The sequence below is a fragment of the Exiguobacterium sp. SH31 genome, assembly GCF_001816105.1.
GTDB lineage: Bacteria > Bacillota > Bacilli > Exiguobacteriales > Exiguobacteriaceae > Exiguobacterium > Exiguobacterium aurantiacum_A.
On sequence record NZ_LYTG01000079.1, the window covers coordinates 2501 to 45150 of the forward strand.

Consider the following 42650-nt stretch of genomic DNA (forward strand, 5'->3'; position numbering starts at 1 on the left):
ACCCATGTCCAGGATGAAGGTCAGGTAACACTGACTGGAGGTCCGAACCCACGCACGTTGAAAAGTGCGGGGATGAGGTGTGGGTAGCGGTGAAATGCCAATCGAACCTGGAGATAGCTGGTTCTCCCCGAAATAGCTTTAGGGCTAGCCTCGAGGTGAAGAGTTCCGGAGGTAGAGCACTGATTGGACTAGGGGCCCCCACAGGGTTACCGAATTCAGTCAAACTCCGAATGCCGGCAACTTGTACTCGGGAGTCAGACTGCGAGTGATAAGATCCGTAGTCGAAAGGGAAACAGCCCAGACCATCAGCTAAGGTCCCAAAGTGTATGTTAAGTGGAAAAGGATGTGGCGTTGCACAGACAACTAGGATGTTGGCTTAGAAGCAGCCACCATTCAAAGAGTGCGTAATAGCTCACTAGTCGAGTGACGCCGCGCCGAAAATTTAACGGGGCTAAACATACCACCGAAGCTATGGATTCCGTAAGGAATGGTAGGGGAGCGTTCCAAGCAGCAGTGAAGCGGTATCGTGAGGAGCCGTGGAGCGCTTGGAAGTGAGAATGCCGGTGTGAGTAGCGAAAAGAGGGGTGAGAATCCCCTCCGTCGAAAGCCCAAGGTTTCCTGAGGAAGGCTCGTCCGCTCAGGGTTAGTCTGGACCTAAGCCGAGGCCGAAAGGCGTAGGCGATGGACAACAGGTTGATATTCCTGTACCGCCGTACCACCGTTTGAACGATGGGGGGACGCAGAAGGATAAGGTAACCGTGCGACTGGAAGTGCACGGACAAGCAGCGAGGCCGTCGGGTTGGCAAATCCGCCCGGCATACAAGGTTGAGCTGTGATGTGGAGCCCGTAGGGCGAAGTACCGGATTTCACGCTGCCAAGAAAAGCCTCTAGTAAGGAGGTCGGCGCCAGTACCGTAAACCGACACAGGTAGGCGAGATGAGAATTCTAAGACGCGCGGGATAACTCTCGTTAAGGAACTCGGCAAAATGGTCCCGTAACTTCGGGAGAAGGGACGCTTATGGCAACATAAGCCGCAGTGAATAGGCCCAAACGACTGTTTAGCAAAAACACAGGTCTCTGCTAAATCGCAAGATGAAGTATAGGGGCTGACGCCTGCCCGGTGCTGGAAGGTTAAGGGGATGTGTCATCGCAAGAGAAGCACTGAACCGAAGCCCCAGTAAACGGCGGCCGTAACTATAACGGTCCTAAGGTAGCGAAATTCCTTGTCGGGTAAGTTCCGACCCGCACGAAAGGCGTAACGATTTGGGCACTGTCTCAACGAGAGACCCGGTGAAATCATAGTACCTGTGAAGATGCAGGTTACCCGCGACAGGACGGAAAGACCCCATGGAGCTTTACTACAGCCTGATATTGAGGCTTTGTACGCGATGTACAGGATAGGTGGGAGTTTGTGAAGCCGGAGCGCCAGCTTCGGTGGAGACATCCTTGGGATACCACCCTTTGCGTATAGAGTCTCTAACTCGCAGCCGTGATCCGGCTGGAGGACCGTGTCAGGCGGGTAGTTTGACTGGGGCGGTCGCCTCCTAAACAGTAACGGAGGCGCCCAAAGGTTCCCTCAGAATGGTTGGAAATCATTCGTAGAGTGCAAAGGCAGAAGGGAGCTTGACTGCGAGACCTACAAGTCGAGCAGGGACGAAAGTCGGGCTTAGTGATCCGGTGGTTCCGCATGGAAGGGCCATCGCTCAACGGATAAAAGCTACCCTGGGGATAACAGGCTGATCTCCCCCAAGAGTCCACATCGACGGGGAGGTTTGGCACCTCGATGTCGGCTCATCGCATCCTGGGGCTGGAGTAGGTCCCAAGGGTTGGGCTGTTCGCCCATTAAAGCGGTACGCGAGCTGGGTTCAGAACGTCGTGAGACAGTTCGGTCCCTATCCGTCGTGGGCGCAGGAAATTTGAGGAGAGCTGTCCTTAGTACGAGAGGACCGGGATGGACGCACCGCTGGTGTACCAGTTGTTCCGCCAGGAGCATCGCTGGGTAGCTACGTGCGGACGGGATAAGTGCTGAAAGCATCTAAGCATGAAGCCCCCTCCGAGATGAGATTTCCCTTTGAGCAATCAAGAAAGACCCCTCAGAGACGATGAGGTAGATAGGTCATGGGTGGAAGCACGGCGACGTGTGGAGCTGAATGATACTAATCGGTCGAGGCTTTGATCTAGAAACGGTTTGAACTTGATGAGTCTTCAGTTTTCAGGGAACAATTCCCTTGTCTGGTGGCGATAGCGAAGCGGCCACACCCGTTCCCATGCCGAACACGGAAGTTAAGCGCTTCAGCGCCGAAAGTAGTTGGGGGTCTCCCCCTGTGAGGATAGGACGTCGCCAGGCAAACGGTGGTTCTGGAGCATTCGCTCAAGGGCCGCCGCTTTTTTGTATTTTGTATCGTGACTCAAATGAAGGAGAGGAATAACAGATGGCCAAGAAAATCAAAGTATACGTCGAGCCAAACGAGACAGTCGGTGAGTGTTTAGACCGAATCGCTCAAATGGGGTATCGCCCGGTACGAAGGATTGAAAAGCCTGTCTTTGAAAAAACGGGAACCAAAGACGAACCTGTTCATTCTCATCAATCAATCTTATTTGAGTGCGTTGCTCTCAAACCATAATGCCAAACCGTCACGAATGCGTGGCGGTTTTTTTGTTTTTGTAAAAACAGCGTAAAGACGAACGATAAATATTCAGACAATTAAATTGTTCGCTGTTTGTTGACATGTTTTCAAAGAACAAGGTACGATAGGCTTGTGAGTTAAGAAAATCAAATATTGCTCCATATAATCGCAAGGAAATGGCTTGCAAGTTTCTACCTGATCACCGATTCTGATCAGACTATGGGGTATAGCCGACATTTTTTTGTCATGGCCTATACCCTAAACTGTTTAATCAGTTTAGGGATTTCTTTATTTAAGGGGGACGTTGATGTGAAGGCAACAGTAGGTGTGATCATGGGAAGTTCTTCTGACTGGAAGACGATGAAGCATGCGTGCGACGCGCTAGAAGAATTAAATATTCCATACGAAAAGCAAGTCGTCTCCGCGCATCGAACGCCGGACTTGATGTTCCAATACGCCGAAGCGGCTCGGGAACGAGGGATACATGTCATCATCGCCGGTGCAGGCGGGGCGGCCCACCTTCCGGGTATGGTAGCAGCGAAGACGACGCTTCCGGTCATCGGAGTCCCGATTCAATCGAAAGCACTGAACGGACTTGATTCGTTACTGTCAATCGTTCAAATGCCAGCAGGTGTTCCTGTCGCAACGGTCGCCATCGGAAAAGCCGGAGCGACAAACGCCGGACTGTTTGCCGCTCAAATTCTCAGTCTTCAATTCCCTGAAGTCATCGATCGTCTAGAAACATATCGTCAACAAAAACGAGACATGGCACTGCGCGGAACGGAGGAGCTCGTCTAATGAGAATCGGGATATTAGGCGGAGGACAGTTAGGCCGGATGATGTCACTCAGTGCGAGCGCAATGGGTTACGAGACGCTCAGTCTCGACCCGAACCCGACGGCTCCGGCAGCCCAAGTCGCACCGAGCATCGTCGCCGGGTTCGACGACATCTCAGCGGCAAAAGAACTAGCAGCCCGTTCAGACATCGTCACGTACGAGTTTGAAAATATCGACTCGGCGATGATAGAGGCGATCGCCGACAAATGCCCGCAAGGGATGGACGTGTTAACAGCGACGCAGCATCGTCTGTTCGAAAAACAGATGATCGAAGCGTCCGGCTTGCGTGTTGCACCGTACATGCCGGTCCGATCGGTACGTGACGTTCATCGGGCCGAAGATTTGCTAGGACTCCCATTGGTCATCAAAACATGCCGCTTCGGTTATGACGGGAAAGGGCAAACCGTGCTCCGGACATCACAGGACGTACGCGCGTTCACAGAACAGTTCAATGAAGATGAATATGTCGCCGAGGCGTGGTTGCCATTCCGAAAAGAAATCTCGGTCATCGTGACGAGAGGCGCACATGAGACGACAACATTCCCAATCAGTGAAAACATCCATCAAAATAACATCTTACATTTATCGATCGTTCCGGCCCGGCTCGACACCGGCATTCTAGAAGATGCGCGCCATTTAGCACTTCAGCTCGCTGACCATGTCGGATTGATCGGCACGCTCGCCGTCGAGCTGTTCGTGATGGAGGACGGTTCACTATATGTGAATGAACTGGCCCCACGCCCCCACAATTCAGGGCATTATACGATTGACGCCTGCGAGACGTCACAGTTCGAACAACACATCCGCGCGATTACGGGCATGTCACTCGGACGGACGACACAGTACACACCGGTCGTCATGGTCAATCTGCTCGGCGAACATATGGATAAAGTGAACCCACAAACGTTACCATCGAATGTTAAACTACATCTGTATGGAAAAGAAGAAGCGAAACCCGGACGGAAAATGGGGCACTTGAACGTGCTCGGCAGTACCGTCGAGGACGCGCTTCACACCATCGAACAACTGGCAATTTGGAAGGAGACCGTTTTATGATTTCACGTTACACCCGTCCCGAGATGGCGGCGATTTGGACAGATCAGAACAAGTTTGATGCATGGCTCAAAGTAGAGCTTTACGCTTGCGAGGCGTGGAGCGAACTAGGCGTCATCCCGAAAGAGGACGTCAACGTATTATGGGACAAGGCATCATTCGATGTCGAGCGTATTCTTGAGATCGAGCAGGAGACGCGCCATGACGTCATCGCCTTCACACGGGCCGTCTCAGAGACGCTCGGAGACGAGAAGAAATGGGTCCATTACGGTCTCACGTCGACCGATGTCGTCGATACGGCGCTATCGTACTTGATCAAACAAGCGAATGACATCCTTGAAGCCGATATCGATCGCTTCATCGACATCCTCGCCGAGAAAGCGAAAGCCCATAAATATGACATCATGATGGGTCGTACACACGGAGTCCACGCAGAACCGACGACGTTCGGTTTGAAACTCGCACTCTGGTACGAAGAGATGAAGCGAAACAAGAAACGGTTCATGGCCGCACGCGAGACGATCGAGTTTGGAAAAATGAGCGGCGCCGTCGGGACGTTCGCTAACATCGACCCGTTCATCGAGTCGTACGTGTGTGACAAGTTAGGGATTCAAGCAGCCCCGATCTCGACACAGACGTTACAGCGTGACCGCCACGCCGAGTACATGTCGACGCTTGCTTTGATCGCCACATCCATCGAGAAAATGGCGACCGAGATCCGCGGCCTTCAAAAGACAGAGACACGTGAGGTCGAAGAGTTTTTCGCCAAAGGCCAAAAAGGTTCGTCGGCGATGCCGCATAAACGTAACCCGATCGGTTCGGAGAACATGACGGGACTCGCCCGCGTGATTCGCGGTCATATGGTGACGGCATATGAGAACGTCCCGCTTTGGCACGAACGCGATATCTCGCACTCGTCAGCAGAACGGATCATCCTCCCGGATGCGACCGGCCTTCTGAACTACATGCTCAACCGCTTCGGCAACATCGTGAAGAACTTGACGGTGTTCCCGGACAACATGCGCCGCAACATGGACCGGACGTTCGGGATCATCTTCTCACAACGCATCCTGCTCGCCTTGATCGAGAAAGGCTGGTCACGTGAAGCCGCTTATGACGCGGTCCAACCGAAAGCGATGCAAGCGTGGGAAGAAGAGACAATGTTCCGGACGTTGATCGAGCAAGATGCCGAGATGGGCGCACTCTTCACGAGTGACGAGCTCGATGACTTGTTCGACCCGAGCCATCACGTACGTCGTGTCGATACAATCTTTGAACGCTGTGGTTTGTGATCGTTGAGGGGCGCTATGCCCCTCTCACTTTAAAGGGGGACGATACAGATGGAAGCAATCTACGAAGGTAAGGCGAAAGCGTTATACGAGACAGAAGAACAAGGTGTGCTCCGTGTCTACTATAAAGATGACGCGACGGCATTCAACGGAGAGAAAAAACAATCGATCGCAGGGAAAGGTGTGTTGAACAACGCCATCACGACGCGTTTGTTCGAGCTCATGCACGACAACAAGATTCCGACCCACTTCATCAAGAAACTGTCAGACCGCGAGCAGCTCGTACGCCGCGTCGACATCATCCCGCTTGAAGTCGTCGTACGCAACGTCGCCGCAGGGAGTCTCGCTAAACGGCTCGGCTGGGAAGAAGGGACGCCGCTGTTGTCGCCGATCGTCGAGTTCTACTATAAAGATGACGCACTCGGAGATCCGCTTTTAACAGAGGACCATATCCGCTTACTGCAAGTCGCCACACACAAAGAAGTCGAAACATTGCGACAACTCGGGTTGTGGGTGAACGATGTCTTGCTCGACTTCTTCGACAAACGCGGTATCGATTTGATCGACTTTAAACTTGAGTTCGGTAAACTCGATGACACGATCATCCTCGCCGATGAGATTTCGCCCGACACGTGTCGCCTGTGGGATAAAGAGACGAAACAAAAGCTCGACAAAGACGTGTTCCGCAGAGACATCGGATCACTGACAGAGACGTACGGCCAATTGTTAACACGCATAGGGGGAACTGACCAATGAAAAAAGTGAATGTGTACGTGACATTACGTGAAAGTGTACTTGACCCACAAGGCGTCGCCGTCAAAGGCGGACTCGAGCATCTCGGCTTCACAGGCGTCGAATCGGTACGAATCGGTAAAGTCATCGAACTTCAAGTCGCAGACGAGACGACCGAGGCGATGGTGCGTGACATGTGCGAGAAATTACTCGTCAACACTGTCATCGAGAACTATCGGATCGAGATGGGGGTACTCGCATGAGGTTCGCAGTCATCGTCTTCCCGGGATCAAACTGTGACCTCGACATGTATCATGCGGTCAAAGACGTGCTCGGGGAGGAAGCGGAATATGTATTCCACACGGAGACGTCACTTGTCGGTTTTGATGGTGTGCTGTTACCAGGCGGGTTCTCATACGGGGACTACTTGCGTTGCGGCGCGATCGCCCAGTTCTCACCGATTATGAGTGAGGTGAAGCGGTTCGCTGAAGAGGGACGTCCGGTACTCGGCGTCTGCAACGGGTTCCAAGTGCTCGTCGAGGCAGGACTTCTACCCGGCGTATTGATGCGCAACCGTGATTTGAAGTTCATGTGCAAGACGGTCGAACTGAAAGTCGAGACGAACGAGACGATGTTTACGAGCGATTATGCGGTGGGCGAGACGATTCGCGTCCCGATTGCACATGGAGAAGGCAACTACTACTGTGACGAAGCAACACTTGAGACATTGCGAACGAATGGCCAGATCGCTTTCACCTACACAGACAACCCGAACGGATCGGTCGCGAACATCGCGGGCATCACAAACGCGCAAGGAAACGTGCTCGGCATGATGCCGCACCCGGAACGAGCGGTCGAGGCGATGCTCGGCGGAGAAGACGGCAAACGGTTATTCACTTCGATTGTAAAATGGGGGACACGACATGTTACTTACAACTGAACCGACAGCGACGCACATCCGTGAACAAAGACTGTATGCCACAATGGGGCTCACTGACGACGAATACGCACTCGTCGTCTCGCTCTTAGGCCGTGACCCGAACTACACCGAGATCGGTTTATTTTCGGTCATGTGGTCTGAACACTGTTCGTACAAAAACTCGAAGCCAGTGCTCCGTAAATTCCCAACGACCGGAAAACACGTCCTTCAAGGACCCGGTGAAGGGGCTGGAATCGTCGATATCGGCGATGGTCAGGCGGTCGCCTTCAAAATCGAGAGCCATAACCACCCGTCGGCCATCGAGCCGTATCAAGGTGCGGCGACAGGTGTCGGCGGGATTATCCGCGACATCTTCTCGATGGGCGCACGTCCGGTCGCACTCCTCAACTCGCTCCGCTTCGGAGATTTGAACGAATCACGTGTGAAACATCTCTTCGGCCACGTCGTCTCCGGCATCGCTGGCTACGGCAACTGTGTCGGCATCCCGACGGTCGGCGGAGAAGTCGCGTTCGATCCGGCCTACGCCGGCAACCCGCTCGTCAACGCGATGTGTGTCGGTCTCATCCGCCACGAAGACATTCAAAAAGGGATTGCCGAAGGAGTCGGCAACTCGGTCATGTACGTCGGGGCGACAACGGGACGCGACGGCATTCACGGTGCCACGTTCGCCTCTGAAGAGCTCGGCGAAGACGCCGATGAGAAACGTCCGGCCGTCCAAGTCGGCGACCCGTTCATGGAGAAGTTGTTGATTGAGGCGTGTCTTGAAGTCATCAAACATCCGGCCCTCGTCGGCATTCAAGACATGGGTGCGGCCGGTCTGACGTCGTCTTCGGCTGAGATGGCATCGAAAGCGGGCATGGGTATCGAGATGAACCTCGACCTCGTCCCACAACGTGAGACGGATATGACGCCTTACGAGATGATGTTGTCCGAGTCACAAGAACGGATGCTCCTCGTCGTCAAGGCAGGACACGAAGACGAGATCGAAGCGATCGTAACGAAGTGGGGACTTCATGCGATCAAGATCGGCGAAGTCATCGAGCAGAAAGTGCTCCGTCTCGTCCATCACGGCGAAGTAGCCGCTGAAGTGCCGGTCGACGCGCTCGCGGAAGATGCGCCAGTCTACCATAAACCGTCAAAAGTTCCAGCATACTACGAGGCGTTCCAAGCGATGACACCAGTTCAACCGGTAGTCACAGACGTGCTCGCGACGTGGAAAGACGTGCTCGCGATGCCGACGATTGCTTCGAAACGCTGGGTGTACGAGCAATACGACCATATGGTCCAAACGTCGACCGTCGTTGCACCAGGCAGCGACGCGGCCGTCATCCGGATCCGTGACACGGACAAGTCGCTCGCGATGACGACCGACTGTAACGCGAAATATGTCTACCTCGATCCGCGCGTCGGCGGTGCCATCGCAGTCGCTGAAGCGGCGCGCAACATCATCGCGAGCGGTGCCGAACCACTCGCGCTCACCGATTGCTTGAACTTTGGGAGTCCGGACAAACCGGAAGGGTTCTGGCAGCTCGACCAAGCCGTCGAAGGTATGGCCGAGGCGTGTTTAGCACTCGACACACCGGTCATCGGCGGGAACGTCTCGCTTTATAACGAGTCGAACGGGACGGCGATCTACCCGACACCGGTCGTCGGCATGGTCGGTTTGATCACGAAGCCGGAACATATCACGACGTCACACGCCAAGACAGCGGGAGATGTCATCTTCCTTCTCGGCGATACGAAGCCTGAATTTGGCGGCAGTGCGCTACAAATGTTACAAGACGGAAAAGTGAGCGGACAAGCACCGACGCTCGACCTCGAGATCGAGAGCCGTCACCAGCAATCTCTGCTCACGGCAATTCGTCAAGGACTCGTCACGGCAGCTCACGACGTGTCAGAAGGTGGCTTAGCAGCGGCACTTCCTGAGCTCGTGTTCGGAACGGGGCTCGGTGCAGACGTCAGCGTCGACACGGATCTCGTGACGACACTGTTCAGCGAGTCACAGTCGCGCTTCCTCGTCACGGTCGCGCCAATTCACGCGGACACGTTCGCCAAATTGACGAACGCCACACGAATCGGTCAAGTGACCGAAGCGGCGCAACTGACGGTCCGCTCGAGCGATCGGTTAATTGAAATGGACGTCACTGAACTTGAACGTGTATGGGAAGGAGCTATTCCATGTTATATGACATCCGAGGCATGAACGAGGAGTGTGGGGTGTTCGGGGTGTTCAATCACCACGAAGCGTCACACCTCGCCTACTACGGACTGCACAGCCTGCAACACCGAGGTCAGGAAGGGACGGGCATCGTCACGGCTGACGGCGAACGCCTGCACGCGAAACGCGGGCTCGGTCTCGTCGCCGAAGTGTTCGATGAGGCGTCGCTCGATGCCCTCACGGGACATCACGCCATCGGTCACGTCCGTTATTCGACCGCGGGCGGCAACACGCTTGAGAACGTCCAACCGCTCCATTTCAAATCGCTCACCGGGGACCTTGCGATGGCGCATAACGGCAACCTCGTCAACGCCAACGAGTTGAAGCATATGCTCGAGGCGGAAGGGGCGATCTTTCAGACGACGTCTGACACGGAAGTCGTCGCCCACTTGATCAAACGGAGCCGCGGCAACTCGTTGAAAGAGCGGATCTCGGACAGCTTGGCGCGTCTCGTCGGCGCGTTCGCGTTTCTTTTCTTGACGGAAGACGCGCTCTACGTCGGCGTCGATGTCCATGGTTTGCGTCCCCTCTCGCTTGGAAAGACTGAAGACGGGGCGTTCGTGTTCGCTTCAGAGACGTGCGCGTTCGACGTCGTGGGGGCGACGTACGTACGTGACGTCGAACCGGGCGAACTGTTGATGATCACGAAAGACGGGATTGTCTCAGAACGTTACAGTGAAGCAGCGGTCCGGGCGATGTGTTCAATGGAATACATCTACTTCTCGCGGCCAGACTCGATCATCGACGGGATTAACGTGCATACGGCCCGTAAGGCGATGGGGAAAAAGATGTTCAACGAGGCACCGGTCGAGGCGGATGTCGTGACCGGTGTCCCGGACTCGAGCATCTCGGCAGCCATCGGGTACGCCGAGGCGAGCGGGATCCCGTACGAGATGGGTCTCATTAAAAACCGTTACGTCGGGCGGACGTTCATCCAGCCGTCACAAGAATTGCGTGAGCGCGGCGTCAAGATGAAGCTGTCGGCGCTTCGTGGGGTTGTCAACGGCAAGCGTGTCATCATGGTCGATGATTCGATCGTCCGGGGCACGACGAGCCGCCGCATCGTCAAGTTGCTGCGGGAAGCCGGGGCAACCGAGGTACATGTGCGCATCACGTCACCACCGATCAAACATCCGTGCTATTACGGTATCGATACATCATCAAAGGACGAGTTGATCGCGGCCATCAAATCGATCGAAGAGATTAAACAAGAGATCGGGGCCGACTCATTAGCGTTCCTCACATTAGACGGTACGGTCGAAGCGATCGGCCGACCGTTCGAAGGAAACTTGCGCGGGCAGTGTGCCGCTTGCTTCACCGGACTTTATCCAACTGAACTGGCGGAACTTGTGACAGAGACAAAAGCTTGAGGGGGACTGACGATGAGTTTAAGATATGAACAAGCGGGTGTGAATTTAGAGGCAGGTTATGAAGCGGTGTCACGCATGAAGCGTCACGTCGCACGGACGATGCGTCCAGAAGTGATGACCGGACTTGGCAGTTTCGGGGCGATGATCGATCTCGGCTCGATGCAATTGAAACATCCAATCCTCGTGAGCGGGACGGACGGGGTCGGCACGAAGCTAAAACTCGCGTTCGCGCTCGACCAACATGATACGATTGGAATCGATTGCGTGGCGATGTGCGTCAACGACTGTCTCGTCCACGGAGCCGAACCGCTCTACTTCTTAGACTATATCGCGACTGGAAAAGCGGAACCGGCGAAGCTCGAACGCATCGTCGCGGGTGTGGCCGAAGGCTGCGTCCAAGCAGGGTGTGCTCTCGTCGGCGGCGAGACGGCCGAGATGCCGGGCATGTATCCGGACGGGGAGTACGATATCGCCGGGTTTGCCGTCGGTGTCGTCGAGGAAGAGTTACTCATCGACGGACGGACGATCGAAGCGGGGGACATCGTTCTAGGGTTAGCTTCGTCAGGTGTCCATTCGAACGGTTTCTCGCTCGTCCGTCACATCGTCGAGACGCAAGGGCTCGAGTACACGGATGAAATCGCGATGCTCGATACGACGCTCGGGAACGCCTTATTGCTACCGACCCGCATCTATTCGGAAGCGGCGAAAGCGGCCATTTCGACCGGACTCGTCCAAGGGATGGCCCACATCACTGGCGGCGGTTTCTATGAGAACGTGCCGCGCATGCTGCCTGAAGGTCTTGGTGTCACGTTTGATGCATCAAGCTGGCCGAGCCTGCCGGTATTCGACTGGCTCGAACAAGTCGGCCATGTGTCGAAGCAAGAGATGTTCAACGTGTTCAATATGGGCATCGGCTTCATGATCACGGTACGTCCCGAAGACGTCGACACGGTACAAGCCGCGCTCGAACGAATCGGGGAGACGTCGCATCGAATCGGCAAAGTCGAAGCGAAACCAGGCGTCCGGATTATGGGGGTCGACCAGTGAAGCGGTTCGCTATCTTCGCCTCTGGCTCTGGGAGCAACGCCGAAGCGATTTGGGAAGCGATTGAGCGTGGCGAGCTGAGCGGACAGTGTATGCTCCTCGTCACGGATAAGCCTGAGGCGAAAGTGCTCGAGCGGGCAGACCGTCATCATATCCAGACGTTCTCGTTCGAGCCGAAGGCGTATGCGTCGAAGTCAGAGTTTGAGTGGGAGCTGCTCGTTCTGTTAGAAGCGCTACACGTCGACTATATCGTCTTGGCGGGTTATATGCGTTTAATCGGGGATGTGCTGCTCGCGGCGTATCCAGGTCGGATCATCAATATCCATCCGTCGCTCTTGCCGGCCTTCCCAGGAAAAGATGCAATCGGTCAAGCGCTTGCCGCGAACGTGTCGACGAGCGGTGTCACCGTCCATTACGTCGACGCCGGGATGGACACGGGTCCAATCATCGCGCAAGAAGAAGTCGACATCGCGGGATGTGACCGTATCGAGGCGGCCCACCGGATTCAAGCGATCGAACACCAACTCTATCCACGCGTATTACAACAAGTGTTGAACCAACAGGAGGTTTTCAAGTGAGAGCATTACTGAGTGTGTCAGATAAAACAGGTATCGTCGAACTCGCGCGCGTCTTGCACGAAGCGGGCATCGAACTCATCTCGACAGGCGGGACGGAAGCGGCACTCGTCGCGGCCGGACTGCCCGTGAAAAATATTTCGGAAGTGACATCGTTCCCCGAGATGCTCGACGGACGTGTCAAGACGCTGCATCCGCTCGTCCATGGCGGTCTGCTCGGACGCCGTGATTTAGATTCACACGTCGAACAGATGAAACATCACCACATTGAGCCGATCGACTACGTCGTCGTCAACTTGTATCCGTTCAAAGAGACGATCGCAAAAGAGAACGCGACGTATGAAGAGGCGATTGAAAACATCGATATCGGTGGCCCGAGCATGCTCCGTTCAGCCGCGAAAAACCATGCCAGCGTGACGGTCGTCGTCGACCCGGCCGACTACGGCAACGTTGCCGCAGAGATTCAGAATGGCGGTACGTCGTTTGAGACGCGGCAACGACTCGCTTTGAGGGCGTTCCGTCATACGGCGGCGTACGACGCCTTGATTGCCGACTATTTAGGTCAGCAAATCGGCGAAACGTTCCCAGAACAGCTGACGGTCACGTACGAAAAAGTCCAAGACCTTCGTTACGGGGAGAACCCGCACCAACAGGCGGCGTTCTATAAGACTCCGCTCTATGACGGCATGACGCTCGCCAACGCGGTGCAACTCCACGGCAAAGAACTCTCGTACAACAACATCCAAGATACGAACGCGGCGCTCGAGGCGCTCAGCGAGTTGACGGAACCGGCAGCGGTCGTCGTCAAACATATGAATCCATGCGGCGTCGCTGTCGGTCGGACGATCAGCCAAGCGTTCGCTCGCGCCCATGCGGCCGACCCGATCTCGATTTTCGGCGGTATCGTCGCCCTCAATCGTGAAGTCGACCTCGAGACGGCAGAAGCGCTCCGCAACATCTTCTTAGAGATCGTCATTGCCCCATCCTTTAGTGAGGCAGGACTTGACCGATTGAAAGAGAAAAAGAATTTACGTCTATTGACGCTTGAGATGGGGCAGATGACAGGCATGCGTCTGACGGCAGTCGCGGGCGGTCTCCTCGTCCAAGACGGCGACGACATGATACTCGACGATGCTTCGTGCCAAATCGTGACCGACCGTCGCCCGACGGCGGCCGAATGGGAAGACTTGAAGCTCGCGTGGCGTGTCGTCAAACACGTGAAATCAAACGCAATCGTCGTGGCGAAAGACGAGACGACGATCGGCATCGGTGCCGGACAGATGAACCGAGTCGGTGCGGCGAAAATCGCTTTCGAACAGGCAGGGGACCGTGCAGTCGGTGCCGCGCTTGGCAGCGACGCGTTCTTCCCGATGGGCGATACGGTCGAAGCTGCAGCTGCAGCCGGCATTACGGCCATCATCCAGCCAGGTGGTTCGATTCGGGACGACGAGTCGATTGAAGCGGCGAACCGTCACGGCATTACGATGGTGTTCACTTCAGTCCGACATTTCAAACATTGAGAGGAGCAAGAGGATGAACGTACTCGTCATTGGCCGCGGCGGCCGTGAACACGCGCTCGCGTGGAAGTTGAGACAAGACGGGCATGACGTATTCGTCGCCCCGGGTAACTTGAACATGGACGGTGTGACGTGTGTGCCGATTGAAGAGACGGACGTCACCGCACTCGTCCGCTTCGCAGAGACCGAAGACATCGATTGGACGATCGTCGGGCCTGAGTCAGCGCTCATGGCGGGTGTCGTCGATGCGTTCAACGCGAGCGGACGACGCATCTTTGGACCGACGAAAGCAGCGGCGTTGCTAGAAGGCAGCAAAGCGTTCGCGAAAGAAATCATGCGTGAAGCGAACATCCCGACAGCAGCTTATGAGACGTTCACGGAAGCGGAAGCGGCGCTCGCTTATATTGAGTCAATCGGGGCACCGCTCGTCGTCAAAGCGGACGGTCTTGCAGCTGGAAAAGGAGTCACGGTCGCCTTCTCGCTCGATGAGTCACGTGCGGCGATTCGCGACATCTTCACGACCGACAAGTTCGGTGACCAGTCACGCGTCGTCATCGAAGAATTTTTAGACGGAGAAGAGTTTTCACTCATGGCGTTCGTCTCCGGTGAACACGTCATCCCGATGATCACGTCGCAAGACCATAAGCGCGCGTTCGACGGGGACAAAGGACCGAACACGGGCGGGATGGGCGCGTATAGCCCGATGCCGCATTTAGAAGAAGCCGTTTATAGTGAGTCGGTGGAACGTGTGCTCGTCCCGCTCGCGCGGGCGATGGTGGAGCGGGGGACGCCGTTCGAAGGATTTTTATATGCGGGTCTGATTCTGACGGAAGACGGACCGAAAGTGATCGAGTTCAACGCCCGGTTCGGTGACCCTGAAACGGAAGTCATCCTCCCGAACTTGGCGTCGCCGCTCCTTGACGTCATCGAGGCGGTCGTCGCTAAACGACCGTATGCGATTGAATGGCTTGACGGGTATACGATTGGTATCGTCGTCGCGGCCGCCGGTTATCCGGAACGAGCGACGACAGGGCAAGTGCTCTCAGATTTTGAGCGCTTACCGAAAGACGTGCTCGTGTTTCATGCGGGGACGACGCGTGACGGTAGTCACATCATCGGGAACGGTGGGCGACTGTTCGTCATCACGTCGACGAAACCGACCTTGCTTGAAGCGAAGACGGCGGTTTACGCCGCGCTCGAACAGTTAACATTACCGCACACGTTCTATCGTCGAGACATCGGCGGACGGGCGCTTGCGCGGATTTTTTAAAGGATGGGTCAACCCATCCTTTTTTTCATGCGAAAAAAAGGGAATACCGGCTTCCTGCTCTACAATGGTGAAGTAGATTGAAGGAAGAAGGTGGTCGGTCTGCGTGTCCAAACGAAGTTGTTTATTGCGTTAGCGATAAACATCGCAGTGTTTATAGGGGTCATCTCTTTTATCATAAAGCCCTACTTTATCGAAAAAAGTATTGAGCAAGATCAGGTGATGACTCGCAATCAAATCGACAGCGTTTCCGAAGTGTTTGCCAATCGTCGAATGGTGCTCGAGAGTACGATGATTGATTGGGCAATCTGGAATGATTCTTATGACTTCGTGCAAGGTCAAAACAAGTCGTTCATTCAAAACAACATGAGTCCTGACACATTAGAGAATCTAGACGTTAGCGCGATGGTCTTTTTAAATGAAGATCGAGAACTGATTCATTCTGAGTTTAGTCGTTTTTATGAATTAGAAAGTCCATTAGAACGAAATAATTTCACAAAAGAGATTTCTCGTTTTGTCAACGTGTCCGGGATCAAGCAAAATGCGGTGTATGGAACAGATTATGGCCCGGTTATCTTTATGAGTCATCCCATTTTGAAAAGTGACAGGTCCGGACCTGCAAAAGGGACATTAATTGTTATTCAAAAAATTGGTCCTGATTTTATTTCTACTGTCAGTGCACAAGCGAAAGTCCCAATTACGATTAGTCCGTTCTCTCATAATAAATTGACAATCGAGAAAAATGAACAATTTGTTCGAGTCTCAATGCCGCTTCAATCCGTCTATCAAGACGCGAATTGGGAAGTAAACTTCTCAATCAAGCGGACAAACTATTTAAATACAATATCAATGCTTCAAACCGGTATGTTAGGTTTATTCATCCTTGGATTAGGATTACTCCTTACCTTGTTTTGGACAATCAATCGCTTCGTCACACAACGACTGCTAAAAATAGTAGATGAGTTAAAAAACATCAAGTTCGAACGAAACAGTCGTTTACGTATTCGATTGAATAGGAAAAATCGGGATGAAATCGAGGAAATGGCAGTTAGTATCAATAACGTATTAGACTCGCTTGATCAGATGAGGACAGAATCATTAAACCGCGCTTTCCGAGACTCGTTAACTAGACTGCCGAACCGGCTTGCGGTAGAGGATATGTTTGGACATATGCTTGGGAAATCCAAAGTGGTAGCCGTACTAGGAATCGATATAGATAATTTCCGCCGCTTCAACGATCAATTTGGACAGAGAACGGGAGATGCGATGTTAACCTTTCTAGCTTCCCGTTTGAGTTTTTACAAAGAAGATGGATTTGCCGCGAGAATAGGGGCGGACGAATTCATGTTCATTCATCCCCATTGGACCATTGAAGAAATGCGTTTAGTGGCGAACCAGCTCGTGAAAGATTTGACAGAGTGGGGACGAAAGCAAGGGATGACTGGACTGACGGCCAGTATTGGAATGGACGAGCTGAGCCCCACGGAAAATTATACGTACGAAACGATGATGGGACGTCTAGATGCTGTTTTGCATGAAGTTAAGCTTTCAGGTAAGAATAAAATCCTCTCTTACCAGGAAATTGAAGACGGAAGCCACTATCTTCAGACGCTTGTGATGGAACGCGATTTAAGGCACGCTCTCAAACATGGTGAGTTTGAACTTCATTATCAACCAATTGTCTCGCCACGCCCGTTCGCTGTTTGTGGGGTCGAGGCGCTCATCCGCTGGAATCATCCGAGCAAAGGTCCAATCTCACCGGGCGTGTTTATCCCTGTGGCTGAACAGTTAGGTCTCATCTCGGACGTTGGACGTTGGGTGCTTCGCCAGGCGGTCCAAGAAATCCAAGAACATACGGAACGGCACAACTTGTTCCTATCGGTCAACGTGTCGAAACGGCAAATTGCGGACGGGTCTTTTCTTGAGGAGTTGGAAAGCGTTTTGTTTGAGTCGGGGTTTGAACCTTCGTTACTCCACATCGAAATTACCGAGACTGAGGTCGGAGGCAACATATACGAGCTGCAACAGTTCATCCGTTCGCTCAAAGCACTCGGCGTCAAGATCTCACTCGACGACTTCGGTGTCGGCACATCGTCGCTGTCATTTTTGCAATCGCTGCAACTCGACATCATCAAAATCGATCAAAACTTCGTCAAAGGGATTCCCGAGAACACGTTCGACCGGGCCCTCCTTGAAGGACTTTATCAGACGTTTCATGCCCTAGGACTCGAAATCGTCACCGAAGGAATCGAACGTCCGGAACAGCTCGCGTTCGTGCTCGAACATAGCGGTTCATTGATTCAAGGTTACCATTACAGCAAGCCGGTTCCGCTCGCGCAACTGGAGCATTATTTGAAGAAAACGGCAATGATGTACGAATGGTGAAGGCGCCTCTGCGAAGAGGCGTCTTTATTTATGTGAATTTCGTGTGAATTCCGTTACAATTGGCAACATAGCTTGCAGGTGTTTCATAGAAAAGGTAAACTTGAAACAAATGAAAGAAAACGCTTACAATATTATTTTTTGATACTATTGAAGCGATTAAGGGAGGACTGGGTTCGATGCCTTTAAAACGATCGGCGCGGGCACCGTGGTCAAAAGCGATGATTCGCTCACAACTTGAAGTCGTGGATCAATTGCGACCACCTTCGCTCGTATTGACAAACGCCACATACTTAAATGTATACGTGAAACAGTGGAAACAGGCTAACATATGGATTGAAAACGACCGCATCGTTTACGTCGGACCAGACGTGCCGGAGGCGGCCGTCGAGACAGTCGACATGACCGGGAAATATGTCGTACCAGGTTACATCGAGCCTCACGCGCATCCGTTCCAACTTTATAATCCGGCGACGCTGTCGAAGTATGCAGGCGAGCGGGGTACGACGACGCTCGTGAACGATAACATGCTTCTTTTTTTACAAGACATGGAGCAAGCGTTTGCGCAACTCGAGGCGATTCAACAGCTCCCGACGAGTACGTATTGGTGGGCTCGGCTCGACACGCAAACCGAGCTCGACCGCGACAGCGTCCTCGTCGACTCGGAGCGCGTCCACGCTTGGTTCAATCATCCTGACGTCGTCATGGCCGGAGAATTGACGGCTTGGCCGCGTACGTTAAAAGGTGACGATGAGATGCTCCAATGGATGCTCGACGCGGAGACGTGCGGTCTCCCGGTCGAAGGACATTTCCCAGGCGCGTCCGCGAAGACGTTGACGAAGATGGCGTTGATGGGTGTTCACAGCGACCATGAGGCGATGACGGCGAACGAAGCGTTATGCCGACTCGAACACGGCTATACGACGACACTCCGCCATTCGTCGATCCGTCCTGATTTGCCGGGCATGATCCGCGGATTGTTGGACGCAGGTCTCGAAGCGTACGACCATTTGATGGTGACGACGGATGGTTCGACCCCTGGGTTTTATCAAGACGGTCTGCAAGATGCGCTCGTGAAGATTATGATTGAAGCGGGTCTGCCTGCCATCGAGGCGTATCGGATCGTGTCGCTCAACGTGGCGCGGCATTTCGGACTCGATCACGTCCTCGGCTCGATTTCACCGGGACGGATCGCCCACCTGAACATCCTCGATGCGATCGATGAGCCGCGTCCGTCGGCCGTCATCGCTAAAGGCCAATGGATCTACCGGGACGGGGCCTCGCTCTTCCCGAACGAACTCATTGAGGCGGCGCTCGCGCTCATGCCGGCGACCGACGTCACGATCGACTTGACGCCAAACGATTTATCGTTCAGCATGCCGGTCGGACTCGATATGGTCAACTCGGTCATCATGAAGCTGTTTAAAATCACACACGACACCGGTCAAGACGAACTGCCGCGCGACTGCGACGAATCGTTCTTGATGCTGTTAGATAAAGAAGGGAAATGGCGGCTCAATACGGTACTGAAAGGGTTCGCTAACGATTTTGGCGGTCTTGTCAGCTCGTATTCGATCAGCGGCGACTACTTGATTCTCGGTAAGTGTAAACAAGATATGTTGATGGCGTTCGAACGGATGAAAGAGCTCGGCGGCGGAATCGTCCTCGTCGACCGGGGGGAAATCATCGCGGAGATCCCGTTACCGCTTTGTGGGATGACTTCGACAGAGCCGCTCGAGCAATTGATTGTCCAAGAACAACGGTTGCGTGCCGAGCTGATCGCCCGAGGCTATCACTTCGAGGATCCGATCTATACGTTGCTGTTCCTGGCGTCGACCCACTTGCCATACGTCCGGGCGACACCGCTCGGTATATACGAAGTTATGAAAAAACAAATACTATTTCCGGCGATTTTACGATGAACAGTTGAGTCCGAGCCGGTCGTGCTTTAGAATGATAAAGAAGTACGATGAGAGAGGATGCTTGCGGATGCAACTCGATAAATTACGAGGACGAGAGCTCGATCAGCTTTTTGAAGCGATTTTGAAGCTCGACACACTCGAAGACTGTTATCAACTATTCGAAGATTTAGCGACCGTCAACGAAGTGCAGGCGTTGTCCCAACGGTTAGAAGTGGCACGCCAAATTCGTGAAGGCAGCACGTATCATAAAATTGAAGAAGCGACAGGTGCTTCGACGGCCACGATTTCTCGCGTCAAGCGTTGCTTGAATTACGGGTCAGGCGGCTATGATCTTGCCCTTGAACGTCTACAACAATCAGAAGGTGACTCGTAAGAGTCATCTTGTTTTTGATGGAGAGGAGGGGCGAGATGCAAGATAAGTTCATGAAGCGAAATTTACAGCTGTTTTTCCGGAAATTGACGCCAGTCCAGACGCTCGTTTTAATTTATAGCGCGGCGGTCGTCCTTTCCGTGGTTTTGTTGGCTCTGCCGATTGCAAGACAACCTGGTGTCACCATCACGTTCACCGATCTCGTCTTCTTCGCGGTCAGTTGCGTCAGTGTTACCGGACTCACCCCGATCGTCGTGACCGATACGTTCTCGACGTTTGGACTGTTCATCATTTTATTCATCGTTCAAGTGAGTGGGGTCGGTTTGATCAGTCTCCACGTCATCATGTGGATTTTGCTCGGGAAACGGATCGGATTCCGCGAGCGCCAGTTGATTTTGCGCGACCAGAACCAGACGTCGATGTCTGGCATCGTCAAATACATCGCGGAAATCGTCATTACCGTTATCGCGATTGAAGCGGTAGGGGCAATTCTGCTCGGGGTCCATTACTTAAACTACTTTGATACGGCCGGAGAGGCGTTCCTGCAAGGCCTGTTCGGTTCGATCAGTGCGACGACGAACGCCGGGTTCGATATTACCGGCAGCTCGCTCGCACCGTTCCGTGAAGACCCGTTCGTCATCTTCACGCAAATCGTGCTCATGACCGGCGGAGCGATCGGCTTCCCAGTGCTCGTCGAGATCCGGACGTACTTGACGAACCGGATCAGTCGCAAGAGCGAGAACTTCCCGCGTCGTTTTTCTTTGTTCACAAAGTTGACGGTATCAACGTTCTTCAGTTTGATCGCCGTAGGTACGGTCGGTCTGTTCTTGTTCGAATACAATAACGCGTTCAAAGATTTACCGCTTTGGCTCGCGCTTTCCGATTCGTTGTTCCAGTCCGTGACGACGCGAAACGGAGGGCTGTCGACGGTTGACGTCAACTTGTTCTCCGAAGGCAGTATGCTGCTCTTATCCATCTTGATGTTCATCGGGGCCTCGCCGTCTTCTGTCGGCGGGGGGATTCGGACGACGACGTTCGCCGTCGCCGTGCTCGGAGTCATCGCGTTCATTCGCGGGGACTCGTCGATCAAGGTGTTCGGACGTGAGATCGTGCTCGAAGATATTTGGAAAGCGTTCGTGATCATCACGGTATCGCTTGCTGTATTACTGACCGGAGTGTTGATTCTCACGTTCTTTGAGGACGCCTCACTTACGCGCATTTTGTTTGAGGCGTGTTCGGCGTTCGGGACGACCGGGCTTTCGGTCGGGCTCTCGTCGGAGTTTAGCAATGTCGGTAAATGGGTGCTCACCATTCTCATGTTCATCGGTCGGATCGGTGTCATCGCCTTTATCTTGCTCTTGCAACGAAGACAGCCGAAGCGGATGTACAACTATCCGAAAGAATCGATTATCTTAGGTTAAGGAGATTGTGACATGAAGGCATTTTGGATCAATTTCGGTTACGTGTTCGCTGTTCCGGTGTTGCCGTTTATCGCCGTCGTGAACGGAACGGCGCTTTGTTCGCCGGATTCACCGCTACTCGATATCCCCGTACTTGGCTTTTTCTTGGCCAACCCGCTCTGGTTCGTCCCGGTCTATGGTTTGTTCGCGCTCCTCGTCGCCAAATGGTTGACGGAGCGCGAGCGTAGCCGGACCGCACGTACATGACTTGCTTCGGCAAGTCTTTTTTTTGTCCAACAGATGCAACCTGTCCTAAAAATCGCTACACTAGAGAAGGTATCGAATGGAGGGAAGATGGATGGATTTTCAGACGTGGCGCCATGTGTTTAAACTGGACCCGAACAAACAGCTCGATGAATCGGCACTTGCCGCGCTCGTCCGTTCAGGTACGGACGCGTTTCTCATTGGTGGTACGGACGGGGTCGATGCGGAGAACACGTTCGCCCTTTACGCACGGCTGCAAGGTTGCGGGATTCCGGTCGCGCTCGAGATGAGCCATCCTGAACACGCCATCCGTGGATTCAATCATTACTTTATCCCGACGGTGTTGAACGCAGGCACCGTCGATTGGGTCGTCGGTCATCAAATGCGGGCTTTCGAACGTTACGGCCATCTGTTTGACTCAAACAACGTGACCGGGCAAGGGTATATCGTCTTGAATCCGGAAGCGAAAGTGGCCGCTGTGACCGGGGCGAGAGCGACGTTGACGCTTGAAGAAGTCGTCGCCTACGCCGAAACAGGTCATCATCTGTTCCGTCTCCCGTCGCTTTATCTCGAATATAGCGGCACGCTCGGTTCACCTGACGTCGTCAAAGAAGTGAAGCTGGCTTTACCCGATGCCCACGTGTTTTATGGGGGCGGCATCGACGGGATCGACACGGCCCGGATGATGGCCGAATACGCCGACACGATCGTCGTCGGCAACATCATTTACGACAATCTCGAAGGGGCGCTTGCGACTGTGCAAGTAGTCCGTTAAAATAAGAACAAATGTTTGGAAATAAGGAAGGATACCCCCTATGTATAACTTAAGCGAAGAATTAGTCAAAGGCATGAACCCGCCACAAGCAGAAGCGGTCAAATATACAGATGGTCCGCTCTTGATCATGGCTGGTGCCGGATCAGGTAAGACACGTGTGTTGACGCATCGCGTCGCCTATTTGATGGCGTCGAAACAGATCGCACCATGGAATATTCTCGCGATCACGTTCACGAACAAAGCAGCCCGTGAGATGAAAGACCGGATTGCCCGTCTCGTCGGCGGCGTGGCGGACGACATTTGGATTTCGACGTTCCACTCGATGTGTGTGCGCATCTTGCGCCGCGACATCGACCGGATTCGTTACGACCGTAACTTCTCGATTTTGGATTCTTCCGATCAGCTCACGGCGATCAAGCAAGTGCTCAAAGAGTTGAACCTCGATCCGAAGAAGTACGAGCCCCGGACGTTGCTCGGGATGATCTCGAATCATAAAAATGAACTGCGCACAGCGAAGGACGCGGCCGGACTCGTCGGCAACAATCCGTATGAAAAAGTCATCTCGGACGTCTACACGGCGTATGAGAAGAAGCTGAAACACAACAACGTCCTCGACTTCGATGACCTCATCATGAAAGCGATCCAGTTATTCGAAGAAGCGCCGGACGTGCTCGCGTTCTATCAGAAGAAGTTCCAATACATCCACGTCGATGAGTATCAAGATACGAACCGGGCCCAGTATACGCTCGTCAAGATGCTCGCGGCCGCTCACGAGAACCTTTGTGTCGTCGGTGACTCGGACCAGTCGATCTATCGCTGGCGCGGGGCCGACATCGCCAACATTTTGACGTTCGAGAAAGATTATCCGAGCGCGCACGTCATCTTGCTCGAACAGAACTATCGGTCGACGAAACGGATTCTAGAAGCGGCGAACGGGGTCATTAAAAACAACTCGACCCGTAAAGACAAAAACTTATGGACCGATAACGACGAGGGAGAGAAACTGCTCATCCACGTCGCCTCGGACGACCGGGACGAAGCATTCTTTATCATCAACGAGATGAAAGAACTGCGCCAAGAAGGCATCGAATACGGCCAGATGGCCGTCTTATATCGGACGAACGCCCAGTCGCGTGGTCTCGAGGAAACGTTGCTCAAGTCGAACATCCCATACAAGATGGTCGGCGGCACGAAGTTCTATGAGCGTAAAGAAATTAAAGACATCCTGTCGTACTTGCGCTTGATCGCCAATCCGGACGAGGACCTCTCGTTCGTCCGCGTCGTCAACGAACCGAAACGCGGCATTGGCGCGGCGACGGTCGATAAGCTCGGCGACTTCGCCGGTATGCAAGGCGTCTCGCTCATGGAAGCGATCCGCGACATCGAACTATCGGGCATCGCGCCGCGAGCGGCGACGAAGCTGACCGAGTTCCGCCAGCTCATGATCGACCTTCGGCAAATGGCAGACTATTTGTCGATCTCTGAACTGATTGAAGAAGTGCTGAAGAAGTCTGGCTATGAAGAGATGCTTAAAATCGAGAAGACGCTCGAAGCCGAGAGCCGCCTCGAGAACTTACAAGAATTTCTCTCGGTCGCTCAAAACTTTGAGAAGGAGAGCGAAGAGCAGACGCTCGTCGCCTTCTTGACCGATTTGACGCTCGTCTCAGACCTTGACTCGCTTGAAGAGGTCGATGAGTTGCATCAAGTGACGCTCATGACACTTCACTCGGCGAAAGGGCTCGAGTTCCCGGTCGTCTTCTTGATCGGGATGGAAGAAGGGTTGTTCCCGCACAGCCGTTCGTTGAATGACCCGGAAGAGATGGAAGAAGAACGCCGTCTCGCCTACGTCGGCATCACCCGTGCCGAGAAACGCCTGTATTTGACACGGGCCCAGTCGCGCATGTTGTACGGACGGTTCCAAAACAATCCGGAATCCCGTTTTTTGCACGAGTTGCCGGAAACGCTGCTCGAACGTTCCGGCAAAGCGAAGAAAGCGATGCCGTGGAATCCGGTCGAATCACCTGGGAAGTTGCCAGTCAACGGGTTCAGCTCGAAACCGAAGCCAAAAGTCGCCCAATCGTCAGGTGCCGAGTCGATGAGCTGGCAAGTCGGGGATAAAGCGAATCATAAAAAATGGGGACAAGGGACGGTCGTTCAGACACGCGGCGAGGGCGATCAGCTCGAACTTGATATCGCCTTCCCGCAAGTCGGGATTAAACGCCTGCTCGCCAAATTTGCCCCGATCGAAAAAGCGTGAGGTGATCGTATGGAGATGACAGAACACGTCGAAACGTTACGACAAAAGTTGAACCAATACGGCTATGAATATTATGTGCTTGACCGGCCGAGCGTCCCGGACGCCGAGTACGACCGGCTCATGAACGAGTTGATTCAAATCGAGACGGACTATCCGGAGCTTAGGAGCCCGGATTCGCCGACGCAACGCGTCGGCGGCGCCCCGCTCGATGCGTTCGTGAAAGTGACGCACGATACCCCGATGCTCTCGCTCGGCAACGTGTTCTCGAAAGACGATTTGATCGAGTGGGTCGAGCGGATTGAAAAAGATCTTGGCTATGCCCCGTTGTTCGTCGCCGAGCTGAAGTTCGACGGTCTTGCCGTCTCGCTCAAATACGAAGACGGTCGCCTCAAGCGCGGGGCGACGCGCGGAGACGGGACGACAGGCGAAGACATCACGCAAAACTTGAAGACGATTCGCACGATCCCGCTCCGCCTGAATGAGGATGTGACGTTCGAAGTGCGCGGCGAGGCGTATATGCCGAAACGTTCGTTCGAACACTTGAACGACGAGCGGGAACGCCTCGGTGAGCCGTTGTTCGCCAATCCGCGTAATGCGGCCGCCGGGTCGCTGCGTCAGCTCGACTCGAAGATCGCGTCGTCACGAAATCTCGCCTTCTTCGCGTATGGGCTCGTCTCAAACGATGAGCTCGTCGCGTCGCACGATGAGTCGCTCGATTACTTGAATCGTCTCGGGATCGCCGTGAGCGGGGAATATACGACATGTCGGACAGCGGACGAGCTGTGGGACTATATCGAGACGTACGTGACGAAACGTTCAGAACTCCCGTATGAGATTGACGGGATCGTCATCAAAGTCGCGGCTTACGAAGAACAAGAACAGCTCGGTTTTACGGCCAAAAGCCCGCGCTGGGCCGTCGCCTATAAATTCCCGGCCGAAGAAGTCGTCACGACGATCGAAGACGTTGATTTCAGTGTCGGACGGACGGGGAAAGTGACGCCGCGGGCCCGGTTCGCGCCGGTTTCGGTCGCGGGATCGACCGTGACGTACGCGACACTCCATAACGAAGACTTCATCAAAGAGAAAGACCTTCGCATCAACGACCGGGTCGTCATTAAAAAGGCCGGAGACGTCATTCCAGCCGTCGTTTCCGCGCTCGTCAGCGAACGGACCGGGAACGAGGCAGAAATCGTTTTTCCGACTCGCTGCCCCGCGTGTGAGTCCGAACTCGTCCGCTTAGACGGTGAGGCGGATCATCGCTGCGTCAACCCGGAATGTCCGGCCCAACTGCTCGAAGGGCTGATTCATTTCGTGTCGCGACCAGCGATGAATATCGACGGTCTCGGTGAAAAAGTCATCACCCAGCTTCATGAGGCCGGCCTCGTCCATAACGTCGCCGATTTGTACGTCCTCGAGCGAGAAGCACTCCTTGATTTAGAACGGATGGGTGAGACATCAGTGACGAACTTGCTTGCCGCAATCGAACAATCGAAACAGAATTCGCTTGAACGGGTGTTGTTCGCCCTCGGGATTCGTCTCGTCGGTCAGAAGGCGGCCTCGCTCATCGCAGAGCGGTTCGAGACGATGGACGCGATTATGGACGCCTCGGTTGAAGCTTTGATCGAGATTGACGGGATCGGGACGAAGATGGCGGAATCGATCGTTCTTTACTTCGAGAAGCCTGAGGCGCGTGAACTCGTCCGTGAACTCGATACGGCCGGTGTCAACTTGACGTTCAAAGGAGTGAAGCGGTCCGTCGCCGCCGACGCCCCGCTCGCTGGTAAGACGGTCGTCTTGACCGGGAAGTTGTATGAGATGACACGCGGTGAGGCGGGAAAACGATTAGAACTCCTCGGCGCGAGCGTGACCGGAAGTGTCAGTAAGAACACCGATCTCCTCGTCGCTGGCGAGAAGGCAGGTTCAAAACTGTCGAAAGCCGAAGCGCTCGGTGTCGAAGTATGGGATGAATCGAAACTGCTCGCCTTTTTAGCGGAACACGTCTGAACGGAAGACCCTCAAAGAAGCGAGGGTCTTTTTTCGTTGACTTGATTTATAAAAATCTCAGTATATGGACGGATTCACTAAAGTGGTGGACGGGTAATGAATAGTAACAACAAAATTGTAAAATTTTTCTGCAACCGAGGTACTCTTGACACCACGACTCGTGCACACTCACCCTCTATCTCCCCTCCGTGCCAGAGCGCTGTCGTCGGGACATTTTGTCACTGATGGACATACATCTTAGAGGAGGGGACCACCATGCGTAGCGCCACCAAACGGTTCACGGCATTCATCACGTTATTCGTTTTACTCATCGGCATGTGGGCACCAAACGTTCTTTATGCAAGCGACACGACGGAAACGAGCACGCTGTACGTCCAAGTCGATCTCACCGCTGAAGAGCAAGTGAAACTAGACGAAGCTAGTCTTGTCTATGCCGATATTACGTATTATGGGGTTCGCGAGACCGCGGACGTCTGGCGTTTTATCATAGACGTTCAAGCAGTCGAGACGTCCTTGATTGATCAAGTCACGTTATATAACGAGGAAGGCGTACCGTACTCGTTTACGCCAGCATCGATTACAGCTGAGCTACGGATTGAAGAGCTACCGATTGAAGACCCAGCGCTCGAGGTGACAGAACCTGGTGTCACAGACGAGAGCAGTGAACCAGTGAGCGAAGTGACAGAACCGGCAACCGAGGCGCCGATGACCGAAGAAGTCGCGGCGGCGACGGTCGAACCAGTGGTCGAAATCGGACTTGAAGTCGGCAAAGAGGCGAACATCGACCAAGCCGTCGTCGGAGGGCGCATCCCTTATACGTTCGTCATCGAGAACACGGGCGATGCGACGTTGACGATCACGTCGATTGAAGACGAGTTTTTCAGCGGTGGGATTCAAGACGATGCCATCACTGCTTTCAACGAGGAAGTACGCAGCAAGCTGACGGGACTCATCGGTGACGATGGTCTCGCTTCCGGCGAACGCGTCGAAACGACTGTAATTCTCGATGTGCCGAGCGACTACGACCAAGTGATGCATCCTGAGGTTGGGAACATCTTCCGTGTTGCTGCGACTGATGAATCGGGGCGTATCGTCAACGCTGAAAGTCAGCAAATCGTTTTGCTCAACCGGCTCGATTTCACGGTCACGAAAGTCGCGAACCCGCAAACGGTCCATCCGGGCGAGACAATCCTCTATACGTACACGCTCACGAATACGTCGAACGTCACCCTTTACTTCGTCGACGTGGTGGAAGAGTGGACGAGCGGCGCTTTGACAGCGAAAGAACAACGCGAGACGACAGAGGTGCTCCGCGACGGGATGCGAGCGCTCGCTGAAGTCGAGAACGGATTGATTCCGGGCGAGGAAGTCGTGCTCGAACTAGAAAAAGTGTTACTGCCGTCATACGATGTTCGAGCCGGGGGGATTTTGACGAACCGGGTCACGTTCACGTTTGAAGTCAACGAGGCAGCTCGTGTCTCTCGGTCGGCGGAGACGACAGTCCACGTCAAACAAGCGATTCCGGAACGGGAAGACGACGAAGCGGTATACGTACCAGAACCGATTACGCCCGTGTCACCTGAGCAAGGCACACTGCCAATGACCGGCACGACCGAGACGTGGGGTACTGTGATCGGCCTCGTCTTGATTGTACTCGGCCTATTGTTCTTCACACACCGGCGCCGGCCGTCTTCAAAAACTTGAGCATACGTCCTTCGATGAGAGTCGAGGGACGTACTTTTGTGATTCTCGACTGATTCCGCTTCGACACTTTTTTCAACGGACGATTTTGTTATAATGGACGAAGTGTATAACGAATTGATTCGTCAAAGGAGTTTGGACATAGATGAAATGGAAACAAATAATAATCCCCGCCCTCGCCGCGACGGTATTTCTCGGTGGGTGTTCAATGAAAATTCCGATGGGGGAAGAAGAAGTGACGCCGACCGGGAACGAGACGACGTCAGAAGGTGTCACACAAGCGATTGAAGCGCGAGACTCGTATTACCAGATGGTGATTCCGTTCAAGCCGGCCGCAGCGCGCGGGCTCGCCCAACGCCAAGTCAGCTCATCGCTCGAACTAGAAGAAGTCGAGCTTGGTCTCATGCGCCATTCGACCGGCGCGTTCTCCCCTGAACAATACGTTTATCAAGAAGGGCAATTATTGACGGCTGAAGACGTCTCTCGTCTGCTCGGACGAAAAGATAAAACATCTGAAGGCCTGACACCGCTCAACCCGGCCTATGCGAACGGGACGGCAGAAGTCGCAGAGGACAAGTTCGTTGAAGAAAACAAGAAGTCGCCGCTCTATTTGGCGTCGCTCATCGAACAAAACTATATGACAAAGACGGATAACGGATATCAACTCGACGGTGTCTCGTTTGCTCTCATTTTGAACCGTGAGTACGTCTTCCAGGCCCCGAACTTCGGTCCGACGTACACGGAAAAGTTAGATGCAAAAAAAGTCATCGCAGAAGGGGAACGGATGGCAAATGAACTCGTCGCACAACTGCGGAAGCGTGAAGACTTTAAGGGTCTTGACATTAACGTCGCCCTATACATGAAGTCGGTGCAAGGGTCACCGACACCGGGCAATTACGTCAAATCAGCGTTCGTCGGGGAAGGTGCGGAAGTAGCCGCGTCTGATTGGAAAGCAATCGACGAGAAGTACTACTACTTCCCATCGAATACGGCGACGACCGAAGTGCGTGATGACGCACAGAAGTTTACGCTGTTTAGCGACCGAATCGCTGATGTCTTCCCTGACTTCAGCGGCATGATCGGTAAAGGATTCTATCAGAACGGTGACTTGTCACGCATCGAGATCGACATCCCAATCCAATTCTACAGCCGGGCCGAACTCGTCGGCTTCACGCAACACGTCGTCGGTTTGCTTGAGAACCGTTGGGAATACAATCGGAACGTCCCGGTCCGTATCAATGTCACCTCACTCGGCGGCACGCAAGAAGTGACGATCGTGTTCGAAGAAGGCATGGATACACCGAAAGTTTACTTTTAACAGATGAGGTGCTTCGTAATGAAACGAAGCGTCTCTTTTTTTCGTATGTATTGTAACGAGGAAAATCTTTGACCTTCTTTGACCAAATCGGTAGAATAGACTTAACAGAAACGGGAAAGAATAAGGTGAGGTGAATCGAGATGACGAAAAACTACTATGACGTGCTTGGCGTGTCGAAACAGGCATCCGACCAAGACATTAAGAAAGCTTATCGAAAACTAGCGAAACAATATCATCCGGATGTGAATAAAGAGCCGGGGGCACAGGATCAGTTCAAAGCAATCCAAGAAGCGTTCGATGTGTTGAGCGACCCCGACAAGAAAGCAAATTATGACCGTTACGGCAGTCCGGAAGGCCCGACGTTCGGTCAAGGGACGTATGACGGTGACGGATACGGGGAAGGTTCGGCGCAATTTGAAGACTTGTTCCGTCAGTTCGGTGGCGGATCACGCACGACGTCGCGGACGTTCGGATTCGACGACATGTTCGGAAGTTTCTTCAACCAAGCGGTAGAAGAAGATTTAGATGAGACGGTCCGGGTCAACGTGCCGCTCAGTCAGTTGACTAGTGATTCGAAAGTGAGTTTGCGCCTGCAAACGGGTACGGTCAACGTGAAGATTCCGCAAGGCGCCCATGAGGGCCAGAAACTTCGACTGAAAGGCAAGAGTAGCAAAGTCGGTCAATCAGGCGACCGGGGCGATGTGTACGTCGAACTCCATTTCACCGATGACGAAACGTATCGACGAGAAGGAGCGAACGTCATCACCGTCAAACGGTTGCGGCCACTTGCTTTCCTAGACGGTACCGAAGTCGTCGTCGCGACGCTCGACGGCGGCCGGGTCAAGCTGAAAGTCAAACCGGGTTCACGTCCGGGCCAACGGATGCGGATTCCGGGCCGCGGTTTCATGACTGCTTCAAAAGTCCGGTCCGACTTGTTCATCCAACTCGAGGTCGACTTACCGCTCGACGCCGCCCACCGATCTGTTTATGAACAACTAGAACGCTGAGCATAAGGAGGAAACAACATGGATTTCAATCGATTTACAGATAAAGCGCATGAAGGAATCGTCAGTTCGCAAGCACTTGCTAAACAGTATCATCATAGCGAGATGAATGAATGGCACGTCCTCGCCTCGATGATTTCGCAAGCTGACGGCATCATTCCACTGTTGTTGCAAAAGATGGAGTTGAACGTCGCGGAGATAGAAGCAGAAGTAGCAATGGCGCTCAAGAACGCACCGAAACTTCAAAATCCGACGACACCGATGATCTCGGCCTCGCTGCTTAACGTGTTGACGACGGCCGAGCGTGAAGCGACCGGTATGAGTGACGAGTACGTCTCGGTCGAACACGTCCTACTCGGAATTCTCCTCAACAAGAGCCAAGCGCAAGCGATGCTCGAGCGCAAAGGCGTGACCGAGGACAAGTTACGCGAGGCGCTCGTCGCCGTGCGCGGCAACCGACGCATCACGTCGAAGTCACCGGAAGCGACGTACGACGTCTTGACGAAGTACGGCCGTGATTTGATTCAAGAAGTGAAGACCGGAAAAATCGACCCGGTCATCGGGCGCGACAGTGAGATTCGCCGCGTCATCCGCATCTTGAGCCGGAAAACGAAAAACAACCCGGTGCTCATTGGGGAGCCAGGGGTCGGGAAGACGGCGATCGTCGAAGGGCTTGCCCAGCGTATCGTCCGCGGTGACGTCCCGGAAAGCTTAAAAGACAAGACAATCTTCAGCCTCGACATGAGCTCGCTCGTCGCCGGTGCCAAATATCGAGGTGAGTTCGAGGAACGGTTACAAGCCGTCTTGAACGAAGTGAAAGAGGCGGAAGGGAAGATCATCCTCTTCATCGACGAGTTGCACACAATCGTCGGGGCTGGTAAATCGGAAGGCGCGATGGACGCGGGCAACATGCTCAAACCGATGCTCGCCCGCGGTGAACTTCACTGTATCGGCGCGACGACACTCGATGAGTACCGCCAATACATCGAAAAAGACCCGGCGCTCGAACGGCGCTTCCAGCAAGTGCTCGTCGATGAGCCGGACGTCGAAGACACGGTCTCGATTTTGCGCGGATTGAAAGAACGCTTTGAGATCCATCACGGCGTCCGCATTCATGACAACGCGCTCGTCGCGGCGGCTGTGCTGTCGAACCGCTACATCACCGACCGGTTCATGCCGGACAAGGCGATCGACCTTGTCGATGAATCGTGCGCGATGATCCGGACCGAGATGGAATCGATGCCGGCTGAACTCGACGAACTCGTGCGCCGCGTCATGCAACTTGAAATCGAAGAGGCCGCTTTGAAGAAAGAGAGCGACGAGGCCTCGAAAAAACGTCTCGACGTGCTCCAGCAAGAACTCGCCTCGACGCGTGAACAAGCGGATGCACTCCGTCTGCGCTGGGAGAACGAGAAAGAGTCGACACACCGCGTGCAGCACATCCGCGGGGACCTCGAGAAAGTGAAGCTCGAACTGCAAGAAGCCGAGAGCCGCTACGACTTGAACCGGGCTTCCGAGTTGAAGTACGGACGGATTCCAGAGCTCGAACGTGACCTCGCCGAAGCCGAACGTCTCGCCGGCTCAGTGACGCGTGAACTCGTCCGGGAAGAAGTGACGGAAGAAGAGATCGCCGAGGTCGTCTCGAAATGGACGGGCATCCCGGTGACGAAGTTGACAGAAGGTGAGCGCGACAAGTTGCTCAACCTCGAGACGGTGCTGCATCAACGTGTCTTCGGACAAGATGAGGCGATCCGACTCGTCAGCGACGCCGTTATCCGGGCCCGGGCCGGCATTAAAGACCCGAACCGTCCGATCGGCTCGTTCCTGTTCCTCGGTCCGACCGGGGTCGGGAAGACCGAACTCGGGAAAGCGCTCGCCGAAGCGATGTTCGATTCTGAAGACCACATCGTTCGTCTCGACATGAGTGAGTACATGGAGAAACACGCCGTATCCCGCCTCGTGGGGGCACCTCCAGGATACGTCGGCTACGAAGAGGGCGGTCAATTGACCGAAGCGGTGCGCCGCAGCCCGTACTCGGTGCTCTTGCTTGACGAAGTCGAGAAAGCGCACGCCGACGTGTTCAACATCTTGCTACAATTGCTCGATGACGGTCGCTTGACCGATTCACACGGTCGCGTCGTCGACTTTAAGAACACGATCGTCATCATGACTTCAAACATCGGGGCCGATATTTTACTCGAGGCCGCGAAAGACGGTATCATCGATGAAGAGGAAGAACGTCAAGTCATCGAGCGGCTTCGTCGCCACTTCCGGCCGGAGTTCTTGAACCGGGTCGATGAGACGATCTTGTTCCATCCGCTCACGCGCGCCCAAATCGGACAGATTGTCGAGAAAGCGGTCGCTCGGATGGGCAGCCGCTTGACGGCACGCTCGATTCGGATCGAAATCTCGGACGCGGCGAAAGCGTTCATCGCCGACGAAGCGTACGAGCCACAGTTCGGCGCCCGTCCGATCAACCGTTACGTACAACGGACGATCGAGACGAAGCTCGCGCGCAGCATTCTCGCCGGTGACGTCGAGGATGGTCAGACCGTCATGATCGACGTCGAGAACGGAGAATTGACGCTCCGTCCGACGACGGTGGCGTACTAAACAATAAGGAGCACAGGCCGAGGCCTGCGCTCCTTATTTCGCGTGTTCAGGTTGATATGTACAATACGGTTCCTCTGCCTTATAGTCGCCGGTGACAGCGTAGGCTCGGGCCCGCGATCCGCCGCATAAGTAACGGTATTCGCAGTAGCCGCATTTGCCGCCGTGCGTGTCCGGGTCACGCAGCGTCTTGAACACCGGATGTTCCCGATAAATCTCGGCGAGCGGTGTCGTTTTGACGTTGCCGCAGTTGATCGGCAGGAAGCCGGACGGTTGGACATCACCGGTGTGCGAGATGAAGACGAAGCCGTTGCCGTCATTCGTCCCGCGTGGCGCTTTGGCGAGGTCGTCATGCGGATGACCGATCGGCGCGAGTCCTGCGTCTTTCCGTTTTTGATTTTCTTGCCGGGCGACCCGGCGATAGAACTGGGCCTCGGTCGTCGAGATGATGTATGGCACATGTTCTTGCAGCGCGAATGCCCAGCGCAGCACGTCCTCATGTCGTTCCGGTGAGATTGGTTGCAGGAGCGAGCCGCGACCGGTCGGGACGAGGAAGAACAACGTCCAGACCGAGACGCCGAGCTCACCAACGAGTTTCGCGATCTCTGGCAGTTGGTCGACGTTGTACTCGGTCACGGTCGTATTGATTTGGAACGACATGCCTTCCTCCCGGAAATAGGAGATGCCGCGGATCGTCCGCTCGAAGCTCCCGCGTGTCCCGCGGAAATGATCGTGCGTTTTTGCGTCCGCACCGTCGAGTGAGAACGCCCAGCGTGTCAATCCGGCCGCTTTGGCCCGTCTGACCGCGTCATGAGTCACCCGTGGCGTCGCTGATGGGGTCATTGAGACGCGCATGCCGAGTGACGCCGCGTATTCAGTCAACTCGAACAAGTCTTCGCGCATGAGCGGGTCGCCGCCCGTGAAGACGAGAATCGGGTTGTCCATCGCGTAAATGTCACGAATGAGCGCCTTGCCTTGCGCCGTGTCTAATTCATCAGGGTAACGATGGTACTGCGCCTCGGCCCGGCAATGGACGCAAGACAAGGCGCACGCACGCGTCACTTCCCAGATGACGATGAACGGGTTCTCATTGTAATCAATCCGTTTCATGAGCGCACCACCTGCTTCGCCGTCATCGCCCGTGTGACGGCCTGTTTGGCGGAATCGACACAGTCGGGAAGCCCGACCCCGTGTAAGATCGCCCCGCACGCCTCGACGCCGTCGAGAGCGGCCAAGGCATGTTCGAACGCGTGCACATGTTGCTTATGGCCGACCTCGTACTGCGGCATCGTATCGACGTGGCGCTCGACTTTCGTGAAGAGCGGTGTCCCGACGTGTTGAATCTTGCGGAGCTCGTTTAACGCAAACTCGGCGATCGCTTGATCCGTTGCGGCTAATAAGCCGGGAACGTGATCGGAACCGATATAGACGCGCAAGAGCGCCTTACCTTTCGGTGCCATGTGGGGCCATTTCTTATGCATCCAACTGCAGGCGGTTAACGCATTAGCTTCCGCTTTGGCGATAACGTAACCTGTCCCGTCGAGCGCCGCCACATCTTTCTCGTCGAACGCCGCGAGGACGGTGATCGATGAGGTGCGCTTCAATTGAGATAGTCGCTCCGCCTCGGGGATTCCGAGGATCGGGCCGAGTGCATTCGGCGAAGTCGCTAAGATGATGCCGTCAAACTGTTCGATCGTACCGTCCTCGAGCTCGATCTCATGAGGGCGGACCGAGGCGACACGGGTGTCGGTGTAGAGGCGGTCGATCGACGGACGGAGCGCCTCGATGAGGATTCCGAGCCCGTTTTGTAACGATAAAAACTTCCCGGCCTCACGCGGTTTCACTCCGGCTTGTACAGGCGGCGTGAGTGCTTTCATGCCGAGAATCAAGCTGCGTGTTTTTTGTTCAATCGTGATAAACTGAGGGAAAGTAGACTCGATGCTCATATCTTGAAGCGTCCCGTTATAAATGCCTGATAGGAGCGGTTCGATCATCGATTCGACGACTTCAGAGCCGAGCCGGGTCCGGAAAAACGTGTCGAGCGAAATGTCTTCGCCCGCATAGACGCGGGGGAGCACCAAGTCCATCCCGGCCCGAGCCTTTCCACGCCACGTGAACAGGTCGGTCTTCACCATCGGCCAAAATTTCGTGGGGATGCCCATGACGGAACCCGCAGGCATTTGCCGTAACTTGTTGCGAACGTATATGTAAGACGTGCCGGTCTGTGAACGAACGAGCTGTTCATCAAGACCGAGTTTGGTGATGAGTTCGGTCAACGTCGGCTTTCTGGCCATATAACCGTCGGGACCGCATTCGAGTACAAATCCGTCCCGATAAACTGTCTTGATTTTCCCGCCGACCCGATCACTCGATTCGTAGAGTGTGACGTGTGCACCGGCCTGTTTCGCATAGTAGGCAGCGGCCATGCCGGTGATGCCGCCCCCGATAATCGCAATGTTGTTCAATCGATTCACCCATTTCTATATAGTCTTCGAACTAACCGTACCGAGAATATGGGTGTAGACATAGGATAAGTATCACACGGTTCTAGACGAAATTGTCACGGATGAAAGGGAGGGGCGACTATGGTTTGGTTCGGCATCACTGCTTCGATTGTCGTCGTGGGGATTGTCGCATTCATCACCGCGATGAACCGACATGGAGAGAAGCTTGCCGGGGATGAGGAAAGCCCGCCGGTCATTTGGGCCGACGAGGACTGGTACAAGCCAGGATGGTCCAAAGATGACGGTCCCCCGGATGGCTAAGCTTGAGAAGATATGATAAGATGAGCCGGTTGTAAACTATCGGATATGGGGTGAGTTTGATGAACGTATTAGAACAGCAGTTGGCGCATTTGGTCGACGAGTGTCGTCCGTATACGGCTCAAGGGAAAGTGGCGGATTATATCCCTGAGCTCGCACATGTCAAGGATGACTTACTCGGCGTGGCGATTTGCCTGCCTGACGGTTCTTACATCCATGCGGGTGATGTCCATCATAAATTTACGATCCAAAGCGTCTCGAAAGCACTCGCGCTTTGTTACGTATTGATGGAGTTCGGTGAGGACTTCGTGTTCTCGAAAGTCGGGATGGAGCCGACGGGTGATGCGTTCAACTCGATCGCCAAGCTCGAAGAGACCGTGCCATCGAAACCACTCAATCCGATGATTAACGCCGGGGCGCTAGCCGTCACGAGCATGATATTAGGGGATACGGCGGAACTTAAGATTTATCAGTTCCGTCAATTTTTAGCGACATTGCTCGGCGTACCAGTCGAAGAAGTGACGTACAACGAAAAAGTCGCCCGCTCGGAATACGAGACGACCGACTTAAACCGGGCCTTGCTTTATTTCATGCGCCACCACGGCATCGTGGAAGGTGACGTCGATGAGATCATCGACGTCTATACGAAACAATGTGCCATCGAGATCGACTGTTTTGACTTGGCCCGCATCGGACGGGTGCTCGCGGGCAACGGGGAAGACCCGGTCACAGGCGAAGAGTTGATTCCGCGCCGGGTCGTCCGCATCGTCAAAGCGATTATGACGACGTGTGGCATGTATGACGCCTCCGGTGAGTTTGCGGTCCGTGTCGGTCTGCCAGGGAAGAGCGGGGTGTCGGGTGCGATTCTCGCGACCGGGAAGCACGAACTTGGACTGAGCGACGTCGGCTTCGGGATTTTCGGTCCTGCGCTCGACTCAAAAGGCAATTCGATTGCTGGTATGAAGCTACTCGAACTGCTCGTCGAACGCTACACGTCACGCTAGAGCTTGATGGCGTCGACAGAAGCGTCAAGTTGCTCGTGCAGTGTGTCAATGAGTCGTTCATACGCCGAAACGTATTCTGTTGGCGGTGAAAAATCGGTCCAGCGCAGCAGCAATTGATGACGGTCGTTCATCTCACCAAGCTCGGTTTGGAGCCGTTTTAACTTTTGGACCTGGTCTTTTGAGGCCTTTTCTTCGTAGTTTAACAAGTACTCGTGCAAGTAGCGTTCACGCTTCACGGCGAGCCGGACTTTATGGAGTGTCTCAAGCCGGTCATGCTTTGATGTGGCGTGGTGGTGGGACTCGACGCGGCGTTTCCGCTCCGATTTTGCCTTATCGAGAAACGCTGAGGCGTCTTGCTTCTTTAACGAGCGATACAATTGACCGCCGATGAAGCGGCGCACTTGTTGGTCGAGCGACGGCGTCATCTTTTCGGTGACGCGCGAATTTAATATCGTCCGGTCTTTGGCGCGGTTCGCTTCCATGTGATCGGCAAACGCCTGCTCGAGCCCGGTCTCGATTGCGAGTCCTTGGAGCAACACGTCCCCGTCACGGACCGCACCGAGCGCTTCCATTAGCTGTTTCAATTGCCGATATGTGGAAGGTTTCGTATCGTACAGTTGCATGAACGTCAGCAACTTGCGCAAATGGACCCGGGCTTGGTGTACGTCTTCTGTGTTATGAAAGGTGAGCGCTTCGGTCATATAATGATTGAACGTATTCCATGTTTCCAATAGTTCATACTTTAGCTTCTCTGCATTCCGTTGATTCATCCGAATTTGTTCCTTTCTGAAATGAGATGAGGGTTGTCCATGTATCAAACGCATTCACTTAACGAAAAAATAAAATTATTCTTCACGATTTTCTTTCCGATTTTAGTTACTCAAGTATCATTTTACTTAATTAGCTTCTTCGATACGGTCATGTCAGGCCGAGCTGGGGCCGTCGACTTAGCTGGCGTCGGTGTCGGCTCGAGTCTATGGATGCCGGTCTATACGGGACTGAGCGGGATTCTGCTTGCTGTCGCACCGATTGTCGCTCAGGCGCTCGGGGCCCGTAATATCCAACATATCCAACGGACGCTGTATCAAGGCGTTTACTTAGCGATCGGACTGAGCATCGCGACGCTCGTCCTCGGTGCGTTCCTCGTTCCGGCCGCAGTGGACGGGATGGGGCTAAGTGAGGAAGGAAAACGGATCGCCAAAGGCTATTTGCTCGCGCTCGGATTCGGCGTCTTGCCGATGTTCTTGTTCAACGTGCTCCGGACGCTCATGGATTCACTCGGAAAAACCCGAATCTCCATGTTGCTTATACTATTAGGGTTACCCATTAACGTCGGGTTAAACTACATCTTCATTTTCGGGAAGCTCGGACTTCCTGCTTATGGGGGCATCGGGGCCGGCATCGCTTCTGCGATCACGTATTGGCTTCTCTTCTTCATGGCGTTCGCGTTCGTCCGGAGCGGGAAACCGTTCCTTGAGTATCGGTTCCTGCGTGCGCCGGATCGTTTAGCATGGCCGCGCCAAAAAGAGCTGCTCAAGCTCGGGACGCCAATCGGCCTCGCCATCTTTGCCGAGGTCAGTATTTTCGCGGCCGTGACGCTGCTTCTCAGTGAATACGGGGACAACATCGTCGCCGCCCACCAAGCGGCAATCAACTTTGCCTCGTTCGTCTATATGTTGCCGTTGTCCGCCTCGAGCGCTTTGACGATCGTCGTCGGCTATGAACTCGGCGCCCGTCGGCTTCAAGACGCGGTGCGCTATGCTAAGATTGGAATCGCGCTCTGTCTGGCCGTGTCATCATTTTCAGGCGCCTTGTTGTTCTGGCAGAATGAACGTGTCGCCGCCATTTATACGAATGACGCCGCTGTCGTTGAGCTTGCGGCCCACTTCATGATCTTTGCGGTCTTCTTCCAATTATCTGACGCTGTCGCCGCCCCGATTCAAGGCATCTTGCGCGGTTTCAAAGACGTCAACGTGACGCTCGTGTTGTCGCTCATCGCCTACTGGGTGATCGGACTGCCGCTCGGCTACTTACTCACGGAACGGTTTGGCTTCGGTCCCGATGGTTATTGGATTGGGCTCATCGTCGGACTTGCCGCCGGGGCAGTGCTCTTGTTCATGCGCCTCGTCCATATCGTCAAACGATACAATACAAAATCAGCTGTCGAAGAGACAACGTGACAAAATAAGGTTGGATGCCGGTTCGCCCGGGTTCAGCCTTTTTTTGTTTGAGTCGATGGGAAGTCGGGCAAATGACTGATGATTTGCTGATTTTTTTAAAACGGATAAATTGGTCTATACAACTATACTTATTTTTGTTATGCTATTGTCGAGAATAGCAGTGAAAGGGTGAATGACTGATGATGGTGATTATCAACGCATACCTCGTTTCTGGACAGGAGACGTGGGAACGCGGTTACGTTCGGATAAATGGGAAAACGATTGAAGCGGTCGGAGCGATGGCTGACTATGAGGCTGGAGATGAGACAGTGATCGATGTCGCAGGAAAACTCGTGACACCTGGCATGATTGATGTACATGTCCACGGGGGTTATGACGTCGACACGATGGATGCGGACCGAGACCGGTTACGATTCCTCAGTCAATCGATGCTCGCCGAAGGAGTGACCTCGTTTTTTGCGACGACGATCACGCAGTCACCGGAAGAAATCACCAAGGCGCTCGAGTCTGTCCGTGACGTCATCGAGTCAAACGAGACGACGGTTGCCGGTATCCATCTAGAAGGACCGTTCGTCAACGTCGAGAACGCGGGGGCTCAACCCGCAGAATATATTATCGATCCTGACGCCGAACAGTTTCGCATCTGGCAAGACGAGGCGGGCGGTCACATCCGACTCGTCACGTATGCACCGGAACGTCCGGGCGCACGAGAGCTTGAGCGAGTAATGATTGAATCGGGTGCCATCGGCTCAGCCGGTCATACGAATGCGACGTTTGCCGAGAACAAAGCGGCTGGCGTGAAGCACGGCACACATTTATACAATCAAATGCGCGGGCTGCACCACCGTGAACCGGGGACGGTCGGTTACTGCCTGTTAGAACGGGACGTCACGGTTGAAATTATTCCGGACGGGATTCACAGCCGCCCCGAGATGGTTGATTTCGCGTATCGCTTGAAAGGCGCGGACGGTCTCATCGTCATCACGGATGCGATGCGGGCGAAAGGTCTTCCGGACGGGCGTTACGAGCTCGGAGGACAACCGGTCATCGTCGAGGACGGCGCGGCGCGGCTTGAAGCCGGTAACTTGGCTGGAAGTGTGTTGACGATGGACGCGGCGTTCCGCAACATCATCGCCTTCACCGGATGCACGGTTCAAGAAGCCGTGAAGATGACGTCCGCGAACCAAGCCGCGGAGTTCGGCTTGAGTAAAAAAGGCTCAATCGCAGCAGGGTTTGACGCTGATCTCATCATCTGGGACGAGTCATTGACGGTCGAGCAGACAATTCACCAAGGACGCATCGGATTTGAGAAGGAGGACGTGAAATGAACATATTAGTAGCGAAGACACCAGCGGACGCTGAACAGATTGCCTACACGCTCATTAAAGAGCGCTTGGCCGGGAAACGGGAGTTCGTGCTCGGGCTTGCGACGGGGAGCACGCCGGTCGGGATGTACAAGATGTTCAAGCAGGACCAGCTCGATTGCCGCCATGTGACGAGCGTCAATTTGGACGAATATATCGGGCTCGCTCCGAGTCATCCTCAAAGCTATAATCATTTCATGGAAGAACGTCTGTTCAACGATGTTCCGTTCAAAGAAAGCCACCTACCGCGTGGTGACGCAAAAGACCCTGATGCTGAAGCGGAGCGGTATGAACAGCTCGTCCGATCGATCGGTGTCGATCTTCAACTGCTCGGGATCGGTGAAAACGGGCATATCGCGTTCAACGAACCTGGGACGGCGCTCGATGCGAAGACGCACGTTACAGCGCTCACCGAGTCGACGCGGGAGGCGAATCGCCGCTTCTTCGATGCAAGCGAAGAAGTTCCGACGCACGCGATCACGATGGGACTCGATACGATCATGAACGCGCGCGAGATCGTTCTCGTCGCAACGGGAGACCGAAAAGCGAACGCGGTCCATCACATGATCGAGAGTGTGCCGTCTGTCGATTGGCCCGCGACGATTTTACAGGCGCATCCGAGTGTCACAATCGTACTTGATACCGAGGCGGCCTCACAATGCGCGCAAGCCTTACAGGCACGCGGAAGCGAAGCAGCCGCACGGTTCTTCTCGATCCGCTCATAACCGTTCAACCTGGGGACGCATGTCCCCAGGTTTTTTTGGTTGCGATTGTGGGAAAATGTATGGAAATGAGTTTGTCATCAAAACGTTTTCGACAAAACTCGAGGATTCCTCTATAATAAGTGAAGCTCGTATCATTCGACCGTGAAGGAGAAAAACATGAACTCAAGAACTCAGGCGCGTAGACGGCGTAAAGGTCCGTCTGCGTTTTATAAAGTGTTCAGCTCGCTGATCCTCATTGCCGTCATCGTCGGCTCTAGCATGTATGGGGCGGCTTTTTATAAAGCGCACAACATGTTGTCCGGCACACAAGTGACGCTCGAGGACGACCCGACGATCGAACCGACCCGGTTTGATAAAGAGGACACCGAAAGTTTCCTCGTGCTCGGCACCGATCTCTCCCCACAAAAGAAAGCGCGAGGGGAGTTCGGTCGCTCTGACGTCATGATTGTCGTCATTTTGAACAAGAAAGACAAGCAGACGACGATGCTCAGCATTCCGCGAGACTCGTACGTCAATATCGATTATACAGGATTCAATATCCCTTACGGTAAGACCGGTCTCGATCAAGACAAAATCACGCACGCCTACTATTTCGGATCGATGGACGAGTCGAATCCGAACAACGGCATGCGCATGTCGACGAATACAGTCGAAGACCTAGTCGGTGTTGAAATCGACCACGTCGTGTCGCTCAACTTCCAAGGCTTCGTCGACTTCATCGATGCCGTCGGCGGCGTCGAAATCGACGTTCCGTTCTCGTCTGAACAGAAGAGTTATGACGCATCACGCGAAACCGTCCAAGTCGAAGCCGGTCTTCAGCAGCTGTCGGGCGAAGAAGCACTCGCTTATGTCCGAAACCGCTATGACGACCCGCGCGGGGACATCGGGCGCGGCCAACGTCAAATGGAAGTCATCAACGCTGTGCTCGAGCAGTCGCTCGGCACGTCATTGATCAACAACTATGACAAAGTGCTCAAAGCGGTCGGCGACAACATGCAGACGACGCTCGGACCGAACGACTATATGCGTTTGATCGAAGACGTCGGCGCCCTGAACAACACGGTTCAATATCAATTGACCGGAGAAGGTGCGCGTGGCAATGACGGCCACTTCTATTACTTCTTGAACGAGCCGTTGCTC

At 54.1% G+C, this 42650-nt stretch carries 34 protein-coding genes, 2 rRNA genes and 1 riboswitch (1 of these 37 cut by a window edge); of the genes, 33 read left to right on the forward strand and 3 right to left on the reverse strand.

Features of this window, described 5'->3' with window-relative positions:
• The 27 genes from A6395_RS10930 to clpB all read left to right on the forward strand — a co-directional run.
• Positions 1-2180 (forward strand): 23S ribosomal RNA (locus A6395_RS10930) (it extends 734 nt beyond the left edge of the window).
• A 51-nt stretch (positions 2181-2231) separates the two neighbouring features.
• Positions 2232-2347: ribosomal RNA gene (gene rrf / locus A6395_RS10935) — 5S ribosomal RNA — on the forward strand.
• 85 nt (positions 2348-2432) lie between these two features.
• Positions 2433-2624 (forward strand): NETI motif-containing protein, encoded by a 192-nt coding sequence (locus A6395_RS10940; protein ID WP_034809046.1) that lies wholly within the window; start codon positions 2433-2435, stop codon positions 2622-2624.
• Between the two features lie 141 nt (positions 2625-2765).
• A riboswitch (purine riboswitch) is annotated at positions 2766-2867 on the forward strand.
• A 69-nt stretch (positions 2868-2936) separates the two neighbouring features.
• Positions 2937-3425 (forward strand): 5-(carboxyamino)imidazole ribonucleotide mutase, encoded by a 489-nt coding sequence (purE, locus tag A6395_RS10945; protein ID WP_131444201.1) that lies wholly within the window; start codon positions 2937-2939, stop codon positions 3423-3425.
• The gene (purK, locus tag A6395_RS10950) at positions 3425-4519 is read left to right on the forward strand and encodes a 5-(carboxyamino)imidazole ribonucleotide synthase (protein WP_071399050.1); all 1095 of its coding nucleotides are present in this window, start codon (positions 3425-3427) and stop codon (positions 4517-4519) included. Before purE ends, purK begins: the two co-directional genes overlap by 1 nt.
• Positions 4516-5808, forward strand: a complete 1293-nt coding sequence (gene purB, locus A6395_RS10955) for an adenylosuccinate lyase (RefSeq protein WP_071399051.1) — start codon at positions 4516-4518, stop codon at positions 5806-5808. The genes purK and purB overlap by 4 nt, the downstream gene beginning before the upstream one ends.
• A gap of 48 nt (positions 5809-5856) precedes the next feature.
• A complete protein-coding gene (gene purC / locus A6395_RS10960; RefSeq protein ID WP_071399052.1) occupies positions 5857-6561 on the forward strand; it encodes a phosphoribosylaminoimidazolesuccinocarboxamide synthase in 705 nt (234 codons plus the stop codon).
• Complete coding sequence (purS, locus tag A6395_RS10965) at positions 6558-6800, forward strand: phosphoribosylformylglycinamidine synthase subunit PurS (protein WP_021065194.1); 243 nt, start codon at positions 6558-6560, stop codon at positions 6798-6800. Before purC ends, purS begins: the two co-directional genes overlap by 4 nt.
• Positions 6797-7477: a phosphoribosylformylglycinamidine synthase subunit PurQ gene (purQ, locus tag A6395_RS10970; protein WP_070328802.1), complete on the forward strand. Its 681-nt coding sequence runs from the start codon at positions 6797-6799 to the stop codon at positions 7475-7477. Before purS ends, purQ begins: the two co-directional genes overlap by 4 nt.
• The gene (purL, locus tag A6395_RS10975) at positions 7461-9680 is read left to right on the forward strand and encodes a phosphoribosylformylglycinamidine synthase subunit PurL (RefSeq protein WP_071399053.1); all 2220 of its coding nucleotides are present in this window, start codon (positions 7461-7463) and stop codon (positions 9678-9680) included. The genes purQ and purL overlap by 17 nt, the downstream gene beginning before the upstream one ends.
• Positions 9656-11065 (forward strand): amidophosphoribosyltransferase, encoded by a 1410-nt coding sequence (gene purF / locus A6395_RS10980; RefSeq protein ID WP_071399054.1) that lies wholly within the window; start codon positions 9656-9658, stop codon positions 11063-11065. The genes purL and purF overlap by 25 nt, the downstream gene beginning before the upstream one ends.
• 12 nt (positions 11066-11077) lie before the next feature.
• Positions 11078-12112 carry a phosphoribosylformylglycinamidine cyclo-ligase gene (gene purM / locus A6395_RS10985; protein ID WP_071399055.1) on the forward strand — a complete coding sequence of 345 codons (1035 nt, stop codon included), beginning with the start codon at positions 11078-11080 and terminating at the stop codon, positions 12110-12112.
• Positions 12109-12687: a phosphoribosylglycinamide formyltransferase gene (gene purN, locus A6395_RS10990; protein WP_071399056.1), complete on the forward strand. Its 579-nt coding sequence runs from the start codon at positions 12109-12111 to the stop codon at positions 12685-12687. The genes purM and purN overlap by 4 nt, the downstream gene beginning before the upstream one ends.
• On the forward strand, positions 12684-14204 hold the full coding sequence (gene purH, locus A6395_RS10995; RefSeq protein ID WP_071399057.1) for a bifunctional phosphoribosylaminoimidazolecarboxamide formyltransferase/IMP cyclohydrolase: 1521 nt from the start codon (positions 12684-12686) through the stop codon (positions 14202-14204). The genes purN and purH overlap by 4 nt, the downstream gene beginning before the upstream one ends.
• Positions 14205-14217: 13 nt before the next feature.
• Positions 14218-15471: a phosphoribosylamine--glycine ligase gene (gene purD / locus A6395_RS11000; RefSeq protein WP_071399058.1), complete on the forward strand. Its 1254-nt coding sequence runs from the start codon at positions 14218-14220 to the stop codon at positions 15469-15471.
• Positions 15472-15741: 270 nt separating this feature from the next.
• Positions 15742-17853: an EAL domain-containing protein gene (locus tag A6395_RS11005; RefSeq protein WP_255569984.1), complete on the forward strand. Its 2112-nt coding sequence runs from the start codon at positions 15742-15744 to the stop codon at positions 17851-17853.
• A 176-nt stretch (positions 17854-18029) separates the two neighbouring features.
• Positions 18030-19772 carry an adenine deaminase C-terminal domain-containing protein gene (locus tag A6395_RS11010; RefSeq protein WP_071399060.1) on the forward strand — a complete coding sequence of 581 codons (1743 nt, stop codon included), beginning with the start codon at positions 18030-18032 and terminating at the stop codon, positions 19770-19772.
• 67 nt (positions 19773-19839) lie between these two features.
• Complete coding sequence (locus A6395_RS11015; RefSeq protein WP_016509246.1) at positions 19840-20145, forward strand: YerC/YecD family TrpR-related protein; 306 nt, start codon at positions 19840-19842, stop codon at positions 20143-20145.
• A gap of 35 nt (positions 20146-20180) precedes the next feature.
• On the forward strand, positions 20181-21563 hold the full coding sequence (locus tag A6395_RS11020) for a TrkH family potassium uptake protein (protein ID WP_083274110.1): 1383 nt from the start codon (positions 20181-20183) through the stop codon (positions 21561-21563).
• A 12-nt stretch (positions 21564-21575) separates the two neighbouring features.
• A complete protein-coding gene (locus A6395_RS11025) occupies positions 21576-21809 on the forward strand; it encodes a hypothetical protein (protein WP_016509263.1) in 234 nt (77 codons plus the stop codon).
• 91 nt (positions 21810-21900) lie between these two features.
• Positions 21901-22581 (forward strand): heptaprenylglyceryl phosphate synthase, encoded by a 681-nt coding sequence (pcrB, locus tag A6395_RS11030; protein WP_071399061.1) that lies wholly within the window; start codon positions 21901-21903, stop codon positions 22579-22581.
• 40 nt (positions 22582-22621) lie between these two features.
• Positions 22622-24838 (forward strand): DNA helicase PcrA, encoded by a 2217-nt coding sequence (gene pcrA / locus A6395_RS11035; RefSeq protein WP_070328812.1) that lies wholly within the window; start codon positions 22622-22624, stop codon positions 24836-24838.
• Positions 24839-24847: 9 nt separating this feature from the next.
• Complete coding sequence (ligA, locus tag A6395_RS11040; protein ID WP_071399062.1) at positions 24848-26842, forward strand: NAD-dependent DNA ligase LigA; 1995 nt, start codon at positions 24848-24850, stop codon at positions 26840-26842.
• Between the two features lie 255 nt (positions 26843-27097).
• Positions 27098-28546, forward strand: a complete 1449-nt coding sequence (locus A6395_RS11045; protein WP_071399063.1) for an LPXTG cell wall anchor domain-containing protein — start codon at positions 27098-27100, stop codon at positions 28544-28546.
• Between the two features lie 205 nt (positions 28547-28751).
• Positions 28752-29861, forward strand: coding sequence for a CamS family sex pheromone protein (locus tag A6395_RS11050; protein WP_233589738.1), 1110 nt, complete (start codon positions 28752-28754; stop codon positions 29859-29861).
• Positions 29862-30001: 140 nt separating this feature from the next.
• Complete coding sequence (locus A6395_RS11055) at positions 30002-30868, forward strand: DnaJ C-terminal domain-containing protein (protein WP_071399065.1); 867 nt, start codon at positions 30002-30004, stop codon at positions 30866-30868.
• A gap of 18 nt (positions 30869-30886) precedes the next feature.
• Entirely contained in the window at positions 30887-33478 is a 2592-nt protein-coding gene (clpB, locus tag A6395_RS11060; protein WP_071399066.1) for an ATP-dependent chaperone ClpB, read from the forward strand.
• A gap of 33 nt (positions 33479-33511) precedes the next feature.
• On the opposite strand, the gene A6395_RS11065 is transcribed toward clpB, so the two are convergent.
• Together A6395_RS11065 and hemG are read right to left on the reverse strand one after the other, a co-directional pair.
• The gene (locus A6395_RS11065; protein WP_071399067.1) at positions 33512-34585 is read right to left on the reverse strand and encodes a TIGR04053 family radical SAM/SPASM domain-containing protein; all 1074 of its coding nucleotides are present in this window, start codon (positions 34583-34585) and stop codon (positions 33512-33514) included.
• Positions 34582-35949 (reverse strand): protoporphyrinogen oxidase, encoded by a 1368-nt coding sequence (hemG, locus tag A6395_RS11070; RefSeq protein WP_084813043.1) that lies wholly within the window; start codon positions 35947-35949, stop codon positions 34582-34584. The genes A6395_RS11065 and hemG overlap by 4 nt, the downstream gene beginning before the upstream one ends.
• A gap of 111 nt (positions 35950-36060) precedes the next feature.
• Between hemG and A6395_RS11075 the strand changes: the two genes are divergently transcribed.
• Together A6395_RS11075 and glsA are read left to right on the forward strand one after the other, a co-directional pair.
• On the forward strand, positions 36061-36240 hold the full coding sequence (locus tag A6395_RS11075) for a hypothetical protein (protein ID WP_071399068.1): 180 nt from the start codon (positions 36061-36063) through the stop codon (positions 36238-36240).
• Between the two features lie 59 nt (positions 36241-36299).
• Positions 36300-37241, forward strand: a complete 942-nt coding sequence (gene glsA, locus A6395_RS11080; protein ID WP_035386199.1) for a glutaminase A — start codon at positions 36300-36302, stop codon at positions 37239-37241.
• Here glsA and A6395_RS11085 read toward each other — a convergent pair.
• Positions 37238-38011: a CHAD domain-containing protein gene (locus A6395_RS11085; protein WP_071399069.1), complete on the reverse strand. Its 774-nt coding sequence runs from the start codon at positions 38009-38011 to the stop codon at positions 37238-37240. The genes glsA and A6395_RS11085 overlap by 4 nt on opposite strands.
• Before the next feature lie 39 nt (positions 38012-38050).
• On the opposite strand from A6395_RS11085, the gene A6395_RS11090 reads away from it, so the two are divergent.
• From A6395_RS11090 to A6395_RS11105, 4 genes are all read left to right on the forward strand, one after another.
• Positions 38051-39421, forward strand: a complete 1371-nt coding sequence (locus tag A6395_RS11090) for an MATE family efflux transporter (RefSeq protein WP_071399070.1) — start codon at positions 38051-38053, stop codon at positions 39419-39421.
• A gap of 179 nt (positions 39422-39600) precedes the next feature.
• A complete protein-coding gene (gene nagA, locus A6395_RS11095) occupies positions 39601-40749 on the forward strand; it encodes an N-acetylglucosamine-6-phosphate deacetylase (RefSeq protein ID WP_071399071.1) in 1149 nt (382 codons plus the stop codon).
• A complete protein-coding gene (nagB, locus tag A6395_RS11100; protein ID WP_071399072.1) occupies positions 40746-41510 on the forward strand; it encodes a glucosamine-6-phosphate deaminase in 765 nt (254 codons plus the stop codon). Before nagA ends, nagB begins: the two co-directional genes overlap by 4 nt.
• 156 nt (positions 41511-41666) lie before the next feature.
• On the forward strand, positions 41667-42650 hold a 984-nt coding region (locus A6395_RS11105; protein ID WP_071399073.1), incomplete at its 3' end, for an LCP family protein.

Excerpts from the sequence above, each read along its gene's own strand:
- A6395_RS10940 (WP_034809046.1), top strand. The coding sequence starts at position 2,433 with ATGGCCAAGAAAATCAAAGTATACGTCGAGCCAAACGAGACAGTCGGT.
- purK (WP_071399050.1), top strand. The coding sequence starts at position 3,425 with ATGAGAATCGGGATATTAGGCGGAGGACAGTTAGGCCGGATGATGTCA.
- purB (WP_071399051.1), top strand. The coding sequence starts at position 4,516 with ATGATTTCACGTTACACCCGTCCCGAGATGGCGGCGATTTGGACAGAT.
- purC (WP_071399052.1), top strand. The coding sequence starts at position 5,857 with ATGGAAGCAATCTACGAAGGTAAGGCGAAAGCGTTATACGAGACAGAA.
- purS (WP_021065194.1), top strand. The coding sequence starts at position 6,558 with ATGAAAAAAGTGAATGTGTACGTGACATTACGTGAAAGTGTACTTGAC.
- purQ (WP_070328802.1), top strand. The coding sequence starts at position 6,797 with ATGAGGTTCGCAGTCATCGTCTTCCCGGGATCAAACTGTGACCTCGAC.
- purL (WP_071399053.1), top strand. The coding sequence starts at position 7,461 with ATGTTACTTACAACTGAACCGACAGCGACGCACATCCGTGAACAAAGA.
- purF (WP_071399054.1), top strand. The coding sequence starts at position 9,656 with ATGTTATATGACATCCGAGGCATGAACGAGGAGTGTGGGGTGTTCGGG.
- purM (WP_071399055.1), top strand. The coding sequence starts at position 11,078 with ATGAGTTTAAGATATGAACAAGCGGGTGTGAATTTAGAGGCAGGTTAT.
- purD (WP_071399058.1), top strand. The coding sequence starts at position 14,218 with ATGAACGTACTCGTCATTGGCCGCGGCGGCCGTGAACACGCGCTCGCG.
- A6395_RS11005 (WP_255569984.1), top strand. The coding sequence starts at position 15,742 with ATGGTGCTCGAGAGTACGATGATTGATTGGGCAATCTGGAATGATTCT.
- A6395_RS11010 (WP_071399060.1), top strand. The coding sequence starts at position 18,030 with ATGCCTTTAAAACGATCGGCGCGGGCACCGTGGTCAAAAGCGATGATT.
- A6395_RS11015 (WP_016509246.1), top strand. The coding sequence starts at position 19,840 with ATGCAACTCGATAAATTACGAGGACGAGAGCTCGATCAGCTTTTTGAA.
- A6395_RS11020 (WP_083274110.1), top strand. The coding sequence starts at position 20,181 with ATGCAAGATAAGTTCATGAAGCGAAATTTACAGCTGTTTTTCCGGAAA.
- A6395_RS11025 (WP_016509263.1), top strand. The coding sequence starts at position 21,576 with ATGAAGGCATTTTGGATCAATTTCGGTTACGTGTTCGCTGTTCCGGTG.
- pcrB (WP_071399061.1), top strand. The coding sequence starts at position 21,901 with ATGGATTTTCAGACGTGGCGCCATGTGTTTAAACTGGACCCGAACAAA.
- pcrA (WP_070328812.1), top strand. The coding sequence starts at position 22,622 with ATGTATAACTTAAGCGAAGAATTAGTCAAAGGCATGAACCCGCCACAA.
- ligA (WP_071399062.1), top strand. The coding sequence starts at position 24,848 with ATGGAGATGACAGAACACGTCGAAACGTTACGACAAAAGTTGAACCAA.
- A6395_RS11045 (WP_071399063.1), top strand. The coding sequence starts at position 27,098 with ATGCGTAGCGCCACCAAACGGTTCACGGCATTCATCACGTTATTCGTT.
- A6395_RS11050 (WP_233589738.1), top strand. The coding sequence starts at position 28,752 with ATGAAAATTCCGATGGGGGAAGAAGAAGTGACGCCGACCGGGAACGAG.
- A6395_RS11055 (WP_071399065.1), top strand. The coding sequence starts at position 30,002 with ATGACGAAAAACTACTATGACGTGCTTGGCGTGTCGAAACAGGCATCC.
- clpB (WP_071399066.1), top strand. The coding sequence starts at position 30,887 with ATGGATTTCAATCGATTTACAGATAAAGCGCATGAAGGAATCGTCAGT.
- A6395_RS11065 (WP_071399067.1), bottom strand. The coding sequence starts at position 34,585 with ATGAAACGGATTGATTACAATGAGAACCCGTTCATCGTCATCTGGGAA.
- A6395_RS11075 (WP_071399068.1), top strand. The coding sequence starts at position 36,061 with ATGGTTTGGTTCGGCATCACTGCTTCGATTGTCGTCGTGGGGATTGTC.
- glsA (WP_035386199.1), top strand. The coding sequence starts at position 36,300 with ATGAACGTATTAGAACAGCAGTTGGCGCATTTGGTCGACGAGTGTCGT.
- A6395_RS11085 (WP_071399069.1), bottom strand. The coding sequence starts at position 38,011 with ATGAATCAACGGAATGCAGAGAAGCTAAAGTATGAACTATTGGAAACA.
- A6395_RS11090 (WP_071399070.1), top strand. The coding sequence starts at position 38,051 with ATGTATCAAACGCATTCACTTAACGAAAAAATAAAATTATTCTTCACG.
- nagA (WP_071399071.1), top strand. The coding sequence starts at position 39,601 with ATGATGGTGATTATCAACGCATACCTCGTTTCTGGACAGGAGACGTGG.
- nagB (WP_071399072.1), top strand. The coding sequence starts at position 40,746 with ATGAACATATTAGTAGCGAAGACACCAGCGGACGCTGAACAGATTGCC.